The following is a 56,192-nucleotide window of genomic DNA, read 5'->3' on the forward strand; positions in this document are numbered from 1 at the left end:
ATAATAAAACACTCAAGAACACTGCACGGGGGTGCAATGCCTCAAGCAAATGTTATGTATTCACCAAATAAAAATATTCGGTATCAACAAACTTGGCACACTATTGAGTTCTCAAACAACAAACACTTACCGGTTCTTTACCCACCATTCCAGGCGGTAATTTCGTCCAGCGCTATATTCATATTCTATAACTTCGAATTCCTGAAAGTCAAATCCATTGTTTGTGATTTGAACCGGTATTCTCAGTTCCCATTCTTTTCAATTGTTGTCCACAAGACTGTGGAAAAACCTTGATTTTCTGGGGTTCTGCCGCCGTTTCACATCCGGTTATTTCTTCCGTTTTGTTCTCGGCGACAAGGAAAAACTATACACAGGTTTTGGGGGTCCTGCAAATCGGGTGGGTGGTTTTTGACGGTGACCGTGCACACTTAATTCCGGAGCGCCGGTTAAAGCCCGGGTTCATGCGGTTCGGTGCTCGCAAAAATCTGTAAAACGCATAAAAATTCGTCTTAAAAGCCGGTAGCCGACCACCTCAGTGGCCGGCTACCGCGATTCAGCTAGTCCTCGACGATCTCTGCGTCAATGACTCTAGGATCATCCAGGGGCAGAGAGCTTGGCGCCACCGTGGGAATGCCGGCGAAGGCCACTGCCGCATTCTCGATCACGCGCTTGGCCATATATCGATTGCCTACGCCACCGATGGCCGCGCCGACCCCAAACGGAACCAAACGGCCGATGGTGCTAGCCGCTTGGGTGCCAATGATCTTGCGCAGGAACTTCTTCTGCATGGTGCGCTGCATTGCAGAGTAGATGCTCGTGGACTTGCTGGCACCGAATGACTTGGCCCATCCCTGGATTGGACCCCCACCGCGACCTGCGGCCTGGGAAGTCAATCCGGCAATCATCGAGCTGCCCTCATCGCCCATCATGATGCCCATAACCAGGACTCGTGATCGATCCGGATCGTCGATGGCTATGCCGTGCAGCTCTGCCAGGCTTTGCGCATACAGCGCCGAGGCTTCCAGGAAGCCCAGGGTCGCAGCTATGGATAGGCCCAGGGCGATACCGGTACCAACAGCGGGAACGGCTGCGGTTCCACCCACGGCTGCACCGGAACCGGTAACTACGCGCAGGTAATCGCGCTCGACAATAGCTGCCAGCTGGGCAGTAGTAGCGTCAGGGTGCTTTTTGCGCAGCCTCTTGATGTAGGCAAGCACCAGCGGGCGCTGCACGCCGATGCCTTTCATGATGGCGTCCTGCACGCCGGAGCGCGGCTTTCCATCTTTGCCAATCAAAGTCATTGAAATCGGATCGTTTTTCATGATGGCTCCAGCTTAACCGCAAGACCCTGAGAGTTACCTTGGGCTTTGCGCTTTCAAGCAAGCGTCTTGAAAAATTCCTTGAAACTCCCCGACGCTGGTGCAAGAGTTGGCCTATGAAGAACGCTCAGGCCAAACGGTATAACCACGCCTTGAAAAGCGCCGGGATCTCGGAGCATCCGGTCGCGCTGCTCGATCTGGATGCCTTCGATTCCAACGTGATCGCCCTGCGCGAACGGGCCGGAGGTGTGCCGATTCGCATCGCGTCCAAATCCCTGCGTGTACGCAAGGCATTGGAACGGGTCCTGGATGAGCCCGGTTTCCGCGGCGTTCTCTGCTTCACCTTGGCCGAAGCATTATGGCTGGCCAGCCATGGCTTGAAGGACTTGGTGGTTGCCTACCCGCAAACCGATGCCGAAGCGATCAGCCGGTGGGCCGCCAGCGAACAGGCACGCGAAGAGGTAACGCTCATGGTGGATACCCAAGAGCAGTTGGATTTGATCGACAGGATCGCACCGGGGCACGGGCCGCTGAAGGTCGCCCTGGAACTGGATGCTGCCTATTACCCCAGCAGCAACCTCCGTATCGGCGCCGCGCGTTCCCCGCTGACCCGGCCGGAACAGGTCGCCGAACTGGCCGCCCAGGTGCACCGCCGGCGCAACTTCATCTTGGACGGGCTGATGTGCTACGAATCCCAAATCGCTTCGGTCCCCGATGGGGGTTTCAGCCCCAGGGCACTGATCGCCCGCAAGCTGCGCCAAGCCAGCGCCGCCGAATTGGCGGACCGCCGGGCCGAAACCGTGGAATTGGTACGGGAGCTCGGCGACCTGCGGTTTGTAAATGCCGGAGGTACCGGTTCGGTAGAAAGCACCATCCAAGAACCAGCGGTAACCGAAATCGCCGCGGGCTCAGGATTATTCGCGCCCGCGCTCTTCGATTCCTACCGCGCATTCCGCCCCACCCCTGCCCTGTACCTGGGATTCCCGGTAGTCCGCCGTCCCGATGAGCGAACGGTCACCATCCTTGGTGGCGGTTGGGCCGCATCGGGCCCAGCCGGCAAGGACCGCTTGCCCACCATCGAGCATCCCAAGAAGCTTCGCTACCTGGCCATGGAAGGAGCCGGCGAAGTGCAGACTCCGCTCACTGGCCCGTCGGCGCACCGCATTGCCATAGGCGATACCGTGTGGCTGCGCCATGCCAAGTCCGGCGAACCGGCCGAACGCGTTAATAAGGCGGCGGTGTACTCCAAGGGCAGGATCGTCGAACAATGGCCTACTTACCGTGGAGAAGGGAAAGCATTCCTGTGAGTACTTTCAGGAATTTCGCACGCACCGTGGTCTCCCACCCAGCAGCTGTCCATTCTCCGCGCAGCATCGCAGAATTAGCGCAGAGCCTGGAGCAGGCCGCCGACCAGCACCAGCCGGTGCGCACCGTCGGCGCAGGCCATTCCTTCACTCCGCTGGCAGATACCGACGGGATCTTGCTGAATCTGGATGGCTTTCGCGGCATCGAGGAAGTCGACGCTCGCACCCACGAGGTGACGTTCCGCGCCGGAACCCGGCTCTGGCAGATCCCCGCCCTGCTCAGGCCCTTCAACCTCGCGTTGGAGAATATGGGAGATATCGACAAGCAGTCGGTCGCTGGAGCAATCAGCACCGGCACCCACGGCACGGGCCTGGAATTCAGCGGATTCAGCGCAACGGTCACCGGAGTGCAGCTCATGCTGGCCGATGGGACCCATCTGCGCGCCAGCGCGCAGGAGAATAGCGAATTATTCGAGGCGGCCCGGCTTGGCCTGGGAGCACTGGGGGTACTCACCCACGTTCGGCTGCGGTGCGTTCCCTACTACATGATGCGTGCAGCCGAATCCATCGAACCCATCGGGCAGATCGCCGAAAGCTTTGTTGATCGTGCCCGGCAAGAAGACCATCTGGAATTCTTCTGGTTCCCGGGCACCAGCAAAGCCCAGGTGAAGATCAATACCCGGCTCGACGGCCAGGTCCCTGCCGATCAACCGCCTGCGGCGGCCCGCTGGCTGAACGATGAACTGCTCTCCAATGGCGCGTTGCAGCTGCTCAGCTCGCTGAGCGCAGCGGTCCCCCGGACCACTGCCAAATTGAATGAGGTGGCTTGCGCTGCCCTGCCGGAGCGCAGCAGCATCGCGCCATGGAATGAAGCTTTCACCAGTGCGCGACGGGTGCGCTTCACCGAGATGGAGTATGCGCTGCCGCTAGCTGGCTTCGATGAAGCTTTCGCGAAGGTGCGAGCGTATTTCAGGCGTTCGGGAATTGGAGTTTCTTTCCCTGTCGAGGTGCGTACCGCGGCCGGGGACTCCACCTGGTTGGGTACCGCCAGCGGCAGGCAGACAGCATACATTGCCGTGCACCGCTACATTCGGGATAAGGCTCCGGGATACTTCCCGGCCATGGAAGAGATCTTCCGTTCTTTGGGCGGCCGGCCGCATTGGGGCAAGGAACATAGCCTGCAAGCAGCGGATTTGGCGCAGCTCTACCCGAAATTCAGCGATTTCACGAGGGTGCGCCAAACTGCCGATCCGGAGGGACGATTCCTCAATCCTTATCTGCGGGGTTTGCTCGGCATCTAGAACTGGACATCGGTCCAGATCAGCGGGCTTGATGCTTTCACCAAGTCCGGAACCGTTCCGGGCAGGGGCTGGGGACTGCTTGGCGGATGCTCCTGGATGCGGCCCTGGCCCAATACCTGCCAAGTTGCGCTGGGGACCAGGTAGCTGCCGGAATCATTCAAAGCATTCGCGCGCTTGAGCCCCTGGAGGAATGGTTCAACGCGATCTGCCGCGTTCTCCTGCAAGCCAAGTGCGCCGGCGATGACATAGCGGTCTTCGCCGACTCCTTCTGCTTGCTCGCCCTCATCGGTGCGAACGTAGTCCTCTCCGGCCAGGTAGCCGGTGAGAACCTTCAGCTCATCAGCCTGGCGTGCCTTGGCGAATTCCTGGTCCTGCGCATCTGGCTGGGTTTGGGTCGCAAGAATATGCACCGGCTCGCCACGGTATTGGATGGGAATGTCCCACAGCCCGGTGCTCATCACCGGAATGGAGGCGGCCAGCACACCAGAGAAGTCGGTGTGGTGCATCATGTCGTTGGCAACGTCCTGCCACTTGAGCTGGGAAACGCTGGTGACCTGGTCTTGTGCAATCGGGTACTTCGATAGCACGACAATCGAACCCTGCTCGGCGAATGCAGCCTGGCCCCACGCATCCTCGGCGCCGCCGATGACGCCATCAGCGTTCAGATCGGCACCGCTTTGCAGGCCCTTGGAGCCCACGGCCAGGTAGGAATACCCGTATTCCACATCGGCGCGGGCATCGTCGGGATTGTTCAGATACTGGTCGTTCAGTGCATCAACCGCGTCCTGGGTGGCGTCCATATCTGTCAGCACCACCACGTCCGCATTGGCGCTGCTGATCTTGTCTGCAACCTGCGCCGCCTGGCGGTCGGATCCGCGCATCAGGTTCGCGGGCAGCTCCTGGGGAGTTTCGCCGCTGAGATTTGCCTGGATGGTTGCCACGCGAAGCGAGGTCTCGGAAAGCTGCGCTGCGCTGGCACCCGCCGAGTCGCCAGGTCCAGTGGGTGCAGCAAAAGCGCCGGTTGCGGGGAACATCAACAGTGCCCCTAGACCCAGACTTGCTGTTCCGACTAATAACTTGCGCACTCAACCACCCTACGACGTTCGGCTACCGCTTGCCACCACCTTTACCGGATTGTAATGCCGCAGCCGCGGCGGCCTTCTTGTTCGCGGAAAGGACCTCGTCCATATAAGGAGCACGCACATGCATCGAGACACGGGCATCCACCAGGCACACGCCCCGGGCTCCGGCATCCACCCACTGCTGGACCCCGGCGAGGTCTTCGAGCGTGTCAACGCGGATTCCGGTGGCTCCCATGGCCTTGGCGATACCGGCGAAATCCACGGTCGGGATCAGCATCGGGTCTTCGTGCAGGCCGACGGATCCGTACTGGTGGATTTCCGCTCCGTACGCGGAGTCGTTGTAGATGACGATTACGCCACTTTCCACGGTGCGAACGATCGATTCGAGGTCCGCCAGGCCCATCAGGAAGCCGCCATCGCCGGCGGCCAGCACGACCGTGCGCCCCTGCGCCGCCGGGCCTGCGCCCACCATGGAAGCGATGCCCAGGCCGATGGACTGGTACGCGGTGCCCACGCAGCTCAAGGAGCGTGCACCGGTGGTCGACCAGTACATGGGCCCCCAGCCGATGAAGTGGCCGCCGTCTTGCACCAGCACGCGATTGGCCGGCAGGATCTTCTCCAGTTCGCTGGCCACGCGGCGCGGATCAAGCTGCCCGTCGGCGGCCAGGTCGTCACCGGCCGGACGGGTGCGCAGATTGGACAGGTCCAGGCTTGAACGCCATCCGCCCTGCGCCTGCTCCACCGCACCGAGCAGGTCCGCGGCGGCCAGGGTCGCATCGGCGGTGGCGAAATAGTCCACGCGCGGGTTGGTGGCGGCGCACCCCAGGTCGATCTGGATCAAGCTGGCATCCTGCGCGACCAGATCGCCAAAACGCATGGTGAACTGGTTCAACGAGGCGCCGAGCACCAATACCGTATCGGCCTGCGCGATGATCCGGGCGTTGGCCTCGGTGGAGAAGCCTCCGGTGATGCCCAAATCGAACTCGTAGTCCAGCAGGTCGCGGGCCAGCAGGGTACCCGAGGTGGTGGCGTCCAGCTTCTGCGCCAGCGACTGGACCTGCGCCGCGGCATCGATCGCGCCGCGGCCATAGAGGATGTGGGTGCGCTGCGAGGCGTTGAGCTTTCCAGCGATCTGCTCCAGCTGGGTGGAGTTCAGCTGCGGTGCCGGAGGGGTGCTGCGCAGGGAGGCGAAATCAGGCAGCTGCTCTTCGAGCGAATCCACCGCGGCCAAATCATAAGGGATCGCCAAAACAACCGGCATCCGTTCGCGCAACGCCAGGGCGGCCGCCTCCAGAGCGATGGCACCCGGGTTGTTGCGGTCAACGACGTAGCGCGGCGCTCGCACTGCTGTGTCGATCGCGGCCTGGTCGACGTCCCATCCACGCAGGCCGGAAGTTGGCGCGTCGCCGGTGACGAACAGCAGCGGGGTCCGGGCCGCGGCGGCTTCAGCCAGTGCGGTGATGGTGTTGGTGTAGCCGGCACCGTAAGTGGTGGAGGCGATGGCCAGCTTATTGGAGATGCGGAAGTAGGCGTCGGCGGCCGAAACGGCGGCCGATTCGTGGCGCACGGCGGTGTAGTCGAAGCCTGCACGCACTGCGGCGTCGAGGAAGTGGGCATTGCCGTTGCCCATCAATCCGAAGATCCGCGGGGCCAGCGGCTTGAGGGCGTGGGCAATGGCAGCTGAAACGCTAGACATTATGGACTCTTTTCAAGAAATCGTGCTGAAGAAATTCCATATATGTCTGCCGTTACCGGTTGCTGGACCGCAACGGGTATCGCCCCTTTTGAGAGCGCCGGAACCTGGCGGGGCCATGTTCCTGACTCACTGATGATAAGGCAGGAACCGCGCCTGGCGCTAGGCCGCTAGTGCGCCTTCCCATTAACACTTCCCCGGGGGCGATCTCGCAGCGTTCCGAGCGATGCGCCCACGCACCTCGGTCCTGCCCCCGCGCTTGGCTGCACCGGACGCCGAATGGCGCCACCGTGGCCTGCGCGCCGTGCACGGGGCCAAAAGTTTCACCCGGGCTCGGTGTTCGAAGTCGAAGTGTCATCCGAAAGTACCATGTACAGCAATTTTCAGATTCGATACTATCGAAATAACACTTAGTTGACTTGATCTTTATATGACAACTATCGGACATTATAGAGAAGGAACGCATGCTGAAGTTCTTGGGAATCACCTCTGAAGCACCTGCCGACGGATCAATCCCCGCGTGGCAGGGCGTCTCCAAGAAACACCGGGGCATCGCATTCGCCATTTCGCTTGCGCTGGGATTGGCCACGTTCCTGGTAACCCGCTGGCTGCTTTCCGACCTGCCGCCAGAAGGCTACTTGCCGCTCGTTCCCTGGAACGCGGCCGCCGCCATTCTGCTCATCAGCACGCTGGTGGCCGAGCGCGGATTGATCCGCAACGCGCCCGCCGAAACCTACGAAATCTAGGCGTCAGAACTGGGGGCGGTACGGAAAGCCGCACTCGCCCCCAACTTCGCGGAACTTCGCTGCTGCTCATCAAGCGCGGCGAACGGCGAATTCAGCAGCGCGACGGGCATTAAGCGCCCGGTGCGATCCGCCAGCCATTCGTCATGGACGAGGCCAGCGACCTGCCCGGCTACGGCGAAACTGCCGATGGAGCGCTCTTCGACTACGGCTTCGGGCTCAGCTACCAGGGCAAGTAGTTAAAGGGGCGGGACCCGGCATGCCTGTGGCTGCCGGGTCCCGCCCGCTTGCTGCGTGCTGCGCGCAGCTACTTTTCGTTTCCGTGGCTGGCCGCGTAGTCCTGCGCGCTCATCTGGCCCAGGCGCGAACGGCGCCGGCCGTAGCCAAGGTAGAGCGCTGCGCCGACGATCATCCAGATGATGAACACCAGCCAGGTATGCCAACCGAGCTGGCTCATCAGGAACAGGCAAGCGAAGATGCCCAGGATCGGGGTGAGCGGGTACAGCGGCACGCGGAAGGTGCGCTCGGCCTTGGGCTGGGTTCTGCGCAGGTAGATCACCGAAGCGCCCACCAGCGCGAAGGCGAACAGCGTGCCGATGCTGGTGGCGTCGGCCAGTGCGCCCAGCGGGATGAACCCGGCCGTGACCGCCACCAGGATGCCGGTGATCCAGGTGCCGGCGACCGGGGTGCCGGTGCGGGCCGAGACCTTGCCGAACACCGCGGGCACCAGCCCGTCGCGCGACATGGCCAGCAGGATGCGGGTCTGGCCGTAGAGCACGGTGAGCACTACCGAGGCGATGGCCAGCACGGCGGCGACCGCGAAGACCAGCACGAAGGCCGGCTGCCCGGTCAGTTCGCCGATGATCTGCACCAGCGGCGCCTGTGCGCCTTCGAACCAGTTCCATTCGCGCGCGCCGATCGCCGAAACGGCCACCAGCACGTAGCTGATGGTCACGATCAGCATGGAGAGCATGATCGCCCGGGGCAGGTCGCGCTTCGGGTTCTTGGCTTCCTCGCCGGCCGTCGAGGCGGCGTCGAAGCCGATATAGGAGAAGAACACGCTCGATGCCGCCGCGGTCACGCCGGCGGCGCCCATTGGCAGCAGCGGCTCGAAGTTGCCCGCATTGAAGGCGCTGAAGGCGACGGCCGAGAAGAAGAGCAGGATGCCGGCCTTGATGGCCACGACGATCGAGTTCACGATGGCCGACTCGCGCGCCCCGCGCGCCAGCAGCAAGGTGGCCAGTGCGACGACGATCAGCGCCGGCAGGTTCACCACTCCGCCGTCGGCCGGGCCGCCAGCCAGCAGCTCGGGCAGTTCCATGCCGAAGGTGCGCAACGTTTCGTTCACGTACTGGCCCGAACCCACGGCCACCGCAGCCACCGACACCGCGTATTCGAGCACCAGGCACCAGCCGCAGATCCAGGCGATGCCTTCGCCCATGGTGGCATAGGAATAGGAATAGCTGGAGCCGGAAACCGGAACCATACCGGCCATTTCGGCGTAGGACACCGCCGAAAGCAGCGCGGTAATGCCCGCGATCACGAACGAGATCCAGATGGCCGGACCGGCGATCGGCACGGTATCGCCGAGGATCACCAGGATGCCGGTGCCCATGGTGGCGCCGACGCTGATCATGGTCAGCTGCCACATGCCCAAGGTGCGGCGCAGCTGGCCTGCCCCTGCATTGGTTTCCGCTTCGGCGATCATATTCGTGATCGACTTGCGGCGGCGCAGCTGCGCGCCCAGCAGGGTGGCCGGACTGGAGCTCACGGACGGTTTGCGGTTCATCGCGGATCCTCAAGGGGAATGGTGGTGCTGCCTCGCCCCTGCCGAGGATGCGGCCGGGCGCTGCGCGTGGAAGTTCTGAACTGGAATATCATGTCATAATCCAGCTGGCCCCGACTTTTCAGGAATCCGGCGGGTTCGCACTAATTCCCGCTTCTTCTTGGGCATTAGCCGTATTTGCGCATCGCTCGGCAGTCAGCTTTTGAGATGGATTTCATGATCAGGAATGCATATTTATGCATTTCATTCCGCTTCGCGCGCTCTCGCCTATCGAAAACCCCTGAAGTTTTCCACACTATTAGAAGACATGTTCGAGTAAGCGAAGTATAATTAGAACATGTCCGAAGCAAAGGCGCACGGAAACAGCCTCACCCCACCAGCACCCCCCGAGGAATTCGACCTCCACGTCCAAACCGTGCAAAACGACCTCTCCGCCCTCGAAGAACACGGCAGCAAAGCCGACTGCGCCCACGGCATCGAACTGCTGGAAGCCCTCATCTCCGCAGCACGCTGCAAACAAGCCGGCCTCGCCCACCAAATCGAAAAAGAATACGTCCGCGACCACGAAGAACGCGGCATCCACCTCGATGACCAAACCCGCGGCGCAGCCGCCTGCGTCGCCCTGGCCCGCAAGCAATCACCCCACGGCATGCGCAACTACCTGGTCAATTGCCGCATCCTCTTCGAAGACACCCCGAACCTCGCCGCCGCCTGCTCCCGCGGAGAATTCACCGAAGCCCAAACCCAAGCCATCCTCACCCCGCTCCAAGACCTCAAACCCCAGCGCCGCACCGAATTCGACCAGCTCTACGCCCAGAACCCGCACATGTTCGAATCCATGGGCACCACCCAAATCAGGGAAACGGTCCGCAAATTCGCCCTGGCCTACATCTCCGACCCCGACTCCATCAAGCAGAAAACCGTCGAAGAGCAACGCAACCTCACCCTGAAAATCGACGACCAGCACGGCCGCATCATCATCCACGGCGAATACCCCCTGCTGCAGGGCATGTGCCTCAAACGCTACCTCGACGAAGAATCCAAAACCCTGCGCAAAAAAGGCGACCCGCGCACCCGCACCCAGATCCGCGCCGACCTGCTCTTCAGCTACATGATGGTCGGCGAACCCTCCAAAATGCCCATCGCCCTGCAAGTCGCGGTAGTCATGACCGACCGGGCCCTGTTCGCCGGCGAACGCGAACCAGCCTACCTGGAAGGCTACGGCTTCATCCCCGCCCAGAGCGTGCGCGAATGGATCAGCGGGCACCAGATCCCCAACAGCCTGACCTTCGACCAAATGGACGCCAAACCCACTACGGAACTGATCGAACAGCTCGACGTGCGCACCGAACTCGCCCGCCTCTACACTGCACCCGGCGACCAGGACCTGATCGCCATGGACTCCAAAGCCCGGATCTTCCCGGAAAAGCTCAAGAAGTTCATCGCGATCCGCGACCGGCACTGCCGCACCCCGTTCTGCGACGGCATCGTGGAGGAAATAGACCACGTCAAGCAATACGCCCGCGGTGGCAAGAGCACCGTCTTCAACGGCGATGGCCGATGCGCTAGTTGCAACAAGGCCAAGGAAGCCGCCGGCTGGTACGAATACACGACCTACGGCAACGGCCACACCATCATGATCTGTCCCGGCTCGGCGATGTCCTACAAGTCCACCGCGCCGCCAGCCACGGGATACGCGCACAAGCCGTTCCCGCAATTGAGACGCGACTCGAAATGGATACAGCAGCTCAAGGAACGGCTGAAGCCCAAGGATGGCCCCGAAGACCTCGCAGCCTGACTCCCGGCAAGCAACCATTGCGCGTACCCATGGCTTAATGCCGCTCGACGCCACCGGCTTTGCGCAGCATCCTGCGACAAAGCCGCCTGGAAACTACTTTCCAAGCGGCTTTGCTCCGGCCTCTACTTGCTGGCGGCGTCTGCCAGCAGTTCAACGATGTGGCGGTATTCCTTGCCCGTCGCACGGGTCATGCCCAGTTCACAGGTGCGGTTGCACGAAGCGTGTTCCTGCGCATCCAGTTCACGAACCTCGGCAGCTTCGCGAGCGGTAGCCGACTCGGTCAGCTCCGGATGCAGCATGCCGCGGTCACCGGCAAAACCACAGCAGCCCCAGTTCACCGGGGTGTTCACGGTATCTGCCACAGCCTCTGCGATCTTCTGCATGTCCGAGTTCAGGCCCATCTGCGTGGACGAGCAGGTTGGGTGCAAGGTGACCGAGGAGATCTTCTCGAGCGCTGGCAGCTTCTCCAGCAAGCGCTGCGAAGTGAACGCCAGCAGGTCAACCACTTCGTAGCCATGCTCGGCCAGGGTATGCGCAAAGCCTTCGGTGCAGCTGGAGGCATCGGAGATGATCGGCAGGGCCTTGCCCGGCATGGCCGCACGGACTTCTTCCAGCACGCGCTGGCCCATGACCTCATGGCCCTGTTCGTAGCCCTTGGAAGTCCACGGGGTACCGCAACAGGTGGATTCAATGCCCTCGGGGACGTAAACCGAGACGCCAGCAGCGTGCAGCAGCTTGGTGAACGCCGGGGCAACTCCTTCCCCGTCTCCTGCAGGGCCGAACATCGAATTCACGCAGGCTGGCAGGTAGATGGCCAGCGGATCGGTGCCAGCTGCACCCAAGTTGCCGGCCATGGGCTTGCGCGCCTTGCCACCGCCGGGCAGGTCGGCATCGTAACGTGGCATGGTGTCGGTGCTGACCACCTTGCGCGCAGCATCGGTGGCACCGCGGACCAGCGAAGCAGGGAATTTATCGGCGATGCTCAGGGCCAGCGAACCAGCGCGCGTGGCAGGTCCCCATCCCTTGGCCGCGGCCTTGAAGCCGGCTTCCAGGACCGGGTGCGCGTCTTCGCGGCGCAGGCGCTTGACCAGCAGGCCGGTGTTGATGCCCACCGGGCAGGCGGTGACGCACATGCCGTCCACGGCACAGGTCTGCACGCCGTTGTATTCGTAGTCGCGCTCCAATTCGGCCGCCAGCTCGGCGTTGCCCTCGGCCTCGGCCTTGGCGATGGCCCGGCGCACGACGATGCGCTGGCGCGGGGTCAGGGTCAGGTCCTTGGACGGGCAGACCGGCTCGCAATAGCCGCATTCCACGCAGTGGTCGGCCTCGACCTCGATGGTCTCGTTGAGCTTGATGTTGCGGATGTGCGCGGCGTGGTCTTCGTCGATGATCACCCCGGGGTTCATCATCAGGCGCGGGTCGCAGGCGGCTTTCAGCTCCAGGTGCACCTCGTAGAGCTCATCGCCGTACTGCGCGCGCACGAATGGCGCCATGGCGCGGCCGGTGCCGTGCTCCGCCTTGAGGTTGCCGTCCTTGTCCAGAATCAGCTGGACCATCTTGTCGTTGAAGGAGTTGTAGCGGTTCAACGCAGCATCGCCTTCGAAACGGTCGGTGAGCATGAAGTGGATGTTGCCGTCCTTGGCGTGGCCGAAGATCACCGAATCCGCGTAGCCGTACTCGGTGAACAGCTCCTGCAGGCTGTCGCAGGTTTCGGCCAGGGACTCTACCGGGACCACGACGTCCTCGAGCAGCGCGGTCGTGCCTGTGGCGCGGGCACCGGCCACCGAAGCATACAGGCCCTTGCGGAACTTCCACGCGGCCTGGCGGTTCTTCGCATCTGGGGACAGCACCGCTGGGGCGCGCAATGCCGATGCGTCGAGCAGCGACTGGCCGGCGGAGCGCAGCCCGGCCAGTTCCTCTTCGGTGTCCGCATGGTATTCGACCAGCAAGGCGGCCTGCTGGTCGACGTCGAAGCCCATGATGGCATCCGGCACGCCGGGCAGCGACTGGCCCACGCGCAGCGAGGTGGAATCCATCAGCTCCAGGGTGGCCGCGCCGGAATCCACGAGTTCAGGCAGCGCCCGGGTGGCCAGATCCAGGTTATCGAAGACGGCCAAGGTGGCGATGGCCAGCTTGCGGATCGGCACGGTGCGGAAGACGGCCTCGGCGACGAAAGCCAGGGTGCCCTCGGAGCCGATGATCAGGTGGGCCATCAGCTCTGCCGGGGTGTCGTAGTCCAGGAAGGCATTGATGCCGTAGCCCATGGTGTTCTTCAGCGCGAAGTGCTTCTCGATCTTGGCGACCGAGGCCGGGTTGCTGCGCACGCGCTGGCCCAGCTTGTCCAGCGTGGCGACCAGTTGCGGTTCAGCGGCGGCCAGCTTGCGGTCGGCCTGCGGATCCGCGGTGTCGATCATGGTGCCCGAGGGGAGCACGAAAGTCATGGATTCCAGGGTGCGGTAGGTGTTGAACTCGGTGCCGCAGGCCATCCCCGAGGAGTTGTTCGCGATCACGCCTCCGATGGTGCAGGCCGCCTCGCTGGCCGGATCCGGCCCCAGCTTGCTGCCGTAGACGGCCAGGCGCGCGTTGACCTGGCGGACGGTGGCACCGGGCTGCACGCGCACGCGCGCTCCGTTATCGAGCACGGTGATGCCGCGGAAGTTGCGGCGCACATCAATCATCAATCCGTCGCCGCTGGCTTGCCCGGCCAGCGAGGTGCCTCCCGAACGCAGGGTGACCGGCTGGTTGCCGCGCGCGGCCGCAGCCAGCAGCGCGGAGACTTCCGCGGCGTCCTTGGCCAGCACGACAGCTTGCGGCGTGTACAGGTAGTGCGAGGCATCCGAGGCGTAGGCAACGCGGTCGATGGATCGGGTCTTGACGCGATCCTGGTCGCCGACCAGATCGAGGATGCCGGATGAAACCGTCGTTTCTCCGAGTGCTGGCGTGCTCAATGCCATGGTGCGCTCCTGTGCAGTTGGCAAGCGGCGCTTGCCGAATACGAAAATTGTCTTACAAGTACACAAGCCATAGTAGTACTATTCATGGGATACTTGTTAGGTAAATTTTCCGCGGCTCGAAAGGACCCTGATGGCGGCCCGTTTAGGTGTGGTTTCCGTGGTCCAGGCCGTCGTCAAGTCACTGCGTGCCCGGATTTTCAGCGGGGAACTGTCCCCCGGCACCCCGCTGGGCGAAGTGGACGTCGCCGCGCACTATGAAGTGGCCCGGCCGACCGCCAAGGCCGCGCTGGAGAACCTCGTTGCCAGCGGCCTGCTGACGCGCAACGCGCATCAGAGCGCGAAAGTCACGCTGCTCTCATCCGCCGACGCCCGCGACATCTACCGCACCCGCGCCATTATCGAAGCAGATGCCGTGCGGCTGCTGGCCAGCACCGGACAGGTCCCGGAAGCTGCACGCGAGGCCAATGCCGAAATCACCGCACTGCGCGATGCTTCCCCGATCCAGATCGTCGATCCGGATGTCCGCTTCCACTCCGCACTGGTCCAGGCCCTGGATTCGACCCGTACCAGCGCAATCTACGGCCAGCTCAGCGATGAGATCCGCCTGTGCATGACCCACGTCCAGGATGCAACGCTGCTGAACACCGCGGATATCGCCAGCGAACATGAACGCCTGCTCGAATGCATCGCCGCCGGCGATGCCCAGGGCGCGGCAGAGGTTTTGGCCCAGCACCTCTCCCGCGCGAGCACCCGATTGGCCGAGCACCTCGACAGCCTTTCCCAAGGTAGGCGAAGATAGGAGCATGGGCATTTTCGCAAGCAGGAAAAGCATTGAGCAGGACTTCGCGCGCATGACACAGCGCCTGGATGCGGTAGCTGCCTTCCAGGCCGAGGGGCTCAGCGCGAAAGCGCGCGTCCTGGCCACGGGCCTGCGCAAGATTGTTCCCGAGGCCGGGTTCGAGCTGGCTGCCAAGGATGCCACCGCATGGATCCACGCGCACGAGGCCCTGCGCCTGCTGGAAGGCACCATCTCGATCCTCGAGGGCTGGAACGGTTCACCCGACGAGGTCTTCATCTCCAGGGCGGCGAGCGCATCGCCCGATTCCCCGGCTGGCGAGGCGATGTCCGATGTCCCAGCCGATCACCTGGGTATTCTGCGCCCCGCAGACGACGGCACCCTGCAGCTATTGGCAACCTTGGACCCCGCGGAGCAGCTGCGGCTAACCGGCTGGCTGCGCACTTTCACCCGGGCATAAAAACACCTTTCCCGCCTAGCGGCATTGCAGGCCTCCGCGCATACCCCCACCCGTATTTTTGACATACCCCCGGGGGTATAGACTAGGCTGGTTGAACGCCTCGGCGGTGAAGGCCTCAGCTGATCCACCACCTCGACAAGGAGAGAATGATGCGTACTGCTGACGAAGCGACCCGCAAGCGGATCCTCAACCGCCTCAAGCGTGCCCGAGGCCAGCTTGATGCGGTGATCAACGCCGTGGAAACCGATGGTTCGTGCAAAGAGGTAGTCACTCAGCTGGCCGCCGTCTCCACCGCGCTGGACCGCGCCGGATTCGCCATTGTCTCCACCGCGATGCAGTACTGCATCGCCGATCCCGAGAAGGCTTCCGAGGAAGAAGACGGCCTGAGCGTCGAAGAACTCGAAAAGCTCTTCCTCTCCCTGTCCTGATTACTGACGAAAAGGAAAAAATTATGTGCCGCCAGGTTCAATGCAAGATCTGCCAGAAGACCACGTGGGCTGGCTGCGGCCAGCACGTTGAAGCAACTATGCGCAATGTCCCCAATAAGGACCGCTGCCAGGGCCACGAAGCCGAACCGAAGAAGGGCTTCTTCAAGCGCCTGTTCGGCTAGACCGGGGTCATAGAGGGTCAAGGGTTTCACTGCCCCGGGATTCGTTGGCATAATCCGAAGTATTTAGCCCATCCGCGGCTGAGCAAACTTCACTCCCCCAAGGAAACGGCAGGCATGACTTCAAAGATCCGCATCGGTATTGCTGGCTATGGGAATCTGGGACGCGGCGTCCAAGCCGCGATCGCCAAGAATCCCGATATGGAGCTGGTGGGCGTCTACACCCGCCGTGATCCGCAAGCCCTCCAGCTGGCTCAGCCGGCACCGCGCTTCGGCATCGATGAGCTGGAAAAGCACGCCGCGCAGATCGACGTATTGATCCTTTGCGGCGGCTCGAAATCGGACTTGCCGCAGCAGGGCCCGAAGTTCGCGGCGCTGTTCAACACCGTGGACAGCTTCGATACCCACGCCCGCATCCCCGAGTACTACGCGTCCATCGACGGCCCGGCGAAGGCAGCTGGCAAGACCGCGCTGCTCTCCGTGGGCTGGGATCCGGGCATGTTCTCGATCAACCGTGTCTTCGGGGAAGCCTTGCTGCCCGACGGCGAAACCTACACCTTCTGGGGCCGCGGGCTGAGCCAGGGGCATTCGGATGCGATCCGCCGCGTCCCGGGCGTCGCCGCCGGCGTGCAGTACACCATCCCGAGCCAGGAGGCTATCGACCGGGTCCGGGCCGGCGAGCGCCCTTCCTTGAGCACCCGCGAGAAGCACCAGCGCGAATGCTTTGTCGTGCTCGAAGACGGTGCCGATCCGGAGCCGGTGCGCGAAGCCATCGTGACCATGGAGCACTACTTCGACCAGTACGACACCACGGTGCAGTTCATCGACGAGCAGAGCTTGGCCGCCGAGCATTCGAGTATGCCGCATGGCGGTTTCGTGATCCGTTCGGGCAATACCAGCGACGAGCAGAAGCAGGTCATCGAGTATTCGCTGGCCCTTGGCTCCAACCCGGAATTCACTTCCAGCGTGCTGGTGGCTTACGCCCGGGCCGCCTTCCGCATGAACCAGCGCGGCATCACCGGTGCGCAGACCGTTTACGATGTGGCCCCGGGGCTGCTCTCGCCCAAGTCCCCCGCACAGTTGCGCGCGGAGCTGCTCTAGGATTCTGCCGGGCCAGCAGCTCACCCGCTGGCGAGCGCATCCTTCTCCCAGGCCTCCACTGGCCCCGGGACCTGCACGAACAGCGGATGCAGGGCCACCTGCCCTGCCGGTTCCAGGCGGGCGATGCGCGTGGGATCCCGGACGGAGAGCTTGCGCAGCAGGTGCTCGCGCTCGAAGTGCACCTGTCCCTGGGTGACCGGGATCTTTTCCAGCTGCGCGGCGGCTGCCGGGTGCAGGATTTTCGCGGCGTCGAAGCGATAGCCCCGGACAGCCGCTTCGTCCCACAAGCCCTGCAGGTAGCCGCCCATATGCACCAGCGGGGCGGGCTGCGCCTTGAACCGGAGAAGCTGCGGGTGCCCGGTATAGCCCTTGGTCTGGCCGGCGAGCACCTTCTGGGCCAGCAGTGTTTCACGCCAGCAGGCAACGAGCCCTTTGGCGTCGAGCAATGAGGGGTGCAGGGACCACAGTCGCATGGGCCAAGCCTAGTCGGGGTTCGGGCCAGCCGGGAACTCGATGATCTCGCTGCGGATCAAGAAGCGCTTGCCCTCCGGGGCTTCGACGGAGAAACCGGATCCCCGCCCGTTGACCACGTCCACGGTGAGCTTGGTGTGCTTCCAGTATTCGAATTGCTCCTTGGACATCCAGAAATCAATGTCGCCCAGGGCGGTGCCATCAGCGCCGTCCAGGGAAAGCACGCCGAGCCGGATGTCCGATCCCCCGGTGCGGAACTCGCCGGCCGGATAGCACATCGGCGAGGACCCGTCGCAGCATCCTCCGGACTGGTGGAACATCAGCGGGCCGTGGATCCCCCACAGCTTGCGCAGCAGATCCAGGGCTTCGGAGGTGAAGGCCACCCGCGAGAACTCTTCGCCCTCGATTGCGGCGCGTGTTTCGGTTACGGTGCTCATGTCCTGCTCCTGCCTCGTTGTCCACGTCCGGATTTATCTCGTTGCGGCCAGTGTCCTCTTTTTGGGCCGCACCGTCCATCGCTCGGCCAGGGCGGCCAAGGCACCGGTACCGGATGCCGCTTCGAAAAGCCGCATCCGGTTACCATGCCATCAACCGCTGCGGATCCGACTACGCCCTGCCGGCGTAGTCGATGACAACGCGCCCATCGATCTTGCCATGGCGCATTTCGTCGAATACGGCGTTGATGTCTTCCAGCGGGCGGGTATGGAAGGTCGGCTTGATCTTCCCTGCCGCATAGAATTCCAGCGCCTCGATCATGTCCTGCCGTGTTCCCACGATCGATCCGCGGATGGTCAGGCCCTTGAGCACGATGTCGAAAATGGGTGCGGGGAAATCACCGGCGGGCAGCCCGTTGAACACGATCGTTCCGCCGCGCCGGGTCATGCCGATCGCTTGCCCGAACGCCTTTGGATGCACCGCCGTGACGAGCACGCCGTGCGATCCGCCAACCTTCTGCTGGATGATCTCGGCCGGATCCTGGGCGAAGGCATTGACGGTGATTTCCGCTCCATGCTTCGAGGCCAGCGCCAGCTTGTCATCGGCCACGTCAATGGCGATCACCCGCATGCCCATGGCCACCGCATACTGCACCGCGATATGGCCCAGTCCGCCGATACCCGAAATAGCCACCCACTGGCCGGGCTTGACCTCAGTCATCTTCAGGCCCTTGTAGACAGTCACTCCCGCGCACAGCACCGGCGCGATTTCATGGGGATCCGAGCCCTCCGGGATGTGCGCGGCATAGCGGGAATCCACCAGCATGTACTGGCCGAAGGAACCGTCCACGGAATACCCGCCATTGGACTGGGCTTCGCACAGCGTCTCCCAGCCGGTGCGGCAGTACTGGCAGTGCCCGCAGGCGCTGGCCAGCCACGCGTTGCCGATCATGTCCCCGAGCGCGACCTCGGTGACTCCTTCGCCGAGCTTTTCCACGATGCCCACGCCTTCATGCCCGGGAATCAGCGGAAGCTTCGGCTTGACCGGCCAATCGCCCTCGGCGGCGTGCAGGTCGGTGTGGCAGACGCCCGAGGCGATCAGCTTCACCAGCACCTGGCCGGGGCCAGGCTCGGGGATCGCGGCGTCCTTCACCTGGAACTCTTCGCCGAAGCCTTCGACTATTGCAGCTTTCATCTTGCTCATGTACTTTGTCCTTTGCATGGCATTCGAAGGTGCGGGGTGCCGGCTGGCGTGCGGGGGATGAGGCCAATCGATCCCCGGACGCCGTCCCGGCTGGCCCCGCACCTTCGAGGTCTGTTGTCATCTCATGCTGCTCGTGGCAGCTACTGCTCCTAGAAGAAGCCCAGCTTGTCTTCCGAGTAGGAAACCAGCAGGTTCTTGGTCTGCTGGTAATGGTCCAGCATCATCAGGTGGTTCTCGCGGCCGATGCCCGAGGACTTGTATCCGCCGAAGGCCGAGTGCGCCGGGTAGGCGTGGTACTGGTTGACCCACACGCGTCCGGCCTGGATGGCGCGGCCGGCACGGTAGGCCACGTTGCCATTGCGGCTCCACACACCCGAACCCAAGCCGTACAGGGTGTCGTTGGCGATGGAGATCGCGTCGTCGTAGTCCTTGAACTTGGTCACCGCGACCACCGGCCCGAAGATCTCCTCCTGGAAGATGCGCATGTCATTGGTGCCTTCGAAGATGGTCGGCTGCACGTAGTAGCCGCCGGAGAGCTCTCCGCCCAGATCCGCCCGTCCCCCGCCGAGCAGCACCTTGGCGCCCTCGGACTTGCCGATGTCCATGTAGGAGAGGATCTTCTCCAGCTGGTCGTTGGATGCCTGGGCACCCATCATGGTGTCGGTATCCAGCGGGTGGCCCTGCTTGATGGCCTTGGTGCGGGCCACCACATCGCCCATGAAGCGGTCGTAGATGCTTTCCTGGATCAGCGCACGCGATGGGCAGGTGCAGACTTCGCCCTGGTTCAGCGCGAACAGCGTGAATCCTTCCTGCGCCTTGTCGTAGAAGGCGTCATCCTTGGCCGCGATGTCCTCGAAGAAGATGTTCGGGGACTTGCCGCCCAGTTCCAGGGTGACCGGGATCAGGTTTTCCGACGCGTACTGCATGATCAGCCGGCCGGTAGTGGTTTCGCCGGTGAAGGCGATCTTGCGGATGCGCTTGTTGGAGGCCAGCGGCTTGCCGCATTCCACGCCGAAGCCGTTGACCACGTTCAGCACGCCGGCTGGAAGCAGATCGCCGATCAGCTCCATGAGCACCAGGATGCTGGCGGGGGTCTGCTCGGCCGGCTTCAGCACGATCGCGTTGCCGGCAGCCAGAGCGGGGGCGAGCTTCCAAACGGCCATGAGCAGCGGGAAGTTCCACGGGATGATCTGCCCGACCACGCCCAGCGGCTCGTGGTAGTGGTACGCGGTGGTGTCCTCGTCGAGCTGGGAGAGGCTGCCTTCCTGGGCGCGGATGGCGCCGGCGAAGTAGCGGAAGTGGTCCACTGCCAGCGGGAGGTCGGCATTCAGGCACTCGCGGATCGCCTTGCCGTTATCCCAGGTCTCGGCCACGGAGAGCATTTCAAGGTTTTCCTCGATGCGGTCCGCGATCTTGTTCAGGATGACGGCGCGTTCGGCCGGGCTGGTCTTACCCCAGGCGCCAGCCGCCGCATGCGCCGCGTCCAGTGCTACTTCGACGTCCTCTGCGGTGGAACGGGCCACCTCGCAGAAGACCTTGCCGGTGACCGGGGTGATGTTCTCGAAGTACATGCCCTTGACCGGGGCTACCCATTCACCGCCGATGTAGTTCTCGTAGCGCGGCTTGAAATTGACCAGTGCTCCATCGGTATTCGGGTTTGCGTAAACCGCCATTGCTCCACGTCTCCTTTATCGGATGTCCTGGCCGCGACGGCATCATCGCGGAACCATGCTTGTGACTCTAGTCACATAAAGGTTGCAGGCAGGTTGCAACGGGTCCCAGATGACCGCAATGGCATGTTCGAGCCTGGCGGGAGGAACGGCAATGGCAAGGAACCTAGTTCTCGAGGGCCTGGACCTCGGCGACGACAAGTGAGCGCGCTGGCGATTGCGCAGGCAATTCGCGCAAGGCAGCTCGCAAGAGGCCAGGGTCAGCCAGCTGGCGGCCCAGGTTCAGCAGCTGATGCGCAGTTCCTCGATCCAGCACCATTTCACGCAGCGCGGCCTCGGTCCGGTACAGCAGCGAGACGATGCCTGGCGCCTGGGAGCGGGCCAGCAGGCCCGGGGAGTACAGCGGCAGGGCGGAATCGAGATCGCCCTGCTCCAGTGCACGCCATAGGCGGCCAAGGGTCGTATGCAGGTCCCACTGAAGGAGGTACGGGCGTGAAGTCAAGGCACGCCCGCCTGGGCCCGCGAGTACCTTGCGCAGCCTGACGATTTCGGCGCGGACCGTGCCCTCGGCCGCGGAATCGGGACGCTCGAACAGCTCTTCCACCAGCTGGGCAGTGCTCAGGCCTTCCCGGTAGTGCGCCAGAAGGGTCAATATTTCTGCATGGCGAAGGGAAATCGGCACTGATCCCAGATGGGCCCCATCAGAGCGCCCCAAGTCCAGGTAGTCGGGATCGGCCACGACTCCGGCACCCGGCAAGAGCAGCTGCGTTTCCGCAGCCATGACCGCCGCTTGCAGCAGCGGCAAGGAGTGCGTGGCAACGGCTTCCGGGCCACCGGTCAGGTCGATTGCGCCAATTACCTGACCAGTGCGCGGATCGCGGATCGGTACCGCCGAGCAGCTGTACTGCTGGGCTTGCTCATAGAGATGCTCAGCCCCCGAGACCTGCGAACCGGCCCCGGTTGCCAGCGCCATTCCCGGCGCGGATGTGCCAACACTCTTTTCTGCCCAGTCGGCACCTGCCATGAAGCCCACGTGCTCGGCTTGGCTCATCGAACTGGTGCTTCCCGCAACCCACAACAAGGTTCCGCCGGCATCCGCAAGGGCGACCAAGAGATTGGCGTCGGTTGCGGCGGGAACAAGGAGCTTTTCGAAAACAGGCCAAATCCGCTGGAGCTCGCTGCGCTCGCGGGCAAGGCGCAACCGGTCGTTGCTCAGAACCGGCGGTTCTTGAACCGAGCCTGTTTGGGCCAGCGACCGTTTCCAGGATTCGCGCACGTCATTGCGCAATGGGAGGTCGCCCAGTCCGGTTTCCTGCGAGGAGAGCAGCTCGCGGGCTTTTTGTGCGCGGCGAGTTGCGTTGGACCAGTCGATGGCAGATGTGCTCACGCTCCCCCTTCACCCCGTCGGAAAGATGGTTCTGTGCAGTTCCAACCAGACTAGGCGAAGAGGGGATGCTTGAGAAGAGGCGTGCTCCAACCCCTACTTCAACAGTTCAATCAGGGCATCCTCGTGGGTCAGCTGCGGGTGGTGCCCCGCGGAGGGAATGGAGTGCAGTCCAGCCTCGGGCCGGGACTCCAGCTGCCGGATTGCGGCGGGGTCCAATGGGTCTTCGGCTCCCCAGATAATTCGGAGCGGACCGTCATAGCGATCGAGCATCTCCCGCAACTGCCGGCGCCACTGCTTGGAACTCGCCAGGGCGAGATGGCCAGCTACCGCGGCGGCGGTACTTCGCTTCAGATCGCTGACGCTGGAGACCAAGGCAGTTGAGCTCGCCTCGTTGCCGGTCAATTGACGTGAGAGTTGCTCCGCGGTCGCATGGCGCAAATAGCCGCGGACCAGCGGCTGGAACCTTGGCGCCTTCCCTGCGTGCCCTTGCAAGAAAAACGGCGCAACCAAGGTCAGCGAGCGGACCTTGCCCGGCAGTCGACCCGCGGCGAGCGTGGCGGCGGCTGCCCCGATGGAGTGCCCGATCAGATCCACCGGGCCGCCTGCCAGGAGAGCGGGAAGCCACCGGTCCCAATCCGGGACGCCCCGTCCGCCGCTGAGCCCAAGCCCTGGCAGGTCAACGGCCCGTCCGCCAATGCCCTGAGCTACTGCGGCCCAGGTATCGGCATTTACCGGAAGGCCAGGGAAGATCAACCGGCGTTCCTCGCGGTCGCCCAGCTCAAAAGTTCTCACTCCCCCGACATCTACATAGCGGCGTGCCCCAGATGCCGCGGCCCCGAATCGGTGGGCGGCCAGATAGTCGGCCCAGCGCTCCAGAGAGGAACCAACATCAGGCATCTGGATTCCGTGCCGGTTGGCGAATTCGATCGCGGGCCCGGTCGGATAGCGGTCCGCGGACATGAAGTGGAGCGTTTCCGGATCGGCTTTGGTGACCCACGAAGGAAGAGCCTTGATTAGACCCACGGGCAAGCGCAGCTTGGGGACTTTCGCGCCAAGATGCCGGCCAGTTTCGGCCAGCAAGCGCCCCAGTGGCGCAGTGGCATCATCCAGCAGCCAGTAGGATTTGCCTATCGCCTCCGGCGCAATGGCCACGGCCGCCATGAACGCAGCCATATAGTCGACCGTGAGCACCGGCAAGAAAGTCGAGTCACCTGCGGGAAGAGCTGCGGTTTTCCCTTCCCAGAGCTGCTCAATGGTGCCGGCCAGCCCGATGTGCTGGTCGGATTCCCCGGTAATGCTGTGGCCGATGACGCTGGCCGGATTGACGATGGTCCAAGGGATTCCGTGTTCTTTGCCGAGGGCTTGGAAGACCGCGTCGGACTCCACTTTCGAGGCTTCGTAAGCGCCTAGTTTCCGGTAGAGATGATCGCGGCAGTCCTGCGGCCACGGAACCTTCGAGGGATCCTGCCCGCCGACTCGGTAGCCGGAAATATGCACAATGCGCTGCAGCTCTGGCAGCGCTGCAGCAAAATCCACCAGCTTCTCGACAATGCCAACATTAGCGCTGCGGGCTTCCTGCGCACTCATGCCGAATCGGTAGGTTCCGGCGCAATTGTGAATTTCGGTGACGCTGGTGAAGGCCGCAGGTCCGCCAGCCAGGATTTCAGGGGCGTCGAAGTCGACGATCGCGGTATTGATCTCTTGTTCCAGTCCGTGCTGGCTCAGCCAATTCTTGACCTTCGCTGCGGATTCAGCATTCCGGACAGCTGCTGTTACCTGCGTTCGGGCGTCGAGGAGGGCAAGGATCAGATGCCTGCCGATTAGTCCCGATGCCCCGAAAACCAGCGCATGGCGAAGGTTGGCTCCGTGCATCAATTCTGGTCCCCTTCGCCCTGTTGGCGCAGGCCAATGAGGTCGGCTACCGCGTCGGCGGCGGCGAGAAGCGGCCGGGTGCTTTTCATCGCCCGGGAAACGATGGCGGCCCCTTCGATGGTCGAGACGATAACAGTTGCCAGGGACTTCGCTTGGGCATTGCCCACGCCATCGGCTTCGAGCAGGGCAGTGGTCGGAGTGATCCATGACTCGAATGCGGTGGCGCAGGCTTGCCGCAGGCGTTCACTTGAGTCTCCCATTTCCAAGGTCACCACTGACACGGGGCAGCCTAAGCGGAAGCCGCTATCGCTGATGATGGCGGCCAACGCTTGGATAGCAAGCTTGGCGGCTTCGGCAGCACCTCCTGCGCTCTGGGCGACCTGGATAATCATGGTCTCGAATTGCTTGGCGGCCAGTTCTACTGCGGCCACGCCCAGCCCCTCTTTCCCATCGGGGAAGTGGAAATAGACCGACCCCTTTGGTGCTGCAGCGTGCTCGATCACTGCATTGAGGCCGGTGCCGCTGTATCCGCTGGTCTGGATGAGTTCAAGCATGGACTCTGCGAGCCGTGCCTTGGTGAGGTCTCCTTTGGAAGTCATACAATTAAAAATAGACCAGTCTATATATTTTTACAATCCGGCCTCTCGAACGCCCCGGGCAGCGCATCCACTTGCCACGCGCGCCCAAGCAATCCTGGGCGCGACGCTGCAGAAGCGCTGAATCATGATCACCGGAGCCATGGATGATGCTTGCCCCGTCCAGGCTTTGCGCAAGCAGTCGCCTCAGGGCGCACTGGGGAATTCGCTCCGCTCATGCCCGACGCCTCGCCGAGGCAAGGGATGCGATCGCATCGGCCACCGCCTCGGGTTCGGCAAATCGGAAATCCGCGCACGATGCGCATCAGCACCCTGTTCCCGACATGGGAACGGCTGCTCGCGAGTGGCATGGGGGCGGCCCCGCGGCGCGCAATCCCAAGGCTAAAATTCGCAGGTGACATATCACCTATACAATGTCGATTGTATAGGGGATAAGTACACTACCTCCAAAAGTTTTGATCCACCTCTTTACTTCCAGCCCATTCCGGGCGTAACATACAACCAAATGGTTGTATATGAGTTGAGCGAAGAACAGGCAAACAAGGTCTTCCGCGCCTTGGCAGATGCCACACGACGAGACATCGTGCGGCGGACGCTAAACGCCGAGGTGAGCGTTTCGGAAATTGCTGCAAGCTATGACATGTCTTTTGCGGCAGTTCAGAAGCACGTCGCGGCATTGGAATCCGCTGGTCTGGTCACAAAAATCGCACGTGGTCGCGAACGCATAGTTCGCGGGCAGCCGGATACCATCCGGCACGCGCAAGAACTACTTACTTCCCTCGAGGATATCTGGCGCCAACGCATCAGCCGGCTCGATGATTTCCTCGCCGATGGGGACAAATAAGGAGCATTCCCATGCCTGTCACATCCGTTGTCAAAGATTCCGAAGCACTCTCACTGACTGTCCACGCAGAATTTCCGGTCAAGGTTTCCCGCCTGTGGGATGCCTATCTGGACGCCCGGCAACTTGAAAAATTCTGGGGGCCGGTGGAATACCCGGCAACTTTCACCCGGCACGATGCCACCCCTGGTGGCCGCTCGAACTACCACATGACTTCTCCCGAAGGCGAAGAATTCCACGGTTACTGGATCTGGAATGAAGTCGTCGAGCACAAATTCTTTGAGGTCAGCGACGGCTTTGCGCACGCCGACGGCACTCCGAACCCCGACCTGCCCCTCAACCGCATGGTTTTCTCCTTCGACCCGACGCCTGAAGGATCAAAACTGACGATTACAGCAGTTTTCGATTCCGTTGAGGAGCTGGAACAAGTCGTCTCCATGGGCATGATCGATGGCACCCGTTCGGCCATGAGCCAGATCGAGCAAGTCCTCATCGACCTGCGCAATTATGCCGAAAATTTCATCACCGATGCACAGATCCTGTCGGACACCCAGGTGCGCATTACCCGCTTGGTGCGCGGGTCAGTGGAGCAAGTCTGGCAGGCCCACCATCACCAGCGGCTCATGAAACGTTGGATGCTCGGCCCCGACGGATGGCAGTTGGCTGAATGCGTGACGGCGCAAGAGGCCGGCGAGACCTACCGGTACTGGTGGGAACCGCTATCTGCCGATGACGGCTCCGGTTTCGGTTTCACTGGAACCGTACTTGAAACGCTGCCCCAGTCCTACGAGCGGACCACGGAGCAAATGATCGGCACCGATTACCCGGCCACGGTGAATGAATTAACGCTGACATCCAACCAGGGCGGCACCCTGCTGACGATCCTGATCACCTACCCAGATGCGCAAACCCGCGACATGGTGCTCGCCACCGGAATGACCGACGGGATGGAGGCCAGCTACGCCCGGCTCGAATCGATTCTCTAAAGGGCGATTCGCCCCACATCCGGCGCCTTGGCGCGCGCAAATATGGAAGACTTAGACCCATGAGTTCTCAGAATGCGCGCGCAGGCCTGGACAAGAAGGCCGAACAGGTTCAGGAAATGTTTGACAAGCTGGCTCCTCGCTACGACTTGCTCAATACCTTGATGACCGGCGGCATCGTGAACTACTGGCGCAAGATCACCACCGAAGCGATCGCGCCAAAGCCCGGCGAGCGCATTCTCGACCTCGCCGCAGGCACCGGCACCTCCTCGGTCCCGCTCGCGGAAGCCGGCGCTGACGTCACCGCTTGCGACATGTCCCACGGCATGCTCGATGAGGGCCGCAAGCGCTACCCGCAGCTGAACTTCGTCTACGGAGACGGAACCGACCTGCCGTTCGAAGACAACACCTTCGATGCAGTGACCATCTCCTACGGTCTGCGCAATATCGCGGATACCGAGAAGGCCCTGTCCGAAATGCGCCGCGTGGCCAAGCCCGGCGGACGGATCGTCGTCGCCGAGTTCTCCACTCCGACCGTCGCCCCGATCAAGACGGCCTACAAGCAGTTCCTGCCGCGCGCCATTCCTGCGCTGGGCTACTTGGTTTCCCCTAACCCGACCGCTTACGCCTACTTGGCTGAATCCATTGCAGCTTGGCCAGACCAGGACGAGCTGGGCGCCAAGTTCGTCAACGTTGGCTGGAAGAACGTGGAATACCGCAACCTGACCGGTGGCATCGTCGCGGTGCACCGCGCCTGGAAGTAGCACTTCTCCAGAATTTTCCTTCTGGCCCGCAGCCGAAATGACGGATGCGGGCCAGAAGCTTTAAAGCACTGGTTCCGCGGCGGCGGGCTGTGTCTTTCTGCCGGCCCAGCTGGCATGCTTGTGTCCGTGAGCCAGATACCAACCGAATCGCACCGCCCCGCGATGAGCTGGAAGCTGCTGCCGGCTTCCCTGCTCTCGGCTTCCGCAGTGTTCCTCTTCGGCGCCGAAAACGACCTGTTGGGCTACGGCCTGCTGGCGCTGAGCCTGCTGTGCGCGGGGTTCATCGACCGCAGGCTTGCACGGCATCTGGGACTCATCGCAACCGGTTTGGTGGTCATCAGCCTGGTTCCATTGAATGCCGACCTGAGCCTGGGGCATATGGCATTAATGGGTGGCGCGCTGGCCGCGGCAGTCCTGCTGCCCTGGCTGATCTCGCGCTTCGCCTTGCGCGAGCAGATCATCAAGTTCCCGGTGAACACCGGCCGCAAGTGGCCGCTGGCAGCGAAGCTGTACTTGCTGGGGGTGGTGGCGCTGGGCTTCTTCATCCTCCCGGTGTACCTGATCAGCACCGGCGCCTACCAGAACTGGCCGGATGCCTCGGACCCAGCCATCTTCTGGCGGCTCTTCCTCGGAGTTAATTCGGTGGGCATCTGGGACGAGCTGTTCTTCATCTGCACGGCATTCGCATTGCTGCGCCAGCATTTCCCGGACTGGCAGGCCAACCTCCTGCAAGCGGTGATCTTCTCCTCCTTCCTGTGGGAGATCGGCTACCAATCCTGGGGGCCGTTGCTGACCTTTCCCTTCGCCCTGCTGCAGGGGTATACCTTCAAGCTGACGAAGTCCCTGTCCTATGTAGTTAGCGTGCATCTGATCTTCGACTTCGTCCTGTTCCTCGCGCTGGTCCACGCGCACAACCGGGAATGGCTCCCGATCTTCTTGTACTGAGGGGGTTAACACCCCAATTCCCCCCCTGCTACACTCGTTGGCATGGATACCTACTGAGCCAGCCGATGACCCCGCATCGATTCCCAACGGTGCATCTTGTTCATTTCGGCTACCGGCTTCGGTATCCTTTTCCTTTCCGGCTCCCCTGCGGGGTTAAGCCAATTCTGCGATCCCCCAAGCCGGCAGCCCCTTCGCATTCGCGGGAGGCCCTGCATGTCTTTGACACCACCAATTACCCTGAACAACCTCAGCTTTTCCTGGCCCACGGGAGAAAGCGCCCTGGCCAATCTGGACGGCACGTTTCCATCCGGGCGGACCGGGTTGATCGGCGCCAACGGCAGCGGCAAATCGACGTTGCTGAAGCTGATCGCCGGGCAGCTGCGCCCAACGAGCGGAACGGCAGAAACGAACGCACCGCTGAGCTACCTGCCGCAAACGCTGGCTCTGGAACAGGACACGACCGTCGCCCAGCTGCTGGGGGTGCATCAGGTCCTGGCGGCTTTGGAAGCTATCGAGTCCGGCAGTGTCGACCCAGCGGATTTCGATGCGGTGGGCGCGAACTGGGATGCCGAAGCCCGGGTTCGAGCTGAACTGGCGCCGCTGGGCTTCGACGGGCTGGATCTGGGCCGCAAGGCAGCCACGCTCTCGGGCGGGGAAGCAATGCTGCTGGCAGTGCTCGGCTTGCGCATCGCCGATTCGCCCATCACCCTGCTCGACGAGCCGACGAATAACCTCGATCGCCCTGCCCGTGAATTGCTCTACGACCTTGTACGTGCCTGGAAGGGCACGCTGGTTGTGGTGAGCCACGATATCGAGCTGCTCGAGCTCATGGAGCATACGGTGGAGCTCTACGACGGGAAGCTCAGCGTTTTCGGAGGGCCCTACAGCTCATACCGCGAGCAGCTTGAAACCGAGCAGCAGGCGGCCGAGCAGGCAGCCAGAACTGCCCAGGCCTCCCTGAAAGTGGAAAAGCGCCAACGGGCAGAGGCCGAAACGAAGTTGGCGCGGGCCAAGCGCAAGGGTCGGGCCACCCAGCTTTCCGGAGGCATGCCGAAGATCCTGGCCAACCACCTTCGCCAGAAATCCGAGGCGAACGCCGGGAAGATGCGTTCAAACCTGGATGGCAAGGTCGATTCGGCCCAGGCCAGGCTCGACGATGCCGATCGGCGGGTTCGGCAGGCCGAGCACATCAGCATCGAGCTGCCCGATCCCCGGTTGCCCTCGGGCAAGCAGGTCGCGGCGCTAGGTGCAGAAGATCACCAGTTCATCATCCAGGGAGCCGAACGCGTGGGCCTTGTCGGCCCCAATGGTTCCGGGAAGACCCGGCTGCTCCAGCAGATGCTCGCCGGCGAAGATCCCGGCCCCGGACCGGGCGGAACGCTCTTCGTGGACCGGGTCGGGTACCTGCCCCAGCGCCTGGACGGCCTGGATGGCCAACTAAGCGCGATCCAGAACGTGGCGCTGGTGGCGCCAGCAGCAACCGCGAACGACGTGCGCAATATGCTTGCCCGGTTGCTGCTGCGCGGGGCCAGCGCCGACCGGCCAGTGGCGGCGCTGTCCGGCGGCGAGCGTTTCCGGGTCCATCTGGCGACGTTGCTGCTGGCAGAACCAGCCGCGCAGCTGCTCATCCTCGATGAGCCCACCAATAATCTGGATATGGACAGCGTGCGCCAGCTCAGCGAAGCACTGGGCGCCTATAAGGGCGCGTTGCTGGTAGTCAGCCACGATCAGCATTTCCTGTCGCAGCTGGATCTGGACTATTTGCTGGAGCTGGATGCGCAGGGAACCTTGGCGAAGTCCTACCCGAATCCAGTTTGCTAACCCCCTGGCGGTGCGCTGCCGGTTTAGACTTGTTCAAAGCACACCGCCAAGGACCCCGAAAGCAAGTTGAGTATGTCCTACCCCCAGCGCACCGTCGAAGTCGTCAAAAGCGGCCTCGTGATCGACCAGTCCGCAACCCTGCTCTGGCAGGACATCAAACGTGCCTTCATCTATGAAACGGGTTCCGGCCAGGAAATCCTCACCTGCGCAGAATTCATGCTGGTCGAGGGGTACAGCGTGGAGATCAATAGCCAGATGCCCGGCTGGGACATGGCCATTGAGCACTTGCCGCAGCGCATCGAGAACCTGGTCGACGAACGCTAGAAACCGCTAGGAGCACCCATGGCTACGATTGTTCTTTTCCATCACGTCCAGGGCCTGACCCCCGGGGTGCAGGAGATGGCCGCAGAATTGCGCGCCGCTGGCCACACAGTGCACGCACTGGATCTGTACGCCGGCAAGCTGCCCAAGGATTTCGATGCCGGGATGCGCATGGCAGGCAAGCTGACCGCGGACAAGATCCAGGACCGCGTGGACAAGCTATTTGGCAAACTGCCCGAAGAGCTGGTCTACATCGGCACTTCCTGGGGCGCGGCCCTGGCCCAGCAGTGCGCGCAGCAACGTCCCGGCGCCATCGCCGCGATCCTGCTCGAATCCTTCGTGGATCTGGACGCCGACTGGAGCTTCGGGCCGTGGCCGGAAAATGTCCCGGTGCAGATCCATGGCATGGACCAGGACCCGTTCTTCGCGAAGGAAGGCGACCTGGAGGCAGCTCAGCGCTTCGTTGAAGCAGAGGGCGGCGATATCGCCCAGCTCTTCACCTACCCTGGCAAGCAGCACCTGTTCACCGACAGCTCGCTTCGCTCGCATGATCCAGAAGCTCGCGCGTTGGTGATGGAACGCATGGTCAAGTTCCTTCAGCCCTACGTCTAGCACGAGGGCAGTCCGCTGGTTCCATGCCGGACAATAAATCGAAAAACCGGACCCGGCTTGCGTTAGCAAGCCGGGTCCGGTTTCATTTTGTGCGCCCTGCGGGGATCGAACCCGCGACCAATGGATTAAAAGTCCAGTGCTCTACCAGCTGAGCTAAAGGCGCACGGCACAAGGCCAAAATCCATACTACCTGATGGACCGGCATGAGTATTAATCGGCGTATTCCGCAATTCGGCAGCCCGTAATTTCCGCTGGATCTTGGGGTTTGCAAGCTAAATCACTTGTTGGCGCAGAACTCAGGATCAGCGAGTATTCTGGAGCGCATGAGAGGTGCACGTGCAGGATCAAAAGTTGCCCAGGATGCGGGATTCCGCCATCACAAACCACGCCCCTTCGCCCCGGCAGATTTCGAGCCCTACGAGGGAGGCGCTGATCCGGCGCGCGTATCCGAGGCAGCCCATCTGTCCGCCCAGGCTTTCGTGCAGCGCGGCATTGCCAACAACGACCCCGAAGTTTCACGCCGGCTGATTGCGGTGGCCGAAGAAGAAGGGCTGGAGGTGCTCGCGCAGCTGTGGAGCGAGGCTCCGGCCCGCTCCCTGCCAGGTGCCCTGTGGCGCTTGTATGCGGTTCGCGCGGCAACAATGAGCAAGCCCGAGGTGCATTCTGCACGCTTCCAGGCTGGAGCCCATCGTGCCCAGGTCGAACGCATCGTCGCCGGAGTGGCCGAGCCGCCGACCGCCGAGGAGATGAAGAAGATGACCGGGTCAATTCTCTCCGGCGCCTTCGACGGCGACTTCGCCCACGCCTTGGAACGCACCGCCGCCTACTGCCGGGTACTGGCGCTGGGCATGACCGAGCATGCCGATGCCGCGGATTTTTCCAGCAGCGATCGGGGAACCAAGCTGACCCAGCAGGCCAAGGCCCTGATGGGCACCGCCGTGGATCTGGAAGCCTGCGCCCGGCTTTGGCGCCAGGACGCATTGGACTGAAACATGATCCCGCGCCCTTAGGATGGGTTGAGGAAGTTGCCCCTCAATTTTAGGCAGGTGGGTGTGGGCGCCGCATCGAGGACCAACTCTTCAGGGCTCGTACGCTGGTTGCTGATCTTGATCGCAACGGCGTTGCTTTCCCAAACGGCGCTGAACCTCATTCGTCCGGTGACCACCTATAAGCTCATCTCTTTTGGCTCCGGCGAGTTCACCGTCGGCGTGGTGACCGCGGCCTATGCCATCCTCCCGCTGTTCACCGCAATGATGCTGGGCCGGGCCAGTTCGCGAATCCGCAGGATCCGGTTCCTGATGGTTGCCGGCGTGGCCCTCTTGGCCGCTGGCGGCATCGGCATCAACTTCTCCCCGAATGCCTTGACCGTGGCGCTGGCCAGTGCCGTGCTCGGGCTCGGGCACTTGATGTTCACCATTGGCGGGCAATCTTCCATCGCCCGGTTCTTCCCCGACAGCGATCTGGACAAGGGCTTTGGCTGGTTCACGGCCGCCTACGCGGCTGGGCAATTCATCGGGCCGCTGATTGGCGGATTGGTGCTCGGCTCCGGTACCGATGCCGTCTCCCCTGAGCGCATCGCCGGCATCAGCCTGTCGCTGTGGATTGCGGCCGGGTGCTCGCTGCTAGCTGTCCCCTTCTTGCTTCCGAGCTGGCAGCCGAGGATTTCCAAGACGGCGCCGCAAACCCGCCCGGCGAAGTCCGAAGCCTCCATTCCCTCGGTCTTGCGCATCAAGGGCATGGCTTCGCACATGTTCGCCTCGATGACCTTGCTGGCCATGCTGGACATCCTCACGGCCTTCTTGCCGCTGGTGGCGGAGAAACATGGCGTCACACCCGAAGATGTTGGTGTGCTTTTGGCCATTCGAGGTTTCGCTTCGGTAGTTTCCCGGCTGTTCATCCCCAAGCTCTCGGCCCACTTCGAACGCAACCACCTGCTGGTCACCAGTTTGTACATTTCGGGCATAGCCATCACGCTGGCCCCGATCTTCATCGATTCGCTGTGGGCCTCCGGGGCCGCGTTGCTGGTCGGCGGCTTCTTCCTGGGCCTGGGCCAGCCGATGACCATGACCATGATTTCCACCTCGGTGCCGGCGGTGGACCGCGGTGCCGCATTGGCCGTGCGGCTCATGGGAAACCGGGTCGGACAAGTAGCTTTGCCGATCATCTCGAGTACGGTCGCCGCGGGTTTGGGGCCGGCGGGAGCGATCTGGTTCTGCTGCGCGCTGCTCTGCCTGAGCGGAGCGGAGAAGAGCGTGCGCCGCTAGCGTGAGAAAACGCACGAGCGCCGCCCTGCGGTTGACAGCACACCGGTAGGGCGAGAACACTAGGTAACGGTGCCGGGCCGCTGGTAACCCCGGGCTCCAAAATTCTGCCGCTTCGAGCGGCCTTCCGCCGAGAGGCGTTCCCGGTCCGGCACCTTCAAATACCCGGTGTTAACTTCCACGTCGTAAACTGTTCTGCGTTGGTACCAATAGCCGTCGAATCGAATGGTGCGCCGTAAAGTGAAGTTCCAGATCTTTCCCTCCGCCTCGCGCGGCATCGAGTTGCTGTGCGGGTTGACGACGACCATTCGCACCTCCGTTGCCAATGTCGCCGAGATGATCGGCTCACCCGATACCCGTGCGGACCAGCTGCGGGATCTGGCCTCCGCGGAAGCCGAGGCCTCCGATCTGGTGCACGCGGTGCTCACCCACCTGCGAACCAGCTATATCAGCCCGCTTCCCCGCGAAGACATGTACACGCTTTCGCGCTTGCTGCACGAAACCATGGAACAGCTGCGCGGCACCGGCGAACTGATCATGACCGTTGGCTCCACCCCGCTTTCCGAGCGTTCCTCGGAGCAGCTTGAACTCATTTCGCAGCTGGCCGAGCTGGCCTCCGATTCGGTCCAGCGCCTGCATAACCTCGATGACCTGGAAGACAACTGGCTGCAGATGCTGCAGTTCTCCAAGCGCGCGGCCCGAACCCACCTGGTGTGGGTCAATGAGATCGCGAAGTTCGCCAAGCCAGGGACCATCCACCGCCACCAGCGCGTGGCCGACCACCTGATGCTTACCGCCAACACCCTGCGCCAGTTCGCCGACCACCTGGGTCGCGTGCTGGTGAAGGAGTCCTAGGGGAAATGACCATCCTTTCGGTCCTCACCGGATTCGCGATCGTCCTGACCCTGGGCTATGGCGTGCTCAACGGCTTCAGGGATTCCTCTACGGCCGTTGCGGCCTCCGTCCGCACCAGGGCGCTGCGCCCGGCCATTGCGGTCTCTGTGGCGGCGGTATTCGCCTTCCTCGGCACCTTGGCGACCTCGGGGCTGAGCGTGGCGCTGGTGGACAAGCTGAACTTCAATCTCCCCGATGGCGTCGTCGGATTGAAGCTGCTGATCTGCGGCCTGCTGACCGCCGGCGCGTGGGGCCTGTATTGCTGGTGGCGCGGCCTGCCGGTCAGTTCCACCCATGCGCTGTTCTCCGGCTTGGTGGGCGCCAGCGGCGCCTCGGCTTTCATGGGCGACCTGTCGATGTCCGGGGCCTGGGGTCTGCTGCTCGGCTCGGTGCTGCTGCCCATGCTGATCACCCCGGTCATCGCCTACCTGTTGTCCTATGCGCTGGTGATTCCGGCGACCTGGCTGATGCGCCACAACTCCTCGCGTTCGGTCAACAACGGCTCGCGCGCAGGCCAGGCCATCACCGCCTGCGCCGTGGCTCTGGGACTGGGACTGCAAGATGGCCAGCGCACCGGCGCGATGATCGCACTGGTGCTGATCACCGGTCATGCAATGGACCCGGGGCCCGTGACATGGGCTATCCAGCTGGCCGCGGCCTCGGCACTGGGGCTTGGCGTGCTCCTGGGCGGATGGCGCATCACCTATACGCTCGGCCGCCGGCTGGTGAACTTCGATCCGCTGCGCGGCATGATCGCCCAGGGCGTAGCCGCGGCAATGCTGTTCCTCGGCTCGCTCGTCTTGCACCTGCCGCTGTCCACCACGCAGGCGGTAACCAGCGGCATCGTCGGTGCCGGCAATAACCAGTCTTTCGAATCGGTGGTGTGGCGCAATGTCACCAAGGTGCTGCTGCACTGGGTGCTGACCCCGATTGCCTGCGTTGCCTGCGGCGCGATTCTCACCCTGGCGGTGCACCCGCTGCTGGGCAACGCCTAGTCTTCGCCCGGAATGAAGAGGTCTTCGATCTTGCAGCCGAAGACCGCCGAGAGCTTGAATGCCAGCGGCAGGGACGGGTCGTAGCGGCCTTTTTCAAGCGAGATGACGGTCTGCCGGGAGACGCCCAGCAGGTCGGCCAATGCTTGCTGGGAGAACCCGCGTTCCCTGCGGTATGCACTGAGATTGTTCTCCACTAGCTTTCTGCCCGCTTAATGATGAAATAGCGGATTCCGAAGTCAAGCAACGCCAGCAGCACGACACCAGCCAGAACGAGGCCAAGTGATGCTTGGATCTGAATGAACGAAAACACTGCACCACCGAGGCCGCAAACTAACAGCAAATCCTGGAACACTCCGATGGCAGCTCGGTCATACCACTGGCTCTCCACCGATATCTCGGGGTTCCTTGTGGCACCGCGCAGGGTGTCGCGATCCAGCAGCAACGCCCAGCAAGCTGTAGAAAGCACCGGCAGCAAGCCAGCGGCCATGAGCAACGCTGCCAAGACGAAATGCTCCGGGGCGTTCAGCCGGGCGAAGAGCACACCTGCACCGGCTGAAAGCACTGCCCCTGCGCTGAGGCTGACGGCAATCAGGGCGCCCGACCCGCCACCGAAGCGCGAACGGCCCCATTTGCTCTGGCCAACTGCTTTTGAATCCATCGTTGTCCCCTATCCCTATTGATGTAAACCACACTTTACTGACAAGCGTGCTTTACAGTCAAGGGTGCTTTACATGAATAGTTAAAGTGCAGCGGCGCACCGTAATCGGTGCGCCGCTGGCGGTGATCCCCTCCAGGATCCCCGGAAGACCCCCCTTCCGGTCCGTCTACCGCCGGCTCAAGGAGCGGCGGTATCCGAAATCTTTATCCGAAGCGTCCGGAGACGTAATCCTCGGTGGCCTTCTGCTCCGGGTTGGAGAAGATGGCTGCAGTGTCGTTGTACTCGATGAGCTTGCCCGGCTTGCCGGTGCCCGCAATGTTGAAGAACGCGGTCTTGTCGCTCACGCGTGCAGCCTGCTGCATATTGTGGGTCACGATCACTACGGTGTAGTCGTTCTTCAGCTCGTTGATCAGGTCCTCGATAGCCAGGGTGGAGATCGGGTCCAATGCCGAGCAAGGCTCATCCATCAGGATCACGTCCGGCTTGACCGCAATGGTGCGGGCGATGCACAGGCGCTGCTGCTGGCCGCCGGAGAGTCCCGAGCCCGGCTTGTCCAGGCGATCCTTGACTTCGTTCCACAAGTTGGCGCCGCGTAGCGACTTCTCGACCAGGGCATCGGCATCGGACTTGGAAATCCGCTGGCCGTTCAGCTTCACTCCGGCGAGCACGTTGTCCTTGATGGACATGGTCGGGAACGGATTCGGACGCTGGAAGACCATGCCGATCTGGCTGCGCACGGTGACCGGGTCGACGCCGGCGCCGTACAGGTCATCGCCGTCCAGCAGGACCTGGCCCTCGACGCGGCCGCCCGGGATGACCTCGTGCATGCGGTTCAGGGTGCGCAGGAAGGTGGACTTGCCGCAGCCCGAGGGGCCGATGAAAGCGGTGACGGACTTCGGCTCGATGTTGATCGAGACGCCTTCAACGGCGAGGAACTTGGAGTAGTAGACGTTCAGGTCGTTGACGTCAATGCGTTTTGCCATGATGTAATCCTTGAAAAGTTCGGGTTTGTCCGGACCGGAGCCTTAGCTCAACGGCCCTTCTTTGGGGCGAAGATCGAAGCGACCAGGCGGGCGATGAGGTTCAAAGCCATGACCATGAAGATCAGCAGCAGGGCAGCAGCCCAGGCGCGCTGCACCGACGGGTCGATGTTCGTCGGGCTGGTCGGAGTCAGGATCTGGTAGTAGATGAACGTCGGCAGCGTGGACATCCAGTTTGCGAAGACGTTCATGTTGATCTGGCTTGCGATGCCTGCGGTGACCAGGATTGGCGCGGTCTCGCCGATCACGCGGGCGATGGCCAGGGTGACGCCCGAGGCGATGCCGGAGATCGCGGTCGGGATGACGACCTTCAAGATGGTGCGCCAGCGGCGCACGCCCAGCGCGAAGGAAGCTTCACGCAGTTCGTTGGGAACGATCTTGAGCATTTCCTCGGTGGAGCGGACCACCGTTGGGATCATCAGCACGCTCAACGCGACCGCCGCGACGATGCCCATGCGGGCGTTCGGACCCAGGATCATGCCGAAGAAGGCCGCTGCGAACAGGCCGGCAACGATCGAAGGGATGCCGGTCATCACGTCGACGAAGAAGGTGATCGCCTTGGACAGCGCCTTGCCCTGCCCGTATTCCACCAGGTAGACAGCGGTCAGCATGCCCACCGGAACGGAGATCAAGGTGGCCCACAGGGTGATCAGCAAGGTGCCCATCACCGCGTGGTACGCGCCGCCGACTACCGGGGTGCCATTGGCGACGGATTCATTGTCCACCGCGCCGGTCACGCCGTTCATGGAGCTGAACAGGAAGTGGCTGTTCAGGCCCGGCATGCCCTTTTCCAGCACCGTATAGAGCACGGATACCAGCGGGATTACGGCGACGATGAACGCCGCGTAGATCAGGTAGGTCCACATCGCGTTCTTGCCGCGGCGCTTGCCTTCAGCTGCGGTGGTGATCACGGAGGCGGCCACCAGGAAGATGAGCGCCGAGTAGATGGCGAAGGAGGCAACGTTGAAGCCGGTCAGCGTGGACGCTGCCGCGCCGACAATGATGGCGCCTGCGGCGATCGCCCAGATGGCCCACTTCGGCAGCTTGCCCTTGGCCAAGGAGTTGCGCTTGCGCACCGGTGGAGTCGGGGCCCCGGGCCTGTTGCTCTGGTTAGTAGTCATGGTGCTCATCAGTTAGCTCCCGAGAATTCCTTGTGGCGGGCGATGATTCCACGAGCGATCATGTTCACGACCAGGGTGATCAGGAACAGGACCAGGCCGGCGGCGATCAGCTCTGCCAGGCGCAGGCCGAAGGCCTCAGGGAAGTTCAAGGCGATTTCCGCGGCGATAGTCTGGTTGCCGGTCTTGATCAGCGATGGGATCAGGTTGCCGGTGGAGAGCACCAGCGCAACGGCCATGGTCTCGCCCAAGGCGCGGCCCAGACCCAGCATGACGGCGGAAATGATGCCCGGACGGGCGAACGGGATCACCGCGGTGGTGATCATTTCCCAGCGGGTTGCGCCCAGTGCCAGCGCGGCTTCCTCGTGCAGCTTGGGAGTCTGCAAGAAGATCTCGCGGCTCAGCGAGGTGATGATCGGCAGCACCATCACGGCCAGCACGATGCCGGCGGTGAGCATGGTCTTGCCGGTCTGGCTGGCGGGGCCTTCGAAGATGGGGATGAAGCCCAGATTCTTGGCCAGCCATTCGTAGCCTGGAACCAGAGCCGGAGCGAGCACCATGTAGCCCCACGCGCCGTAGATCACCGAGGGGATCGCGGCCAGCAGATCGATCAGGTAGCCCAGCGGGCCTGCGACCTTGCGTGGAGCGAAGTGCGAGATGAACAGCGCCACGCCGATGCCGATCGGGGTGGCGATCAGCAGCGCGATAGCCGCTGCGATCACGGTGCCGATAACAATCGGCCAGATGTAAGCGAAGAATCCTGCGCCGCCGGAAATCTCCGCCGGATCGGCGAAGAACGTCGGCAGGGCTTGGATCAGCAAGAAGACCGCGACCGCGAAGAGCGTGATCAGGATCAGGATACCGGCGCCCAGGGCGGCACCGGAGAAGATCTTGTCACCAGCGCGGCCGGAAGTCGATGACTTGCTTGTCAAAGCATTGGTAGTCATGGCTAGAGCCTTTACGAAACGGGGGTGGTGCAGTTTTCACTGCGGGGGTGGAGGGGTACTGCTGGTGCGGGTGGGTGAGTTCGTCCACCCGCACCTGGTGCCGGTTGCCCGGCGGGGTACTACTCGGCGACGGTGATGCCGTCGATCGACTTCTTTGCCTTCTCGGCAATGGCTGCCGAGATCGGGGCGTTGCCTGCCGAAGCCTGCGCGGTCTTCTGGCCGTCTTCGGAGATGACGTAGTTGCCGAAGGCCTTGACCAGATCGGCTGTTGCCTGGTCCTTGTAGCTGCTGCAGAAGATGTGGTACGAAACCAGGACGATTGGGTAGGTGCCCGCTTCGGTGGTGTCGCGCTCCAGGTCCAGAGCCAGGTCGTTCTCGGCTGCGCCTTCGACTGGGGTTGCGGTCTCCAGTGCCTTGGCAGCTGCTTCAGCAGAAATCTTGGTGTATTCCTCGCCGACCTTCACGTTCACGGTGGACAGGCCGCCCACTGCGGAGAAGTCGGCGTAGGTGATTGCGCCGTTGGTGGAGGTGGTGGTCGAAACCACGCCAGAGGTGCCCTTGGCATTCTCCGACTGGATGTCGCTTGGCCAGTCGCCGGAAACATCGTAGCTCCAAACGTCAGCCGCTGCGGCCTTCAGGTACTCGACGAAGTTCTCGGTGGTACCGGACTCATCATTGCGGTGCACCACGGTGATTGCGGTGTCCGGGAGTTCAACGCCTTCGTTCTGCTTGGCGATAGCCTCATCGTTCCACTTGGTGATTTCCTTCTTGAACACCTTGGCGATGGTGGCTGCGTCCATGTTGATCTCTTCAACGCCTTCGAGGTTGAAAGCGATCGCGATCGGCGAAACGTAGGCCGGGATGTTGAATGCGCCTTCGGGGCCGCAAACTTCCTTGGCCTTTTCGGCTTCGTCTTCCTTCAGGTATGCATCCGAGCCGGCGAACTGCGCGCCACCGGCCAGGAATGCTTCGCGGCCTGCGCCGGAGCCATCTGGCGAGTACTGCACGTTGGCTTCCGGGTTAGCGGTCTTGAAGCCGGTGGTCCATGCTTCCATGGCCGAGTTCTGGCTGGATGCGCCGATGCCGGTCAGGGTTCCGGTGACACCGGATGCTGCCGACGCCTCGGCACCTTCAGAACCTGCTGCGGCGGTTGGGTTATCCGAGCCGCAAGCGGTCAGCGCGAGTGCCGCTACGGAAAGAACAGCAGCTGCGCTGCCAAAGCGATTGAGCTTCACGAGATTTACTCCCCATGTTGGTAGATCGATGTAAAACCTTCAGCGGCTTCTTCCCGCTTCATCTACGACGTTAAAGATCGAAAGTAACCAGCTCCCCCGGCAAAGGTGAACATAAGGTTAACAACATACCCGAAGCCAAGTGATCCTGCTCACCAGCGCAATATCCCGGCAGCTTCTGCCACCTGCCGCCGAACACGTGGAAGACTGAAGCCATGGCAACTGGGCGGAAAGTGAAGCGCATGCCAGCGCAACTATTCGGATTCATAGCGCAGCGCAATCGCGCTGGGCTGATACGCTCGCGCAACTCCCTGCCTAGAATCCTGCGCATGACGCTTGGCGCAATCGGAGCCTTTTGGATCGCCGAAAGCATCTGGGGACATTCCCAGCCGATTTTCGCAGCCACCAGCGCGCTGGTTTCCCTGGGCTTCGGCGCCTCCACCACCGTGCGCAAAACCGCCGAAGTCGCCCTGGGGTGCACCCTGGGGGTGGCGCTGGGCGATATCCTCATGCACTGGTTCGGGCAGGGGATCTGGCAGGCCGCACTGGTGATGTCGCTGAGCCTGGTCATTGCCCGCTATTTGGATTCCGGTGCCATCTTCTCTACCCAGCTGGGCATGCAATCGGCACTGGTAGTGCTGCTGCCCATCAGCGCGGATGGGCCATTTGCCCGTTCCATCGATGCCCTGACCGGGTCCCTGCTTGCCCTGCTGGTGATTATTTTCTGGCCTACCGACCCGCGGCGCAGCCCGGTTTCCGCGTTATCGGATCTGTTCAAGGAGCTCTCCGAAGCGCTTTTGGAATGCGCCTGGGCCATCCGCGACGATGACCGGCGCGCAGCCTTCCACGCACTGATCAAGGCTCGCGGAACCCAGAAGTACCTGGATATGCTGCCCGCCGCCTTCCGCGCTTCGAAGGAAATCGCAACGATTTCCCCCACCGGACGGCGCCACCGCCATGAACTGAACCGGCTATCCAAGCGTTTCAACCACTACGACTGGGCCGCCCGCAACTCGCGGGTCTTCGCCCGGCGCCTTGCCTCCGTGCTCAGCAACAGCGCACTGACCCCGGAAGGCGCGCAAACCTTGGCTCCCCTGATGCGCGAGCTATCCGAGGCGGTCAACACCTTGGCGCATTCGGTGCGCGAAACCACGGTGGCTGGCCAACGCAAATACGAGAAGGCCGCCCAGCTGCAGCTCGAAGGCGTTGCCGCCCAGCTGGATCCGCGCGCCCTGGGAGTTGAAGGGCTCCAGGGCGAAGGCCTGGTCTTGCTGCTGCGCCCGATGGTGGTGGATCTGCTCGAAGCGGCCGGCCGCGAACACGAAGAAGCCATCGAAGTGCTGCCCAAGCTGTCCTGAACGAAAATGTCCGCATGGCTCGATAGCATTGAGCCATGGCCAAAACCTCCACTCGCAGCAAGTCTTCCGCATCGTTCAAATGCTCTGAATGCGGGTGGACCACGATTAAGTGGGTGGGCCGCTGCGGCGAATGCCAGGCCTGGGGCACCGTCGAAGAAGTGGGTGTCGTCTCCGCCCGTACCGTAGCCGCGGCCAAGGTGGCCCACCCCGCCAAGCCGATCGCGCAGATCGACGGCTCCGAAGCGGCCTTCCGCCCCAGCGGCGTCTCCGAACTTGACCGCGTGCTCGGTGGCGGCCTGGTTCCGGCAGCCGCGATCCTGCTGGCCGGCGAACCTGGCGTGGGCAAGTCCACGCTGCTCTTGGACGTTGCCGCGAAAGCCGCGCAAACCGGCTTGCGCGTGCTCTATCTAACCGGTGAAGAGTCCGCCGCGCAGGTAAAGTCCCGCGCCGAACGCATCAACGCCATCGCCGATACGCTGTTCCTGGCCGCCGAAACCGACCTGGCTCTGGCCTTGGGGCAGATCCAGGAGATCGATCCGCAGCTGCTGATCCTGGACTCGGTGCAGACCTTCTCCTCGGCAGAGGTGGACGGCGCTGCCGGCGGCGTTTCCCAGGTGCGCGAAGTCGCTGCCTCGATCATCAACGCGGCCAAGACCCGAGCCATGTCCACCATCATGGTCGGCCACGTGACCAAGGAAGGTTCGGTCGCCGGCCCACGGCTGCTCGAGCACCTGGTGGATGTGGTCTGCCAGTTCGATGGCGAGAAGCATTCGCGGTTGCGCATCCTGCGCGCGCTGAAGAACCGCTACGGAGCCACCGACGAGGTGGGCTGCTTCGATTTGAATGAAGACGGCATTGAATCGCTGACCGATCCTTCCAAGCTTTTCGTCACCCGAACCCGCACCCCGGTGCCGGGCACCTGCATCACCGTCACGATGGAGGGCCGCCGGCCGCTGGTTGCCGAGGTGCAGACCTTGCTCTCGCGCAGCAATGCCCCTGCTGCCCGCCGGGCCACCAGTGGCTTGGATGCCGCGCGGGCGCAAATGGTTGTGGCGGTGCTGCAGGCCCGCGCGCATATGGATCTGTCGTCCATGGACTCGTATATCGCCACCGTGGGTGGCGTGAAAATTGCCGAACCCGCCTCGGATCTGGCCTGCGCGCTGGCATTGGCTTCTTCGATGAATGAATTCCCGCTGCCGCAGGACTTCGTGGCCTTCGGCGAAGTCGGCTTGGCCGGCGAAGTTCGGCAAGTACCGGAAATCTCACGGCGCATCACCGAAGCGCAGCGTTTGGGCTTCTCTTTCGCGATGGCTCCGGCTACCCCGGAACCGTTGAAGAATATCCCCGAGGGCATCCGCGTATTCCAGGTGGAGAACATCGCGCAGGCGCTGGATATTGCGTTTAACCAGCGGCAGAAGCCCGCAGGATAAACTTGATTGTTGCTGCCCGCCGAAAGGACGCAAGTTGAAAGCGCACCCAACCCCCGGATTCCTTGCCGTTCTGGCCCAGATTGCCCCAGGTACCGAGCTCGCCCAGGGTCTTGAACGGATCCAGCGCGGCCGTACTGGCGCTCTCATAGTGCTGGGCCATGACAGGCTCGTGGAGTCGATCAGCTCCGGCGGCTTCAGGATCAACACCGAATACACGCCTACACGCATCCGCGAACTGGCCAAGATGGACGGCGCGATCATTCTGGACGGCACCGGACGCCAGATCCAGCAGGCCGGCGTGCAGCTGATGCCGGATGCGCAGATTGAAACCCAGGAGTCCGGCACCCGCCACCGCACGGCAGAACGCGTAGCCGCGCAAACCGGGTTCCCGACGATTTCGGTTTCGCAGTCCATGCAGACCATCACCCTCTATGCCGACGGCGAGCGCCATGTGCTCGAGCCAGCCGAGCGCCTGCTGGCCCGCGGCAACCAGGCTATTGCTACCTTGGAGCGGTACCGCCACCGCCTGGACCAGGTCACCAGCGCCCTGTCAGCTGCGGAAATCGAAGATGTCGCCACCGCGCGGGAAGTGCTCGCTGTCTTGCAGCGCACCGAGATGCTGCGCCGTACCAGCGAAGAAATCTCCCGCTACGTGCTGGAGCTGGGCATCGATGGGCGCCTGCTGGCGGCCCAGCATGCGGAATTGCTCTCCGGCATCCAGGCGGATAACCAGTTGCTCCTGCGGGACTATTCCGACGCGGAAGGCCAGGAGCTGGATATCGAGCGTGCCCTGGAGACGCTGCATGAAGTTTCCGATGCCCAGCTCATTGAGCTTGATGGCCTGACCAAGATCCTGTTCCCGCACTCCACCATTGGCCAAGACGACCAGCTGACCCCGAAGGGCTACCGCCTGCTTTCGCAGATCCGCACGGTGCCCAAGCTGGTCGGGGACCGCCTGGTGGCGTCATTCGATAACTTGCAGCTGCTCATGGCAGCGTCCACCAGCCAGCTCATGGAAATCGAGGGCGTCGGCGAGCAGCGTGCACGCTCCATCCGGGAAGGGCTGGCCCGCATGGCCGAATCCTCGTTGCTGGATCGCTACATCTAGGCGTTTTCACTCCAAGGTGAAGGTGACCGGCTCCGAAACGAAGTCGCCGATAGCGGCGGTGAACTTGTAGGTTCCCGGACGCGGCTGCACGCTGACCGACTTGCACCCGGGAGCCGAACGCTCGCGGTTCCAGGTGAAGCGCGCGTTCTCCTTCTGCCCCGGCTTGAAGGCCAGGTCCACATCTTCTGCGCCGTCCAGGCAGTCGATGGTGGAGAAGATGCGGTCCGCGCCGCTGGAAACCAGGAACTCCTGCTGCGTGGTTCCGACGTTCAATTCGCATTCGCGCTTGGAAACATTTTCGATGCCCAGCAGCAAGGTCGGCTTCTTGTCCGAGGCGTAGCTTTTCGCATCGGTAGTCGCAGTAATCTCGACCTCGTCGCTCTTGCACTTCTTGGCCGCAGCTTCGTCGTCTTCCGGCTCTGGCGATGGCGAAGGAACCGACTGGGTTTGCTGGGCGCTTGGCTCATTGCCCGCAGTATTCTTCTCATCAGGGGAGAACAATCCGGCCAGCGCAACGACGCCCCAGGCAAGCAGGCCGACGAGCACCAGGGCAAGTACTGCCACGGTGATCCGCCTGCGCCGGTAGACGCTGGCCGATGGTTTCCCCCCTGATGCGTTGCTCATGGCTTAAGGCTAATTCATTTGCCTGCTCGAAGCCGGTAATGGCGTAGGATCCGGGGCAAATCACGTTCTGCAATCCATTCCCGCTGATTCCGGGCGGCCGGTGCGCTGGCTTAGAGTGGTGGGGTGCAGCAAATCCACAACACCATCAACACCTGGTACCTAGAGAACGCCCGCGACCTGCCTTGGCGACGCCCCGGAGTGAGCGGCTGGGAAGTCATGGTCAGCGAGTTCATGCTCCAGCAGACTCCGGTAGTTCGTGTCTTGCCGGTTTGGGAAGAATGGATGCGCCGCTGGCCACGGCCGCAGGATCTGGCTGCGGAACCGCTGTCCGAAGCGCTGAAAGCGTGGGGACGGCTGGGCTATCCGCGGCGCGCGCAGCGCTTGCACGCCGCCGCCGTGGAGATCACCACCGAGTACAACGGCGAAGTCCCGCGCACCGAAGCCGAGCTCCTGGCCTTGCCGGGCATCGGCTCCTACACCGCGGCCGCCATTGCCTGCTTTGCCTTCGGCGAGCGCACCGTTGTCGTAGACACGAACATTCGCCGCGTGCATGCACGGCTCTTTGGCGGCATGGCATTGCCCGAGCCAAGTCCGCGTGCCAGTGAATTCGCCCGGGCTGGAGAAGTCCAGCCCGAGGATCATCAGGCAGCGAATCTGTGGAATATTTCGGTAATGGAACTCGGTGCCCTGGTGTGCACCGCTCGCAGCCCGAAGTGCGAGCAATGCCCGGTCTTCCAGCAGTGCGCATGGATTGCCCAGGGGCAGCCGGCCCCGCACTACATCCCGAAGGGACAAGCTTGGAAGGGTACGGACCGGCAGGTCCGCGGCGCCATCATGGCGATCCTGCGCGAGCATGAGCAGGCGGTGCCAGAGCAGTCCTTCCTGGCCGAGCTGTCCCATGAATCGCATGCAAGGTATGTGGCGCTTGACCAATTGCAATCACCATTGGAGCAGCGTGAACGGGCACTGGCCGGGCTGCTCAAAGATGGCCTGGCGATCGCCGAAGAAGATGGAATCCGCCTGCCTTCGTAGCATCGTCCCGGAACGAGCCAGAAGCGGCTAGCTTTATGCCCTGATGCCTACCTATGCTTAGCCCATGAACGCTTCAGTTGATCCGGCCGCTGCTGTTCGCCACGTAGCCAAGCACCCATGGTTCGAACGCGCCGCACGCCTGGGATACGTCGCCAACGGCGTACTTCACGCAACCGTGGGAATCCTCGCAGCTTTCGTCGCTGCCGGCGGCAAGGCGGAAGCCGATCAAGGCGGAGCCATGGGCGCCTTGGCAGAGCAGCCTTTCGGCATGGTCTTGCTGTGGATCTGCGCAATCGGCGCACTATTGCTGGGCCTATGGTCCTTGGCGCAGGCCTTCTTGCCCGAAAACGAACTGAAGGGCAGGCTCAAGTCCGCGGCCATCTCGGTATCCTTCTTGGCTGTCGGCTTCACCTTTGGGCGGTTTGCGGTGGGAATTCCCAGTGATTCGGGAAAGACTGCCACCAGCTTCAGCGGAGAAATGATGAAGACCGGACTTGGCCGGGGGTTGCTGATCGCCTTGGGCCTGGGGCTGCTGGCCATGGCCGGCTACTACATCTACAAGGGTGCCACCCGGAAGTTCTTGAAGGATCTCTCCGGTTCCGGAAATACCGAGGTATCGCGCGCGATCAGGTACTCGGGCATGCTGGGCTATCCGGCCAAGGGCGTCGTCCTCGGTGCCGTGGGCCTGCTCTTCATCGTGGCCACGGTACAGCGCGACCCGGAAGAGGCCAGCGGCATTGATGGCGCGCTGAAGGCCATCCAGGATCAGCCGTTTGGGCCGGTTGTCCTGGTTGCTATCGGTGCGGGCCTGGTTTGCTACGCGGTGTACCTGGTGTTCCGTGCTCGCTACGACCGGATGGACTAGAAGTATCAGTCCAGCGTAATGATCATGCGGGTGTTGCCCAAGGTATTCGGCTTCACGCGTGCGAGGTCCAGGAATTCAGCGACGCCTTCATCCCGGGAGAGCAGGATCTCCTGGTATACCGCTGGATCCACGGCACTCTGGTCAGCCATCACCTTGAAGCCTTGGCGTATGAAGAAATCCACTTCGAAGGTCAGGCAGAAGACGCGGCCAACCCCGACTTCCCGGGCACGTTCCAAGAGTTCGGAGAGCAGGACATGGCCTACGCCCTTGCCACGCAGCTCGCCCGAGGTCGCCAAGGTACGGATTTCGGCGATGTCTTCCCAGATGACGTGCAAACCGCCGCAGCCGACAACATTGCCGTCCGCGTCCTCGGCGACCAGGAATTCCTGGATGGACTCGTAGTAGGTGACCGCTTCCTTATCCAGCAGGATCCGTTCCTCGGCCAACGGGCGCACAAGATCGCGGATAGCGTTGACATCACTGGTTCTGGCTGAGCGGACGGTAAAAGAGTTCACGTTCTAAATCCTATGCCCCACCGTTTGCAGAATCGAAGCAGATGCCGGATATGTCATTGAAGGAACATCCCGCAACACGGCGTGCCACAATAAACTTGAACATTGAAGTCGCACTGGAGCAAGGATGAGGATGCCAGCTAGAACAGCACGCCCCGGATTCGGGTTGCTTGCCGTCCTCCTATCCGCCGTCGGCATCGCTCCCCTGCTTAATTACGGGTTGAACGCCACCAGCGACCTGGTCATCAGGGATTTGGGAATCACCGAATCCCAGTTCGGCCTGTTGGCGACAGTGTGCTTCGGCTGCGCGGCACTGGGTAACGCCGTCTTCGGGAAGTTCTCCGACAGGCAACCGGATACCAGGCTGATCCTGCTGATCTTCGGCACGACGGCGGTCGCGCTGGGCTTGGCCGCCATTCCCGCCGGCTACGTCTTGCTCCTGGCGGCTTCCGGCCTGGCCGGCTTCGCCCAGTCATTCCCCAACGGGGTCACCAACCGCATTCTGGCCCAGCGCGTCCCTAGTGCCCAGCGCATCACGTGGACCGGCATCAAGCAGTCTGGCGTGCAGGTTTCGCAGCTCGTAGGCAGCGTGGGGTTCCCGCTGCTGGCTGCATTCATTGGCTGGAACGGAGCATCGCTGGCCGGCGCCGTGCTCGCCGCGGTCCTCGCGGTCATCGCTGTACGGGTTATCCGCGCGACTCCCATGCTCGCCGCGCCTGCCCCGCAGAAGGCGGCAGCGGGCGCGAGCCAGCCGGTGGCTGCGGCCGCCCCCTCCACGAAGTTCGTCATTTTTGCGCTGGCCCTATTCGGTTTCATCAACGGTGTCGGCGTTCAGGCGACCAACGTCTACCTGGCGCTCTTTGCGGTCCGCGAGCTGGACTTCTCCTTGGTGGCTGGCGGCCTGACCGCCGCGGTCGCTGGCGTCATTGGCGTTTCCGCCCGCGTCGGATGGGGGCAGATGATGTCACGCGGCGTATCAGCGCCTAAGCTCTTGCTGCTGCTGGCGTCGCTGGCCACTGCGGGCGGTGCCAGCTTCCTGATGGCCCAGCAGCTGCACTCGGTGGCCTTGCTCTGGCTAGCGGTCTGCCTGCACGGGGCCTCGGCCCTGGGAGTTTCGGTAGTGCTGATGGCGGGCTTGCTGCGGGTGATCCCTGCAAGCCGCCTGGGAAGTGCCAGCGGAATCGTCTCGGCGGGCCAGTTTGGCGGTTTCACCGTGGGGCCGTTGGCCATGGGCCTGCTGGTGGGCTCGGCAGGTGGCTTCACCGCGGGCTGGATCACCGTCACCGGCATCTACCTGTGCTCAACGGTGCTGGGTGCATTCCTTGTCCTGCGAGCCAGGAACCGGGGCTAGCCGGTGGATGCCGAAGCGCTGAAAACCCTGGCGCACCTGCGCCGGGCCAGGGACCTGATGGACCGGCACTAACCAGGTGCTTTCGGCTCCGGGCGCTGGACGGTCAGCTGCCGATGCGCAGGCCCTGGCCGAGCTGGTAGCCAAGGGCGCGATCGGCCCGCTGGTGCTGTCCGCCAATGATCTGGACAAGGTCTTTGAAACTTTGAGCGCGTCGGGCGCTGAAGTCCTGCAGGAGCCAATGGACCAACCGTGGGGTCCGCGCGATTGCGCCTTCCGTGATCCTTCGGGAAATATGGTCCGTATCAACCAAGCAGTTCAGGGAGAAGAAGCATGAGCAGTTCAGAACAAGAAGGCTTTTCAGCCGCCGAGAAGGCCGCGATGAAAGAGCGGGCCGCTGAGGTGCGCACTTCGAAGAAGCGCATGACCAAAGCCGAGAAGGCGGAACATGCCCGCAAGGAAGTGGAAGAGAAGATTGCTTCCTTCGAGGGCAACGACAAGGTGCTTGCGCAGAAGCTGCACCGGATCATCACCGAAACGGCTCCGGAATTGGAGCCGAAAACCTGGTATGGCATGCCCGCTTACGCCTTGGACGGCAAGATCTTGTGCTTCATGCAGGATGCCAAGAAGTTCGGTACCCGCTACCTGACTTTCGGCTTCAACGATGTTGCGCAGCTGGATGAGGGCACCCTATGGCCCACCTCGTTCGCCATTACCGCGCTTGATGGGCAGCTCGAAGAAATGCTTGCCGAGTTAGTAGCCAAGGCGGTGGCCCGCTAAGCCCAGCACGCCCGGAGGGATTCGATTGCTCTTCAGGCGTCGAGACTTTCTTGCTCCGCCTGGGGCAATGCCTTTGCCAGCAGCGAGGCGGAAAGCGCGAAGACCCCGATCAGCCCAAGCAGTCCCATGCCAATAGGCAGGGTGCCTTGCTGCGCGGCGTCTTCTCCCATGGCGGCGAGAAGCATGGCAGCGCCCAGTCCGAGGATTCCGAAGCCAGCGGCCAGGAAACAGACCACAATCGATTTCGGTCCCGGGTTCCAGTGCCCCAATGAGGTGAAGTCGCGGTAGGCAATGATGCCGATGGCAATACTGAGCGTGCCCGCGGCACCAATCACCAGCACCACCAGCCACGTTGGGCCGTATCCGGCTCCGTCGGCGCCGGCATGGCGCACCAACTGTCCAGGAAGCTGGGGACGGAGGAGAAGGTACAGGGCTGAATAGGCCATGACTGCGAGGCAGGAAGCGGCAATCAACTGTTGCCCTTTGCTTCGCTTCTTCATGTGTTGAGCCTACGACATGGCCGGATTAAAGCCAATAGCCGTGGAACTGAACGTTGTCAGTTCCACGGCTATGGGTTATGCCTCTGCGGCCTAGCTTTCCAGTGCTGCCGGTGCCGGCTCGCCTTCCAGCTGGCCGGTGCCGCCTTCAGCGTGGAAGACGAACTTGCGGCTCTCGCCTTCGCCCTCGACGTCGACGGTGACCTTCTGGCCCGCAACGATCTGGCTGAAGAGGATGCGCTCGGAGAGCTGGTCCTCGATATCGCGCTGGATGGTGCGGCGCAGCGGGCGGGCACCCATTGCTGGATCGTAACCGCGCTGGGCCAGCAGGCTGCGGGCAGCCTGGGTCAGCTCGATGGTGATCTCGCGTTCTTCCAGGCGCTTGGCCAGGCGTGCGATGAACAGGTCGACGATTTCTTCGATCTCGTCCTGGTTCAGCTGCGGGAAGACCACGGTGTCATCAACACGGTTCAGGAATTCAGGGCGGAAATGCTGACGCAGTTCTTCCTGGACCTTGGCCTGCATGCGCTCGTAACCGGTCTTGGTATCCGCGGCCGACTGGAAGCCGGTCATTACACCCTTGGAGATGTCGCGGGTACCGAGGTTGGTGGTCATGATGATGATGGTGTTCTTGAAGTCCACCACACGGCCCTGGGAGTCGGTCAAGCGGCCGTCTTCCAGGATCTGCAGCAACGAGTTGAACAAGTCGGCGTGCGCCTTCTCGACCTCGTCGAAGAGCACTACGGAGAACGGACGGCGGCGGACCTTCTCGGTCAGCTGCCCGCCCTCTTCGTAGCCGACGTAGCCCGGAGGAGCACCGAAGAGCCGGGAAACGGTGTGCTTCTCCGAGTATTCGGACATGTCCAGGGTGATCAGCGCGTCTTCTTCACCGAAGAGGAACTCTGCCAGCGCCTTGGCCAGCTCGGTCTTGCCTACACCGGTTGGGCCGGCGAAGATGAACGAACCACCTGGGCGGTTCGGATCCTTCAGGCCTGCACGGGTACGGCGGATCGCCTGGGAGATGGCCTTGATCGCCGAGTCCTGGCCGATGACGCGCTTGTGCAGCTCGTCTTCCATGTTCAGCAGGCGCGTGGACTCTTCCTCGGTCAGCTTCACAACCGGGATGCCGGTGGAGTTGGCAAGTACCTCGGCAATAAGGTCCTCGGTCACCTCGGAGACTTCGTCCATGTCGCCATTGCGCCAGGACTTCTCCTTCTCGTTGCGGGCCTCGATCAGCTTGGATTCCTTATCGCGCAGCGAGGCAGCCCCTTCGAAGTCCTGCGCGTCAATCGCAGCTTCCTTCTCCAGGCGCACGGTGGCGATTTCCTCGTCCATTTCCTTCAAGGCCGGAGGAGCGGTCATGCGCTGGATGCGCAGGCGTGCGCCCGCCTCGTCGATCAGGTCCACGGCCTTGTCCGGCAGGAAGCGATCGGAGATGTAGCGGTGCGCCAGCGTGGCAGCGGCCTGCAGTGCGCCATCGGTGATGGTCACGCGGTGGTGCGCCTCGTAGCGGTCGCGCAGGCCACGCAGGATCTGCGTGGTCAGCTCTACCGAAGGCTCCTTGACCTGGATCGGCTGGAAGCGGCGCTCAAGCGCTGCATCCTTCTCGATATTCTTGCGGTACTCATCCAAGGTGGTGGCACCGATGGTCTGCAGTTCGCCACGAGCCAGCATCGGCTTGAGGATCGAGGCAGCATCGATGGCGCCTTCGGCGGCACCAGCACCAACGAGGGTGTGGATCTCGTCGATGAACAGGATGATATCGCCACGGGTGCGGATTTCCTTGAGGACCTTCTTCAGGCGTTCCTCGAAGTCGCCGCGGTAGCGGGAGCCGGCCACCAGGGAACCGAGGTCCAGGGTGTACAGCTGCTTGTCCTTGATGGTCTCGGGCACATCGCCGCGCACGATCGACTGGGCCAAGCCCTCGACGACTGCGGTCTTGCCGACACCAGGCTCGCCGATCAGCACCGGGTTGTTCTTGGTACGGCGCGAGAGGACCTGCATGACGCGTTCCATCTCGTGCTCGCGGCCAATCACTGGATCGAGCTTGCCCTCGCGGGCAGCTGCGGTGAGGTTGCGGCCGAACTGGTCGAGCACCGCCGAACCTGCCGGGGTGCCTTCCTGCTGTCCGCCCGAGCTGACGCCAGCGGAGGCAGTTTCCTTGCCGCCCTGGTAGCCCGAGAGCAGCTGGATGACCTGCTGGCGCACGCGACCGAGGTCAGCGCCCAGCTTCACCAGGACCTGGGCTGCGACGCCCTCGCCCTCGCGGATCAGGCCGAGCAGGATGTGCTCGGTACCAATGTAGTTATGCCCCAGCTGCAGCGCTTCGCGCAGCGAGAGCTCCAAAACCTTCTTGGCGCGAGGAGTGAACGGGATATGACCGGAAGGCGCCTGCTGGCCCTTGCCGATAATCTCCTGAACCTGCTCACGAACGGCACCCAGCGAAATATTCAGCGACTCAAGCGCCTTTGCGGCGACACCGTCGCCTTCGTGGATTAGACCGAGCAACAGGTGCTCGGTGCCGATGTAGTTGTGGTTGAGCATGCGCGCCTCTTCTTGGGCGAGCACGACAACTCGACGGGCACGGTCGGTAAATCTCTCAAACATCTTCGGCACACTCCTTGCTTACCAATAATTCGATGCTACGCACCAAGCGCCGGCAATGCGCCCTTGTTCGCCACAGGGATAACCGAAGCAGTCCCCTGGTACCGGAAATCCGTAATTGAGGTGCGATTAATTTCCGGATTTACTTGGCTCACCAATATTGCGATGTTCAATGAAAGTATTGGATGAATTACGAACGTCGTTATAAGAATAAGAGCCGGCACGCATTGCGTGCCGGCTCTTATATTGAGACTTGTTGAAAACCCCGCAAATTACTTCGCGCGGTTTCGTCCACCCTTGCGCATTGCAGCATTGTAGGCATCTACAACTTCTGCATTAAGGCGTCCGCGTGCGTTGACCTTGATGTTATTTTCCTTCGCCCATGCGCGGATTGCTGGAGCTTCGCTCGCTGCAGTCTGCTTCGACGAGCGCGCCGCATCGATGTACGGCTCGATGGCTGCATGGAACTGAGCAGCATGCTCGTCGTTCAGGTCGATTTCAAAATGCTGACCAGCGACGCTGAATGCAATAGATTCAGTCGCCTCGCTACCATCAATATCGTCGATCAGGGCAATTTGAACCTGACGTGCCATTTAGGAATTCCTCCGAGCTTGAATGTACTGGACCAACTGACATTCGATCATCAGCCCATTTCAAACAACAAGCATATACAAATAGCCGCACTAAACTCTAATTATCATCAGAATTCACAAGGTTCTTTCAGGAAAGACTAATTCTCGTTTACTGGATTATTAGAATCCGAGCGATTTTGAATTAGCGCATCAGCTTCGGCTTCAGCTTGGCGTTCTCTTCGATCCGCGTTTGTAATTGCTTTCATCACGTACCAGAAAAGCAGCGCCAGGCCGATTGTCGGGACGATCGCCTCAATATATGGCATTCCTATGCCTCCGGCTTTAGGAGTGGGAACAGAATAGTTTCACGAATACCGACGTTGGTGAAAAGCATAACCAGACGATCGATACCCAAACCAATACCGCCCATCGGCGGTGCACCGTATTCCAATGCACGAAGGAAGTCTTCGTCGAGCTGCATTGCTTCCGGGTCGCCGCCAGCAGCCATCAGGGACTGCTCGGTCAGGCGCTCGCGCTGGATCACCGGGTCAATCAGCTCGGAGAACGCGGTACCGCGCTCCATGCCGCCGATGATCAGGTCCCAGGCCTCGATGACTCCCGGCTTCGAGCGATGCGGGCGTGCCAGCGGCTGTGCCAGTGGCGGGTAGTCGCACACGAAGGTCGGGTCGATCAAGGTCGGCTCGACGATTTCGCCGAACAGCTCGATGACCAGCTTCTGGGCGCCCCAGGCCGGATCGATCTTCACTTCGTGCTTCGCAGCGACTTCGCGCAGCACCGAAGCATCGGTTTCCGGGGTGATCTCCACGCCGACAGCTTCGGACAGGCCCGGGTAGACGCTGACCCAGCGCCATTCGCCGTCCAGGTTAGCGGTGCCCTTAGGGGTCTCGATGGTGCGGCCGGCGCCAATGGCATCAGCGGCGTTGAGGATGATTTCCTTGATGCGATCAGCCATGACGTACTGGTCGGCGTAGGCTTCGTAGGATTCCAAGGTGGTGAATTCCGGCGAGTGGGTCGAGTCGACACCCTCGTTGCGGAAGATGCGCCCCACCTCGAAGACGCGGTCGACACCGCCAACGACGCAACGCTTGAGGTACAGCTCGGTGGCGATGCGCAGGGTCATTTCCTGGTCAAAGGCGTTCAGGTGCGTCTTGAATGGACGGGCCGAAGCGCCACCGTGAACCAGCTGCAGCATCGGGGTCTCAACCTCGACGTAGCCGCGGTTCTCCAGGGTGTTGCGTACGGCGCGGACGATCGCGGCGCGCTTGTAGACCATTTCGCGGGCCTCATTGCGCACGATCAAATCGGCGTAGCGCTGGCGCACGCGGGTCTCTTCGTTCAGATCGGCGTGCAGCACCGGCAGTGGGCGCAGGGCCTTGGAAGCCATTTCCCAAGCGTCTGCCATGATGGACAGCTCGCCGCGGCGCGAGGAGATGACCTTGCCGGTCACGAATACATGGTCGCCCAGATCGACGAGCGACTTCCACTGGGCCAGGCGCTCTTCGCCAACGTTGGCAAGCGAGAGCATGACCTGCAGGCGAACCCCTTCGCCCTTCTGGCCGCCTTCCTGCAAGGTGGCGAAGCACAGCTTGCCGGTGTTGCGCATGAACACGATGCGGCCGACGATGCCGACGACGTCTTCGGTCTCTTCACCAGCTTCGAGGTGCTCGTACTTGTCGCGGATTTCCTGCAACGAGTGGGTGCGAGCTATGCCTACCGGGTAGGCTTCCTCGCCCTTGGCCAGCAGCTGGTTGCGCTTATCGGTGCGCACCTGTCGCTGGTCGTTTGGATCTGGGGCCTGTGCGGAATTATTTTCGGAAGTCACAATAGACCATTCTACGTGTCATGGCGTGCAGTTGAAGCCCTTCATGATCAGCCTTACACAGTGATCTTGGCCCGTAACGCAGGATAGGGCAGGGGCAAAGCTGGCTTTGCCCCTGCCCTATCCATTCAGTTATGCGGTTTACCAGATTTCTACGCGGTCAGCTGGATCCAGCCACATGCCATCGCCGGGCTTGGTGCCGAAGGCCTCGTGGAAGGATGCCAGGTTCTTCGGCACCTGGTTGCAGCGGAACTCCCCGGGTGCATGCGGGTCGGTGGTCACGCGTACCACCGCGGTCTCCGGACGAATCAGCGTGCGCCAGCATTCGGCCCAGGAGTAGAAGAAGCGCTGGTCGCCGGTGATGCCGTCGATCACTTCATCTTCCTGTATGCCAAGGGCGGCCAACTCGAGCTTGTAGGCCTTGTAGGCAATGCCCAATCCACCGAGGTCGCCGATGTTCTCGCCCAGGGTCAGTGCACCGTTGACGTTGTGTTCCGGGGCTTCTGAAGGGGACAGCGCGTTGTACTGGTCCACCAGCTTGGCGGTCAGCTTCTCGAAGGAAGCCCGGTCCTCATCGGTCCACCAATTGGTCAACTGGCCAGTGCCATCGAACTGCGAGCCCTGGTCATCGAAGCCGTGGCCGATTTCGTGGCCGATGACCGCGCCGATGCCGCCGAAGTTCGAAGCGATGTCGCGGTTCACGTCGAAGAATGGCGGGCGCAGGATTGCCGCTGGGAACGCGATTTCGTTCAGCAGCGGGTGGTAGTAGGCGTTCACCGTCTGGGGGAACATGAACCACAGTTCGCGATCCACCCCGTCATCGATCTTCTTCAGTTCACGAGCGAACTCGAATTCGTTCGCCGAGGCAATATTCGCGATGACGTCCAGTTCATCAGCCTGGATGGCAGAGTAGTCGATCCATTGGTTCGGGTAGCCGATCTTCGGACGGAACTTGGAAAGCTTATCCAGTGCCTTTTCGATGGTCTCCGGGCCCATCCAGGACAGTTCGCTGATCGAGATGCGGTAAGCCTCGATGAGCCGCTGAACCAGCGCGTCCATGGCGTCCTTGGCCTCTGCAGGGAAGTGCTCAGCCACGTACAGCTGGCCGATGTCTTCGCCTACAGCACCTTCGGTGAATGCGACACCTCGCTTCCAGCGTTCCTTGAGCTGTTCCACGCCACCGAGCTTGGCCGAGTAGAAGGAGAAATTCTCATTGACGAATGCGCTGGACAAGTAGGGAGCGAACGAGCGCAGCACCTGGACCCGCAACCAGTTCTTCCAGGCATCCAGAGGCTGGGAGCCGAATAGCTCAGACAATCCCTGAAGGTAGCTTGGCTGCCAGACGACAACTTCGCTGTAGTACTTCGGCTCAATGCCGGCGCCTGCCAGCCAGGTCCTCACGCCCGGGAAAAGCGCGGAAAGCTCCTCGTCGGACATCAGGTTGTAGCGTGCCTGAGCATCGCGGACCTTGACCCGGTCCCAGTGATGCGAGGCCATGGTCTTCTCGAGCGCTACGACATGTGCGGCCGCGGCTTCGGCATCGGCAATACCGCCAAGGGCCAGCAGGCGGCCAAGGTGGTCCTGGTAGTCGGATACGGTTTCAGCGAACTGC

Annotated in this window: 54 protein-coding genes, 1 tRNA gene and 1 pseudogene (1 of these 56 running past the window's edge); 28 read left to right on the top strand and 28 right to left on the bottom strand. The window is 62.4% G+C overall.

The genetic code is table 11. From position 1 onward, the window contains the following. Positions 1-557: 557 nt before the first annotated feature. The gene (locus AAZQ98_RS17300; RefSeq protein ID WP_105658967.1) at positions 558-1,322 is read right to left on the bottom strand and encodes a hypothetical protein; all 765 of its coding nucleotides are present in this window, start codon (positions 1,320-1,322) and stop codon (positions 558-560) included. A 113-nt stretch (positions 1,323-1,435) separates the two neighbouring features. On the opposite strand from AAZQ98_RS17300, the gene AAZQ98_RS17305 reads away from it, so the two are divergent. Together AAZQ98_RS17305 and AAZQ98_RS17310 are read left to right on the top strand one after the other, a co-directional pair. Then, positions 1,436-2,626: an alanine racemase gene (locus AAZQ98_RS17305; protein ID WP_434694068.1), complete on the top strand. Its 1,191-nt coding sequence runs from the start codon at positions 1,436-1,438 to the stop codon at positions 2,624-2,626. Further along, the gene (locus AAZQ98_RS17310; protein ID WP_286134713.1) at positions 2,623-3,924 is read left to right on the top strand and encodes a D-arabinono-1,4-lactone oxidase; all 1,302 of its coding nucleotides are present in this window, start codon (positions 2,623-2,625) and stop codon (positions 3,922-3,924) included. Before AAZQ98_RS17305 ends, AAZQ98_RS17310 begins: the two co-directional genes overlap by 4 nt. Here AAZQ98_RS17310 and AAZQ98_RS17315 read toward each other — a convergent pair. Further along, positions 3,921-4,958: an endonuclease/exonuclease/phosphatase family protein gene (locus AAZQ98_RS17315; protein ID WP_400291582.1), complete on the bottom strand. Its 1,038-nt coding sequence runs from the start codon at positions 4,956-4,958 to the stop codon at positions 3,921-3,923. The genes AAZQ98_RS17310 and AAZQ98_RS17315 overlap by 4 nt on opposite strands. Before the next feature lie 73 nt (positions 4,959-5,031). Beyond that, positions 5,032-6,702 (bottom strand): thiamine pyrophosphate-binding protein, encoded by a 1,671-nt coding sequence (locus AAZQ98_RS17320; protein ID WP_105662732.1) that lies wholly within the window; start codon positions 6,700-6,702, stop codon positions 5,032-5,034. Between the two features lie 461 nt (positions 6,703-7,163). Between AAZQ98_RS17320 and AAZQ98_RS17325 the strand changes: the two genes are divergently transcribed. Further along, on the top strand, positions 7,164-7,445 hold the full coding sequence (locus AAZQ98_RS17325) for a hypothetical protein (RefSeq protein ID WP_105662733.1): 282 nt from the start codon (positions 7,164-7,166) through the stop codon (positions 7,443-7,445). A gap of 304 nt (positions 7,446-7,749) precedes the next feature. Here the strand turns inward: AAZQ98_RS17325 and AAZQ98_RS17330 are convergent, their stop codons facing one another. Further along, a complete protein-coding gene (locus AAZQ98_RS17330) occupies positions 7,750-9,231 on the bottom strand; it encodes an amino acid permease (protein ID WP_434694073.1) in 1,482 nt (493 codons plus the stop codon). A 334-nt stretch (positions 9,232-9,565) separates the two neighbouring features. Between AAZQ98_RS17330 and AAZQ98_RS17335 the strand changes: the two genes are divergently transcribed. Then, on the top strand, positions 9,566-11,026 hold the full coding sequence (locus AAZQ98_RS17335) for an HNH endonuclease (protein ID WP_434694076.1): 1,461 nt from the start codon (positions 9,566-9,568) through the stop codon (positions 11,024-11,026). Positions 11,027-11,148: 122 nt separating this feature from the next. Here the strand turns inward: AAZQ98_RS17335 and AAZQ98_RS17340 are convergent, their stop codons facing one another. Next, a complete protein-coding gene (locus AAZQ98_RS17340; RefSeq protein WP_434694078.1) occupies positions 11,149-13,980 on the bottom strand; it encodes an FAD-binding and (Fe-S)-binding domain-containing protein in 2,832 nt (943 codons plus the stop codon). 130 nt (positions 13,981-14,110) lie between these two features. On the opposite strand from AAZQ98_RS17340, the gene AAZQ98_RS17345 reads away from it, so the two are divergent. The 5 genes from AAZQ98_RS17345 (at position 14,111) to AAZQ98_RS17365 (ending at position 16,944) form a co-directional block, all read left to right on the top strand. After that, positions 14,111-14,779, top strand: a complete 669-nt coding sequence (locus AAZQ98_RS17345; RefSeq protein ID WP_434694080.1) for a GntR family transcriptional regulator — start codon at positions 14,111-14,113, stop codon at positions 14,777-14,779. Positions 14,780-14,783: 4 nt separating this feature from the next. Beyond that, positions 14,784-15,236 (top strand): hypothetical protein, encoded by a 453-nt coding sequence (locus AAZQ98_RS17350; protein WP_105658975.1) that lies wholly within the window; start codon positions 14,784-14,786, stop codon positions 15,234-15,236. A gap of 149 nt (positions 15,237-15,385) precedes the next feature. Then, complete coding sequence (locus AAZQ98_RS17355) at positions 15,386-15,664, top strand: metal-sensitive transcriptional regulator (protein ID WP_105658980.1); 279 nt, start codon at positions 15,386-15,388, stop codon at positions 15,662-15,664. Between the two features lie 23 nt (positions 15,665-15,687). After that, the gene (locus tag AAZQ98_RS17360) at positions 15,688-15,846 is read left to right on the top strand and encodes a hypothetical protein (protein ID WP_166650877.1); all 159 of its coding nucleotides are present in this window, start codon (positions 15,688-15,690) and stop codon (positions 15,844-15,846) included. 114 nt (positions 15,847-15,960) lie between these two features. Next, on the top strand, positions 15,961-16,944 hold the full coding sequence (locus tag AAZQ98_RS17365; protein ID WP_434694082.1) for a diaminopimelate dehydrogenase: 984 nt from the start codon (positions 15,961-15,963) through the stop codon (positions 16,942-16,944). A gap of 20 nt (positions 16,945-16,964) precedes the next feature. On the opposite strand, the gene AAZQ98_RS17370 is transcribed toward AAZQ98_RS17365, so the two are convergent. The 7 genes from AAZQ98_RS17370 to AAZQ98_RS17400 form a co-directional block, all read right to left on the bottom strand. Continuing rightward, complete coding sequence (locus AAZQ98_RS17370) at positions 16,965-17,417, bottom strand: pyrimidine dimer DNA glycosylase/endonuclease V (RefSeq protein ID WP_434694084.1); 453 nt, start codon at positions 17,415-17,417, stop codon at positions 16,965-16,967. Positions 17,418-17,426: 9 nt separating this feature from the next. Next, positions 17,427-17,852, bottom strand: coding sequence for a DUF779 domain-containing protein (locus AAZQ98_RS17375; RefSeq protein WP_013347532.1), 426 nt, complete (start codon positions 17,850-17,852; stop codon positions 17,427-17,429). A 169-nt stretch (positions 17,853-18,021) separates the two neighbouring features. Then, positions 18,022-19,053 (bottom strand): alcohol dehydrogenase AdhP, encoded by a 1,032-nt coding sequence (gene adhP / locus AAZQ98_RS17380; RefSeq protein ID WP_434694087.1) that lies wholly within the window; start codon positions 19,051-19,053, stop codon positions 18,022-18,024. Between the two features lie 149 nt (positions 19,054-19,202). Next, on the bottom strand, positions 19,203-20,726 hold the full coding sequence (adh, locus tag AAZQ98_RS17385; protein ID WP_332727351.1) for an aldehyde dehydrogenase: 1,524 nt from the start codon (positions 20,724-20,726) through the stop codon (positions 19,203-19,205). Between the two features lie 163 nt (positions 20,727-20,889). Further along, the gene (locus tag AAZQ98_RS17390) at positions 20,890-22,110 is read right to left on the bottom strand and encodes a GAF domain-containing protein (protein WP_434694090.1); all 1,221 of its coding nucleotides are present in this window, start codon (positions 22,108-22,110) and stop codon (positions 20,890-20,892) included. Positions 22,111-22,203: 93 nt separating this feature from the next. Beyond that, complete coding sequence (locus tag AAZQ98_RS17395) at positions 22,204-23,982, bottom strand: alpha/beta fold hydrolase (protein WP_133835049.1); 1,779 nt, start codon at positions 23,980-23,982, stop codon at positions 22,204-22,206. Continuing rightward, positions 23,982-24,581 (bottom strand): TetR/AcrR family transcriptional regulator, encoded by a 600-nt coding sequence (locus AAZQ98_RS17400; RefSeq protein ID WP_105658987.1) that lies wholly within the window; start codon positions 24,579-24,581, stop codon positions 23,982-23,984. Before AAZQ98_RS17400 ends, AAZQ98_RS17395 begins: the two co-directional genes overlap by 1 nt. Positions 24,582-25,083: 502 nt before the next feature. On the opposite strand from AAZQ98_RS17400, the gene AAZQ98_RS17405 reads away from it, so the two are divergent. The 7 genes from AAZQ98_RS17405 (at position 25,084) to AAZQ98_RS17435 (ending at position 30,865) form a co-directional block, all read left to right on the top strand. Then, entirely contained in the window at positions 25,084-25,422 is a 339-nt protein-coding gene (locus tag AAZQ98_RS17405; RefSeq protein ID WP_434694122.1) for an ArsR/SmtB family transcription factor, read from the top strand. A gap of 11 nt (positions 25,423-25,433) precedes the next feature. Then, the gene (locus tag AAZQ98_RS17410) at positions 25,434-26,405 is read left to right on the top strand and encodes an SRPBCC family protein (protein ID WP_434694093.1); all 972 of its coding nucleotides are present in this window, start codon (positions 25,434-25,436) and stop codon (positions 26,403-26,405) included. Between the two features lie 59 nt (positions 26,406-26,464). Further along, positions 26,465-27,166: a demethylmenaquinone methyltransferase gene (locus AAZQ98_RS17415; RefSeq protein WP_105658990.1), complete on the top strand. Its 702-nt coding sequence runs from the start codon at positions 26,465-26,467 to the stop codon at positions 27,164-27,166. A gap of 162 nt (positions 27,167-27,328) precedes the next feature. Next, entirely contained in the window at positions 27,329-28,111 is a 783-nt protein-coding gene (locus tag AAZQ98_RS17420; protein ID WP_434694125.1) for a CPBP family intramembrane glutamic endopeptidase, read from the top strand. 213 nt (positions 28,112-28,324) lie between these two features. After that, positions 28,325-29,932: an ABC-F family ATP-binding cassette domain-containing protein gene (locus AAZQ98_RS17425; protein WP_434694096.1), complete on the top strand. Its 1,608-nt coding sequence runs from the start codon at positions 28,325-28,327 to the stop codon at positions 29,930-29,932. A 72-nt stretch (positions 29,933-30,004) separates the two neighbouring features. Next, positions 30,005-30,256, top strand: coding sequence for a hypothetical protein (locus AAZQ98_RS17430; protein ID WP_105658992.1), 252 nt, complete (start codon positions 30,005-30,007; stop codon positions 30,254-30,256). Positions 30,257-30,274: 18 nt separating this feature from the next. Beyond that, positions 30,275-30,865 (top strand): dienelactone hydrolase family protein, encoded by a 591-nt coding sequence (locus tag AAZQ98_RS17435; RefSeq protein WP_400291550.1) that lies wholly within the window; start codon positions 30,275-30,277, stop codon positions 30,863-30,865. Between the two features lie 90 nt (positions 30,866-30,955). Here the strand turns inward: AAZQ98_RS17435 and AAZQ98_RS17440 are convergent. Next, positions 30,956-31,028: transfer RNA gene (locus tag AAZQ98_RS17440), tRNA-Lys, on the bottom strand. A gap of 160 nt (positions 31,029-31,188) precedes the next feature. Between AAZQ98_RS17440 and AAZQ98_RS17445 the strand changes: the two genes are divergently transcribed. Together AAZQ98_RS17445 and AAZQ98_RS17450 are read left to right on the top strand one after the other, a co-directional pair. After that, a complete protein-coding gene (locus AAZQ98_RS17445; protein WP_105658994.1) occupies positions 31,189-31,854 on the top strand; it encodes a hypothetical protein in 666 nt (221 codons plus the stop codon). A 63-nt stretch (positions 31,855-31,917) separates the two neighbouring features. Continuing rightward, positions 31,918-33,129, top strand: a complete 1,212-nt coding sequence (locus tag AAZQ98_RS17450) for an MFS transporter (protein ID WP_434694097.1) — start codon at positions 31,918-31,920, stop codon at positions 33,127-33,129. A gap of 59 nt (positions 33,130-33,188) precedes the next feature. Here AAZQ98_RS17450 and AAZQ98_RS17455 read toward each other — a convergent pair whose 3' ends face one another. Next, the gene (locus AAZQ98_RS17455; RefSeq protein ID WP_181148953.1) at positions 33,189-33,434 is read right to left on the bottom strand and encodes a hypothetical protein; all 246 of its coding nucleotides are present in this window, start codon (positions 33,432-33,434) and stop codon (positions 33,189-33,191) included. Between AAZQ98_RS17455 and AAZQ98_RS17460 the strand changes: the two genes are divergently transcribed. Beyond that, positions 33,421-33,981, top strand: coding sequence for a hypothetical protein (locus AAZQ98_RS17460; protein ID WP_286134712.1), 561 nt, complete (start codon positions 33,421-33,423; stop codon positions 33,979-33,981). The two genes, AAZQ98_RS17455 and AAZQ98_RS17460, sit on opposite strands and share 14 nt — an antisense overlap. A gap of 5 nt (positions 33,982-33,986) precedes the next feature. Next, positions 33,987-35,015, top strand: coding sequence for an inorganic phosphate transporter (locus tag AAZQ98_RS17465; RefSeq protein WP_105658997.1), 1,029 nt, complete (start codon positions 33,987-33,989; stop codon positions 35,013-35,015). On the opposite strand, the gene AAZQ98_RS17470 is transcribed toward AAZQ98_RS17465, so the two are convergent. From AAZQ98_RS17470 to pstS, 6 genes are all read right to left on the bottom strand, one after another. Next, on the bottom strand, positions 35,012-35,209 hold the full coding sequence (locus AAZQ98_RS17470) for a helix-turn-helix transcriptional regulator (RefSeq protein WP_105658998.1): 198 nt from the start codon (positions 35,207-35,209) through the stop codon (positions 35,012-35,014). The two genes, AAZQ98_RS17465 and AAZQ98_RS17470, sit on opposite strands and share 4 nt — an antisense overlap. Further along, a complete protein-coding gene (locus tag AAZQ98_RS17475) occupies positions 35,209-35,673 on the bottom strand; it encodes a hypothetical protein (RefSeq protein ID WP_105658999.1) in 465 nt (154 codons plus the stop codon). Before AAZQ98_RS17475 ends, AAZQ98_RS17470 begins: the two co-directional genes overlap by 1 nt. A 203-nt stretch (positions 35,674-35,876) precedes the next feature. Next, positions 35,877-36,656, bottom strand: coding sequence for a phosphate ABC transporter ATP-binding protein PstB (gene pstB / locus AAZQ98_RS17480; RefSeq protein ID WP_105659000.1), 780 nt, complete (start codon positions 36,654-36,656; stop codon positions 35,877-35,879). 47 nt (positions 36,657-36,703) lie between these two features. After that, positions 36,704-37,843 carry a phosphate ABC transporter permease PstA gene (gene pstA, locus AAZQ98_RS17485; RefSeq protein WP_105659001.1) on the bottom strand — a complete coding sequence of 380 codons (1,140 nt, stop codon included), beginning with the start codon at positions 37,841-37,843 and terminating at the stop codon, positions 36,704-36,706. Continuing rightward, positions 37,843-38,778 (bottom strand): phosphate ABC transporter permease subunit PstC, encoded by a 936-nt coding sequence (gene pstC / locus AAZQ98_RS17490; RefSeq protein WP_434694102.1) that lies wholly within the window; start codon positions 38,776-38,778, stop codon positions 37,843-37,845. The genes pstA and pstC overlap by 1 nt, the downstream gene beginning before the upstream one ends. Positions 38,779-38,897: 119 nt before the next feature. Then, positions 38,898-40,013 carry a phosphate ABC transporter substrate-binding protein PstS gene (gene pstS, locus AAZQ98_RS17495; protein WP_105659003.1) on the bottom strand — a complete coding sequence of 372 codons (1,116 nt, stop codon included), beginning with the start codon at positions 40,011-40,013 and terminating at the stop codon, positions 38,898-38,900. Positions 40,014-40,339: 326 nt separating this feature from the next. Here pstS and AAZQ98_RS17500 point away from each other — a divergent pair, with 326 nt between their 5' ends. Genes AAZQ98_RS17500 through disA form a run of 3 tightly spaced genes read left to right on the top strand, consistent with a single transcriptional unit; the run spans position 40,340 to position 43,906 of the window. Continuing rightward, on the top strand, positions 40,340-41,368 hold the full coding sequence (locus tag AAZQ98_RS17500; RefSeq protein WP_434694104.1) for an FUSC family protein: 1,029 nt from the start codon (positions 40,340-40,342) through the stop codon (positions 41,366-41,368). Between the two features lie 35 nt (positions 41,369-41,403). Next, positions 41,404-42,798, top strand: coding sequence for a DNA repair protein RadA (radA, locus tag AAZQ98_RS17505; protein WP_105659005.1), 1,395 nt, complete (start codon positions 41,404-41,406; stop codon positions 42,796-42,798). A gap of 34 nt (positions 42,799-42,832) precedes the next feature. Next, positions 42,833-43,906: a DNA integrity scanning diadenylate cyclase DisA gene (gene disA, locus AAZQ98_RS17510; protein WP_105659006.1), complete on the top strand. Its 1,074-nt coding sequence runs from the start codon at positions 42,833-42,835 to the stop codon at positions 43,904-43,906. A gap of 6 nt (positions 43,907-43,912) precedes the next feature. On the opposite strand, the gene AAZQ98_RS17515 is transcribed toward disA, so the two are convergent. Continuing rightward, positions 43,913-44,530, bottom strand: a complete 618-nt coding sequence (locus AAZQ98_RS17515; RefSeq protein WP_434694107.1) for a hypothetical protein — start codon at positions 44,528-44,530, stop codon at positions 43,913-43,915. A 123-nt stretch (positions 44,531-44,653) separates the two neighbouring features. Between AAZQ98_RS17515 and AAZQ98_RS17520 the strand changes: the two genes are divergently transcribed. Beyond that, positions 44,654-45,562 carry an A/G-specific adenine glycosylase gene (locus AAZQ98_RS17520; protein ID WP_434694109.1) on the top strand — a complete coding sequence of 303 codons (909 nt, stop codon included), beginning with the start codon at positions 44,654-44,656 and terminating at the stop codon, positions 45,560-45,562. Between the two features lie 64 nt (positions 45,563-45,626). Then, positions 45,627-46,427, top strand: coding sequence for a DUF1206 domain-containing protein (locus AAZQ98_RS17525; protein WP_434694111.1), 801 nt, complete (start codon positions 45,627-45,629; stop codon positions 46,425-46,427). A 5-nt stretch (positions 46,428-46,432) separates the two neighbouring features. Here AAZQ98_RS17525 and AAZQ98_RS17530 read toward each other — a convergent pair whose 3' ends face one another. Beyond that, positions 46,433-46,942, bottom strand: coding sequence for an amino-acid N-acetyltransferase (locus tag AAZQ98_RS17530; RefSeq protein ID WP_434694113.1), 510 nt, complete (start codon positions 46,940-46,942; stop codon positions 46,433-46,435). 130 nt (positions 46,943-47,072) lie between these two features. Between AAZQ98_RS17530 and AAZQ98_RS17535 the strand changes: the two genes are divergently transcribed. From AAZQ98_RS17535 to AAZQ98_RS17545, 3 genes and pseudogenes are all read left to right on the top strand, one after another. After that, on the top strand, positions 47,073-48,290 hold the full coding sequence (locus AAZQ98_RS17535; protein ID WP_434694114.1) for an MFS transporter: 1,218 nt from the start codon (positions 47,073-47,075) through the stop codon (positions 48,288-48,290). 64 nt (positions 48,291-48,354) lie between these two features. After that, positions 48,355-48,624: pseudogene (locus AAZQ98_RS17540) on the top strand (VOC family protein); the annotation flags it as partial. Continuing rightward, complete coding sequence (locus AAZQ98_RS17545; protein ID WP_434694116.1) at positions 48,621-49,067, top strand: iron chaperone; 447 nt, start codon at positions 48,621-48,623, stop codon at positions 49,065-49,067. The pseudogene AAZQ98_RS17540 and the gene AAZQ98_RS17545, both read left to right, overlap by 4 nt. 32 nt (positions 49,068-49,099) lie before the next feature. Here AAZQ98_RS17545 and AAZQ98_RS17550 read toward each other — a convergent pair whose 3' ends face one another. The 6 genes from AAZQ98_RS17550 to AAZQ98_RS17575 form a co-directional block, all read right to left on the bottom strand. Further along, positions 49,100-49,567 (bottom strand): hypothetical protein, encoded by a 468-nt coding sequence (locus AAZQ98_RS17550; RefSeq protein ID WP_434694117.1) that lies wholly within the window; start codon positions 49,565-49,567, stop codon positions 49,100-49,102. Positions 49,568-49,657: 90 nt separating this feature from the next. Continuing rightward, complete coding sequence (locus AAZQ98_RS17555) at positions 49,658-52,171, bottom strand: ATP-dependent Clp protease ATP-binding subunit (protein ID WP_105659016.1); 2,514 nt, start codon at positions 52,169-52,171, stop codon at positions 49,658-49,660. Between the two features lie 269 nt (positions 52,172-52,440). Then, positions 52,441-52,761: a histone-like nucleoid-structuring protein Lsr2 gene (locus AAZQ98_RS17560; protein ID WP_105659017.1), complete on the bottom strand. Its 321-nt coding sequence runs from the start codon at positions 52,759-52,761 to the stop codon at positions 52,441-52,443. A gap of 137 nt (positions 52,762-52,898) precedes the next feature. Further along, entirely contained in the window at positions 52,899-53,066 is a 168-nt protein-coding gene (locus tag AAZQ98_RS17565; protein WP_434694119.1) for a hypothetical protein, read from the bottom strand. A 2-nt stretch (positions 53,067-53,068) separates the two neighbouring features. Next, positions 53,069-54,583, bottom strand: a complete 1,515-nt coding sequence (gene lysS / locus AAZQ98_RS17570; protein WP_105659018.1) for a lysine--tRNA ligase — start codon at positions 54,581-54,583, stop codon at positions 53,069-53,071. A 138-nt stretch (positions 54,584-54,721) separates the two neighbouring features. Then, positions 54,722-56,192: the 3' portion of a M13 family metallopeptidase gene (locus tag AAZQ98_RS17575; RefSeq protein WP_434694120.1), read on the bottom strand. The gene runs 503 nt beyond the window's last position; 1,471 of the gene's 1,974 nt are visible here — the last part of the coding sequence; the start codon falls outside the window, past its right edge — the gene reads right to left on this strand; its stop codon occupies positions 54,722-54,724.

Origin of the sequence: Glutamicibacter sp. Je.9.36 (assembly GCF_051129975.1) — a bacterium.
GTDB lineage: Bacteria > Actinomycetota > Actinomycetes > Actinomycetales > Micrococcaceae > Glutamicibacter.

Coding starts and splice junctions, on each gene's coding strand:
- AAZQ98_RS17300 (WP_105658967.1), bottom strand. CDS start 1,322: ATGAAAAACGATCCGATTTCAATGACTTTGATTGGCAAAGATGGAAAG.
- AAZQ98_RS17305 (WP_434694068.1), top strand. CDS start 1,436: ATGAAGAACGCTCAGGCCAAACGGTATAACCACGCCTTGAAAAGCGCC.
- AAZQ98_RS17315 (WP_400291582.1), bottom strand. CDS start 4,958: ATGTTCCCCGCAACCGGCGCTTTTGCTGCACCCACTGGACCTGGCGAC.
- AAZQ98_RS17320 (WP_105662732.1), bottom strand. CDS start 6,702: ATGTCTAGCGTTTCAGCTGCCATTGCCCACGCCCTCAAGCCGCTGGCC.
- AAZQ98_RS17325 (WP_105662733.1), top strand. CDS start 7,164: ATGCTGAAGTTCTTGGGAATCACCTCTGAAGCACCTGCCGACGGATCA.
- AAZQ98_RS17330 (WP_434694073.1), bottom strand. CDS start 9,231: ATGAACCGCAAACCGTCCGTGAGCTCCAGTCCGGCCACCCTGCTGGGC.
- AAZQ98_RS17335 (WP_434694076.1), top strand. CDS start 9,566: ATGTCCGAAGCAAAGGCGCACGGAAACAGCCTCACCCCACCAGCACCC.
- AAZQ98_RS17340 (WP_434694078.1), bottom strand. CDS start 13,980: ATGGCATTGAGCACGCCAGCACTCGGAGAAACGACGGTTTCATCCGGC.
- AAZQ98_RS17345 (WP_434694080.1), top strand. CDS start 14,111: ATGGCGGCCCGTTTAGGTGTGGTTTCCGTGGTCCAGGCCGTCGTCAAG.
- AAZQ98_RS17350 (WP_105658975.1), top strand. CDS start 14,784: ATGGGCATTTTCGCAAGCAGGAAAAGCATTGAGCAGGACTTCGCGCGC.
- AAZQ98_RS17355 (WP_105658980.1), top strand. CDS start 15,386: ATGCGTACTGCTGACGAAGCGACCCGCAAGCGGATCCTCAACCGCCTC.
- AAZQ98_RS17360 (WP_166650877.1), top strand. CDS start 15,688: ATGTGCCGCCAGGTTCAATGCAAGATCTGCCAGAAGACCACGTGGGCT.
- AAZQ98_RS17365 (WP_434694082.1), top strand. CDS start 15,961: ATGACTTCAAAGATCCGCATCGGTATTGCTGGCTATGGGAATCTGGGA.
- AAZQ98_RS17370 (WP_434694084.1), bottom strand. CDS start 17,417: ATGCGACTGTGGTCCCTGCACCCCTCATTGCTCGACGCCAAAGGGCTC.
- AAZQ98_RS17375 (WP_013347532.1), bottom strand. CDS start 17,852: ATGAGCACCGTAACCGAAACACGCGCCGCAATCGAGGGCGAAGAGTTC.
- adhP (WP_434694087.1), bottom strand. CDS start 19,053: ATGAGCAAGATGAAAGCTGCAATAGTCGAAGGCTTCGGCGAAGAGTTC.
- adh (WP_332727351.1), bottom strand. CDS start 20,726: ATGGCGGTTTACGCAAACCCGAATACCGATGGAGCACTGGTCAATTTC.
- AAZQ98_RS17395 (WP_133835049.1), bottom strand. CDS start 23,982: ATGCACGGAGCCAACCTTCGCCATGCGCTGGTTTTCGGGGCATCGGGA.
- AAZQ98_RS17400 (WP_105658987.1), bottom strand. CDS start 24,581: ATGACTTCCAAAGGAGACCTCACCAAGGCACGGCTCGCAGAGTCCATG.
- AAZQ98_RS17405 (WP_434694122.1), top strand. CDS start 25,084: ATGGTTGTATATGAGTTGAGCGAAGAACAGGCAAACAAGGTCTTCCGC.
- AAZQ98_RS17410 (WP_434694093.1), top strand. CDS start 25,434: ATGCCTGTCACATCCGTTGTCAAAGATTCCGAAGCACTCTCACTGACT.
- AAZQ98_RS17415 (WP_105658990.1), top strand. CDS start 26,465: ATGAGTTCTCAGAATGCGCGCGCAGGCCTGGACAAGAAGGCCGAACAG.
- AAZQ98_RS17420 (WP_434694125.1), top strand. CDS start 27,329: ATGAGCTGGAAGCTGCTGCCGGCTTCCCTGCTCTCGGCTTCCGCAGTG.
- AAZQ98_RS17425 (WP_434694096.1), top strand. CDS start 28,325: ATGTCTTTGACACCACCAATTACCCTGAACAACCTCAGCTTTTCCTGG.
- AAZQ98_RS17430 (WP_105658992.1), top strand. CDS start 30,005: ATGTCCTACCCCCAGCGCACCGTCGAAGTCGTCAAAAGCGGCCTCGTG.
- AAZQ98_RS17435 (WP_400291550.1), top strand. CDS start 30,275: ATGGCTACGATTGTTCTTTTCCATCACGTCCAGGGCCTGACCCCCGGG.
- AAZQ98_RS17445 (WP_105658994.1), top strand. CDS start 31,189: ATGAGAGGTGCACGTGCAGGATCAAAAGTTGCCCAGGATGCGGGATTC.
- AAZQ98_RS17455 (WP_181148953.1), bottom strand. CDS start 33,434: ATGGTCGTCGTCAACCCGCACAGCAACTCGATGCCGCGCGAGGCGGAG.
- AAZQ98_RS17465 (WP_105658997.1), top strand. CDS start 33,987: ATGACCATCCTTTCGGTCCTCACCGGATTCGCGATCGTCCTGACCCTG.
- AAZQ98_RS17475 (WP_105658999.1), bottom strand. CDS start 35,673: ATGGATTCAAAAGCAGTTGGCCAGAGCAAATGGGGCCGTTCGCGCTTC.
- pstB (WP_105659000.1), bottom strand. CDS start 36,656: ATGGCAAAACGCATTGACGTCAACGACCTGAACGTCTACTACTCCAAG.
- pstA (WP_105659001.1), bottom strand. CDS start 37,843: ATGAGCACCATGACTACTAACCAGAGCAACAGGCCCGGGGCCCCGACT.
- pstC (WP_434694102.1), bottom strand. CDS start 38,778: ATGACTACCAATGCTTTGACAAGCAAGTCATCGACTTCCGGCCGCGCT.
- AAZQ98_RS17500 (WP_434694104.1), top strand. CDS start 40,340: ATGACGCTTGGCGCAATCGGAGCCTTTTGGATCGCCGAAAGCATCTGG.
- radA (WP_105659005.1), top strand. CDS start 41,404: ATGGCCAAAACCTCCACTCGCAGCAAGTCTTCCGCATCGTTCAAATGC.
- AAZQ98_RS17515 (WP_434694107.1), bottom strand. CDS start 44,530: ATGAGCAACGCATCAGGGGGGAAACCATCGGCCAGCGTCTACCGGCGC.
- AAZQ98_RS17525 (WP_434694111.1), top strand. CDS start 45,627: ATGAACGCTTCAGTTGATCCGGCCGCTGCTGTTCGCCACGTAGCCAAG.
- AAZQ98_RS17535 (WP_434694114.1), top strand. CDS start 47,073: ATGCCAGCTAGAACAGCACGCCCCGGATTCGGGTTGCTTGCCGTCCTC.
- AAZQ98_RS17545 (WP_434694116.1), top strand. CDS start 48,621: ATGAGCAGTTCAGAACAAGAAGGCTTTTCAGCCGCCGAGAAGGCCGCG.
- AAZQ98_RS17550 (WP_434694117.1), bottom strand. CDS start 49,567: ATGAAGAAGCGAAGCAAAGGGCAACAGTTGATTGCCGCTTCCTGCCTC.
- AAZQ98_RS17555 (WP_105659016.1), bottom strand. CDS start 52,171: ATGTTTGAGAGATTTACCGACCGTGCCCGTCGAGTTGTCGTGCTCGCC.
- AAZQ98_RS17560 (WP_105659017.1), bottom strand. CDS start 52,761: ATGGCACGTCAGGTTCAAATTGCCCTGATCGACGATATTGATGGTAGC.
- AAZQ98_RS17565 (WP_434694119.1), bottom strand. CDS start 53,066: ATGCCATATATTGAGGCGATCGTCCCGACAATCGGCCTGGCGCTGCTT.